Raw genomic sequence first — 54420 nt, 5'->3', positions numbered from 1 at the left:
CCTCGCCGTACCCCGGGCTGGAATGTTCCGGGGTCGTCGCCGAGGTCGGGTCCAACGTCGAGGGGTTCAGGCCCGGTGACCGGGTGTGCGCCCTGCTGAGCGGGGGCGGCTACGCCGAGCGGGTGGCGGTGCCGTGGCAGCAGGTGATGCGGGTGCCCGAGGGGGTCGACCTGGTCGAGGCCGCCGCGCTTCCCGAGGTCGCGTGCACGGTGTGGTCGAACGTGTTCATGACCGCGCGGCTGCGCAGGGGCGAGACGCTTCTCGTCCACGGCGGCGCCAGCGGGATCGGCACGCTGGCCGTACAGCTCGCCAAGGCGTTCGGGTCGCGGGTCGTGGTCACCGCGGGATCGGCGGAGAAGATCGCCCGTTGCCTCGAACTCGGCGCCGACGAGGGGATCGACTATCACGAGGGCGACTTCTCGGAGAAGGTCCAGGCGGACGTCATCCTCGACATCGTCGGCGGGCCGTATCTCGCCGGGAACGTCAGGGCGCTGAAGACCGGCGGCAGGCTGGTTGTGATAGGGATGCAGGGAGGCTCCAGAGGGGAGCTTGACCTGGGGGCGCTTCTCACCAAGCGAGCCGCGGTGCACGGCACCACGCTACGCGCACGGCCCGTCGACGAGAAGGGCATCATCGTGCGTGGCGTCGTGGAAAACGTCTGGCCCCTGGTGGACGCGGGGGTCGTCCGTCCTGTCGTCCACTCCCGCGTGCCGATGAGCGAGGCCGCCGAGGCTCACCGGCTCCTCGAATCCGGAGAGCACGTCGGGAAAATCCTGCTAGTAGGTTGAGAGCTATGAACGCTGAGGAGAGCACTCCCCATGTAGTGGTCGTGGGCCCACAGGGGCTCCAGACCGAGGAGGAAGGCGAAGGTCGCTCTGTCGCCGATCTGGTCGAGCAGCCCGCGAAGGTGATGCGCATCGGCAGCATGATCCGGCAGCTCCTCGAAGAGGTCAGGGCGGCTCCGCTCGACGAGGCCAGCCGTAAGCGGCTCAAGGAGATCCACCAGAGCTCCATCAAGGAGCTTGAAGACGGTCTGGCGCCCGAACTGGTCGACGAGCTCGAACGGCTGTCGCTTCCCTTCACCGATGACGGCAACGGCACCCCGCCGAGCGAGGCCGAGCTGCGGGTGGCGCACGCGCAGTTGGTCGGCTGGCTCGAAGGCCTGTTCCACGGCATCCAGACCACGCTCTTCGCCCAGCAGATGGCGGCCCGCGCCCAGCTGGAGAACATGCGCAGGGCGCTGCCCGGTGGGGTCTCCATGGGGCAGCAGGACAACCACCAGCAGAGCAGCTCCGGCCCCTACCTGTAGGTCCCTCCGTAGAGGGCCTCAAGGATTTCGGCCACTCCGTCGTCGTCGTTGGCCGCGGTCACGTGATCGACCGCGGCCAGCACCTCCGTGTGGGCGTTCGCCACGGCGTACGACGTGCCCGCCCAGCGCAGCATCGGCAGGTCGTTCGGCATGTCCCCGAAGGCGACGACCTCGGCGGCGGTGATGGCGCGTCCCTCGGCGAGGGCGGCCAGGGCGGAGGCCTTCGTCACACCGTGGGCGCTCATCTCGATCATGGCGCGGCCACTGGAATGGGTCGGGGTGACCAGGTGACCGACCAGTTCGCAGACGGTCTCCTGGAGGGCGTCCGGGTTCATGTCCTGGTGCAGTGCCAGGAGTTTCGCGCAGGGCGTGGTGGTGAGCGCGTCGGTCTCCGCGCCGTTCAGTCCCGCCACCCGGTCCAGGCTGTCGAGAAGGAAGCCGGATTCACGTGCGAACCCGCCTTCGTATTCCACCGAGAACGTGAGCCCGGGAACCTTCTCTCTCAGCCGGCTCACCACCTCTTGAAGGACATCCGGGTCGATAGGGTGAGATTTCACAATCTGTTCGGCATGGAGGTCGTAGACGAGCGCGCCGTTGGCGCATATGGCCAGCCCGCGATGCCGTACGGCGGCGGCGATCGGGCGCATCCACCTGGGCGGACGCCCCGTCACGAGGACCAATGTGGCCCCGGCCCTCTCAACGAGGGCGAAGGCCGCCGCGGTGCGGGCTGAGACGGTGCCGTCGGAGCGCAGAGCGGTGCCGTCTAGGTCTGTTGCGATGAGCCTGGGACTTCCCATAACAGGCTCCAGTCTGCACCGTCCTCCGAGGGGTGCCGCCCCCGGGATGCGCCCGCGAGGAATCTTCCTCGTGGCGGGAACACGGGCGCGCCGGATAGTGTTAGATGTGATGGCGTTGTATTAGCTGAATCCCGTTGTGAAAGCCAGTTTGACTGAACCACCCCGGGGCCCGCTGTACGACACAGGGGGTTCATGAGGTGTGAATCCCAAAGTTTCAAATCCTGAGGGAGAGCTTTAATGGCTCAGGGAACCGTCAAGTGGTTCAACGCTGAAAAGGGCTTCGGCTTCATCGCACCGGACGGCGGTGCACCGGACGTGTTCGTGCACTTCTCCGAGATCCAGGGCAGCGGCTACCGCAGCCTTGAGGACGGCCAGCGAGTCGAGTTCGAGATCACGCAGGGCCAGAAGGGTCCGCAGGCCTCGCAGGTCCGCGCCGTCTGACCATAGACCTCTGTAAGGAGGTAAGGCGGAGTTCGCTTAACGCGAACTCCGCCTTTCTCCTTTTCCGGACCTTCCGCCTTTCCCATCGCCGTCCGTCAAGGCGCCGTGGGAAGCCCTGAAGGCCCTCCAGAGGCCGTGGAAGACCTCGCCTAGGGAGCAAAGAAGGCCCCCCGCCGCAAAGGCGGCGAGAGGCCTTCCTGACGACTCCGATCCGGGTGACTACTTGACCGGCTCGAGGACGTCGAGTCCGACAAAGGGACGCAGCGCCTTGGGAACCTCGACCGACCCGTCGGCCCGCTGGTGGTTCTCCAGGATGGCGACGATCCACCGGGTGGTGGCCAGGGTGCCGTTCAGCGTGGCCACGTGCTGGGGCTTGCCGTCCTTGTCACGGAACCGTACGGCCAGGCGGCGGGCCTGGAACTCGGTGCAGTTGGAGGTCGAGGTGAGCTCGCGGTAGCGGCCCTGGCTGGGCACCCAGGCCTCGCAGTCGAACTTGCGCGCCGCGCTCGCCCCGAGGTCGCCCGCCGCGGTGTCGATGATGCGGTAAGGCACCTCGATCTTGGCGAGCATCTCCTTCTCCCAGGCCAGCAGGCGCTGGTGCTCCGCCGCGGCCTCCTCGGGACGGCAGTAGGAGAACATCTCGACCTTGTCGAACTGGTGGACGCGGATGACGCCTCTGGTGTCCTTGCCGTAGGACCCCGCCTCCCTGCGGAAGCAGGACGACCACCCGGCGTAGCGGTAGGGCAGCTCGGCGCCGTCGAGGATCTCGTCGGCGTGGTAGGCCGCCATCGGCACCTCGCTGGTGCCGACCAGGAACAGGTCCTCCTCGGGCAGGTGGTAGACCTCGCTCGCGTGGGCGCCGAGGAAGCCGGTGCCCTGCATCGACTCGGGCTTGACCAGCACCGGCGGGATCATCGGGACGAAGCCCGCCTCGATCGCCTGCTGCATGGCCATGTTGAGCAGGCCGAGCTGCAGGCGGGCGCCGACGCCCCGCAGGAAGAAGAACCTCGACCCCGAGACCTTCGCCCCGCGCTCCATGTCGATCGCGCCGAGCAGCTCGCCCAGTTCGAGGTGGTCACGCGGCTCGAAGTCGAAGACCGGCTTGTCGCCGATCTCCTCAAGCACGACGTAGTCGTCCTCGCCGCCGTGGGGAGCGCCCTCCTCGACGATGTTGGGCACCGTCTGGAGCAGCTCGTCGAGCTCGGCCGCGAGTTTCTCCGCCTCGCTCTCCGCCGACTTGACCTGCGTGGCGAGCTCCTTGGCCCGGTCGAGCAGCGCGGCCTTCTCCTCGCCGGAGGCGCGGGAGACCGACTTGCCGATGCTCTTCTGCTCGGCGCGCAGCGACTCGAAGCGACTCAGCGCGCCGCGCCTGCGCTCGTCCAGGTCGAGCAGCGTCTGGACGACGGCGTCGTCCTCACCGCGGGCACGCTGCGACGCCCGTAGCCGGTCGGGTTCCTCACGAAGGGTACGCAGGTCAATCACAGCACAAGGCTACCGACGTCATGCCACGGCCTGTGCGCCTATTAAGCCCGTCTTAGGGCTGTCTTAGACCTGTCCCGCCCTGACACGGGCCAGCCAGTCGGTGGCCTCGGCGAAGTCGGAGTCGGAGGTGCCCCTCTTGACCTGGGGCGTCAGGCCGTCCGCACGGGGGTAGCTGCCCAGGAAACGCACACCGGAGCTGACCCGGTGCAGCCCGGAGACCGCCTCGCCGACCCTGGCGTCGGTCACGTGACCTTCGAGGTCGAAGTGGAAGAAGTAGCGGCCGATCCCGTCACCGGTCGGCCGTGACTCGATGCGGCTCAGGTTGACCCCCCGCACGGAGAACTCGGTGAGCATCTCCAGCAGCGCGCCGGGGTGGTCGTCGGAGAGGAAGGCCACCAGGGAGGTGCGGTCCGCGCCGGTCGGCGCGGGCAGCGCCCCGGGGCGTGTCACCTGGATGAACCTGGTCACCGTGTCGGACCGGTCGCCCACGTTGGCGACCAGCTCGACCAGGCCATAGTTGTCGCCCGCGATGCGCGCCGCGATGGCCGCGTCGTACGGCGAGCCGGGCAGCGCGACCTCCTGGGCGGCGGCGGCCGTCGAGGGGGCGGCGACCACCACGGCCTCGGGCAGCTCGCGGGCGGTGAAGCCACGGCACTGGGTGATCGCCGCCGGGTGGGTGAAGATCCGCTTGATGTCGCGCATGCGGGTGCCCGGCCGTACCAGGAGGGAGAACTCGACGGGCAGCAGCAGCTCGGCGACGATGAGCAGCGGCTCGCCCCAGGCCAGTTCGTCCAGGGTGGTGGCGATGCCGCCTTCGAGGGAGTTCTCCAGGGGGACGACGGCACCGTCGGCCTCGCCCTGGCGGGCCGCGTCGAGCGCGGCGCTGACGTTGGCGCAGGGCAGTCGCTCGGCGTCCGGAGCCAGGGTCCGCAGGGCCTCTTCGGTGAAGGTGCCCTCCGGTCCCAGGTAGGCGAGTCTGGGCATGACCACAGGTTATCCGCCGCCCACCGGGAAACGTGCCTGGAATCAGGCTTTCAGGGGGACCGCATCGCCCGGGAAGGCCGCCCTGCGGCGGGGCAGCCACACCCCGAGCAGCCAGACCAGGACGAGCGCGCCGAGGCCGAAACCGTTCTGCACGATCTTGCCGACCACGGGGCTGAGGACCGGGATCTCCGCTGCCTTGATCGTCACCCCCCACCAGGGGACGGGCAGCACGTAGTACAGCCAGACCCCGGCGGCGACGCGGACGCGCACCGGGTCGCGGCCGTCGCCCGCCAGCGCGCCGAGGACCACGACGACCCAGGCCAGGTGATGGATCCAGGCGACCGGCGACAGCAGTACGGCCATCAGGCCCACCAGGGCGACCGCCGTCGTCGTGTGCCCGTCGAGCAGGGCCCTGCGGGCGTGGCGGAAGCCGGACCAGGCGATCACCGCGACCAGCGCGAGCCAGAGCAGGGAGGTGAGCTGGTCGGGCAGGTAGAGCCGGATGAGCATGCCGCGCACGGACTGGTTGGTGGTCGCGGCGTTCGCGCCGAGCCGTTCCGGGTCGAGCAGCGCGCCGAACCAGAAGTCGGCGGCGTCGGACGGGATGACCAGGAACGGCAGCACGGTCAGCAGCGTGGCGGTGAAGGCGGCCATGAGGAAGGCGTCACGCTGCTCCTTCCTGGCGCCGGGGCCGAAGCCGGTCAGCAGGAGATAGATCAGGAAGACACCCGGGGTGAGCTTGACCGCGGTCGCCAGGCCGATCAACAGGCCGCGCGGCCACGGTGGCCTGGGGGCGACGCAGTCGGCCAGGCAGAGCGCGACGAGCAGGATGTCCACCTGGCCGAAGCGGAACTGGTCCCTGATCGGCATCAGATAGGCGCAGGCGACCGTCAGCAGCGCCAGGAGCAGCGGCAGCCGCCACCCGCCCCGCCGTTCGAAAGCCGGCCGTTCCAGGGCCGGCCGGAAGGCGTAGCGGACGGTGACGGCCAGCGTCAGGAGGATCAGCCCGGTCCACACCCACTGCGCCACCGGCCAGGACATCATCGCCAGCGGCGTGGCCAGCATCGCCGCGATCGGCGGATAGGTGAACGGCAGCAACTGCGGCGCGGGCGTCATGAAGTCGTAGACCGGCCGCCCCTCAAGCAGCTCCCTGCCGCCGGTACGGTAGACGTCCAGGTCGACCAGGCGCTGGTCGTCGACGTTGCCCAGCCAGGGAAGCACCAGCGGGGCGAGCGCGACCAGCACGACCAGCAGCGCGGGCAGGGGTGCGAGCAGCCGTGCCCACGGCGCCCGTCCGGTCACGGTCGAGCCATTCCTCACGAGCCACTCCTCACGACCAGGCAGGCTACCGTGGGCGTGGCGGACCGTGGACAGGACCGCCGACGGGGTGTGGACAACGAGGGAGACGCATGGGTTCCGGTGCTGGGCACGTCCGCGCCGCGCTGGCCGTCCTGTTGACGTTGCCGGTGCTCGCCGGGTTCCTGTTCACCGGTACGGCCGCCGCCCACGCCGAGGCGGGGCCCGCCAGGGTCGTGGTGGTCGGGGTGCCCGGCCTCCAGTGGGGTGATCTCGACCGGACGCGGGCGCCGAACCTGTGGCGTCTCGTCGAGCGGGGTGCCTCGGCCTCGATGTCGACCAGGGCGGTTCCGCCGCCCTCACGGAGTCTCACCTGCCCGGTCGCGGGCTGGCTGACGATCTCGGCGGGGCAGCGGGCGGGCGCTCCTGGAGGCTCCTGCGCTCCGCCCGCCCAGCCGGTGGCCGACCAGGACGGCGGGGCGAGTGTGCCCGGCTGGCAGGAGCTGGTGACGTTCAACGCCACCGAGACCTCCTACCGGCCGGTCCTGGGGCTGCTGGGGCAGCGGGTCGCCGACGCCGGGGGGAAGGTCGCGGCCGCCGGGCCGGGAGCCGCCCTGGCCGCCGCCAACAAGTCCGGAAAAATCGGTAAATATGCGCCAGACGTCGCAGGGCTTGGTGACCTGACGCCGTACCGGCTGGTCGTGGTGGAGATCCCCGACCTCACCACGGCGTGGCTCGCCCGCCCAGGGGACGCCGACGGGGTGCTGGCCGCGCTGCCCGACCAGGCCAGGCGGGAGGCCGTCGCCGCCGCCGACCGAGGGGTGGGCGCGCTGCTGACCAGGCTTCCCCAGGGGGGCACTGTCCTGCTCGGCGGCCTGTCGGACGCCGCGGCCTCGGCGCACCTGCACGTCGCGATCGCCGACGGCCCCTCACCGGGCGGCGGGCCGTACGGCCACGGCTACCTGGGGGCCACCTCGACCAGGCAGGAGGGGCTGGTCACCAACACCGACCTGACCGCGACCGCGCTCACCCTGCTCGGCCTCGGCGTGCCCGACGGCGCCGTCGGGCGCCCCTGGACGAGCGCGACGCAGGGCGCCCAGACCACTGGAGAGGCCGCCGGGGAGGTCGTGCGGAGCCTGACGGAGGCCGACCTGGCCAGCCAGGTGCTACGCCGGGTGCAGGGGCCGTTCTTCGCGGTCTTCGTCAGCGCCCAGCTGCTGTTCTACCTGCTGGCCGCCTTCGCCGTACGGCGGGGCTGGGGCGGTTCGCGGGCGCTGGCCGCCACCGGGGTCGTCGCGACGATCGGCGGGTCCATCCCGGTCGCGACCTTCCTGGCGCAGCTCGTGCCCTGGTGGACGTTCTCCGCCCCGATGGCGTCGGTCATCGTGACCATCCTCGGCATCGCGGGCGCCCTGGCCGGGGTCGCCCTGGCCGGGCCGTGGCGCAGGAGCGTCCTGGGGCCGCTGACCGTGGTCGCCTCGGTCACCTCGCTGGCCCTGCTCGGCGACGTGATGACCGGATCGTCCCTGCAGGTGAACGCGGTCACCGGCTACGAACCGGTCACCGGCGGGCGGTTCTACGGCTTCGGCAACATCGCCTTCGCGGTCTACGCGGCCGGGACGATCCTGGCCATGGCGGGCATCGCCCACTGGCTGATCTCCCGGGGACGGCGCCCGCTGGCGTTCACGTTCTGCCTGCTCTACGGCGCGCTGGCGGTGTTCGCCGACGGCTGGCCCGCGTGGGGCGCCGACTTCGGCGGGGTGCCCGCCTTCCTCATCGGGGTGGCCGTCTTCCTGATCCTGCTGGTCGGAAGCCGGGTCTCACCGCTCAAGCTCGTCCTGGTTGGCCTGGCCGGCGCCCTGCTGATCGGGGCCATCGCGGTCGTCGACTGGCTCAAGCCCGCCGAACGCCGTACCCACCTGGGCACCTTCGTGCAGCAGGTGCTGGACGGCGAGGCCTGGACGGTCGTCAGCCGCAAGTTCGGGGCCATGATCGGGGTGACGGTCGGCAACTGGTCACTGTCCCTGCTGTCGCTGGTCGCGCTGGCGTTCCTGTTCCTGGTGCTCGACCGCCCCTCCCGGTGGGGCGCCTCCGCGCTGGCCCGCGCCTACGCGGCGGCACCGCCGCTGCGCGCCGGGTTGATCGGCGCCCTGGCGTGCGCGCTGGTCGGGTTCCTGATGAACGACTCGGGCATCGCGATCCCGGCGATGGCCCTCACGGTCGCGGTGCCGTTGACGCTGACCGCCTGCGTGCGCGCGCTGCGGACCTCGCCGCCCACCACGCCAGCGCGACCGTCAGCGCCAGCAGGGACCACGGCACCACCTGCTGCCTGACGACGGTCCGCAGCCAGAGCATGTCCTCAGGGCGCAACGCCTCCCTCGCGGGCAGATACCCCAGCGACAGGATGACGACCCTGGCCACCAGGAAGCCCTCAAGGGCGGGCCAGGCGACCATGGCCAGCAGGGCGAAGGCCAGCCCGTCGTACCACGGCAGCGCGTAGGTCGCGGCGAACAGCCAGGCGACCACGATCGCGACGGCGACCCCGGGCGCCGAGTGTTCCGGCGCGGCCCGCAGGAGCAGCCAGGCCAGCAGGACGAGCAGCGCCAGCGAGCCCACCTGGGTCCAGGCCGAGTAGGCACCGGGCCCGAACACCTCCTGGAGCCCCGTCTTGACCAGCTGCCACGGCGTGGCCAGGGAGACCTTCCTGCTGGCCGCGCCGACCTGGTCGAGCACGTGCGGTCCCGCCACCGCGTAGATCGCCAGCACGGTCACCGTCGCGGTGCCCGCGACGACGGCGAGCCTGCCGGGACGGCGGCGCAGCTCCCAGGCGGGGCCGAGGGCGACGAGCCCGGCGTTCAGCTTCACCCCGATCCCCACCCCGAGCAGCAGCCCGGAGCCCGCCCCCCTGGCCATCAGGGCGGCGACCATGCAGGCCACGGCCAGGGTGTCCACGTGCGTCCCGGCGCCCAGGTGGTAGATCATCAGTGGGTTCGCCGCCCACAACAGTGCCGCCCTGGCCCGCAGGCCCGGGTCGTTCCGGGTGAAACGGTCGAGCAGCGACGCCGTACCCGCGAAGGCCATGGCGTTGACCAGCGCCATCACGAAGACGGTCAGCCGGACCGACTCTCCCCCCACCAGGCTCGCCAACGCCTGTACGGCCGTCGCCACCGGCCCGTAGACGCTGGTCACGCCCGTCCACTCCTCGACCGCGCCGAGCACCGGGTCGGCGGGCAGCGCCGAGGGAACCGTCTCGTAGGGGTTGTGGCCGAGCGCGGTCAACCGGCCGTAGGCGGCGTAGTTGAGGTGGTCGGCCGACCCCGAGGGCGGCAGGAAGGCCAGCAGCGCGACGACGGCGCAGCCAAGCCCGGCCAGCAGACGCGGATCAGGCCGCCACCTGGCCCGCAGAGCGCCCGCGAGACCAACGCCTCCGAGCAGGATCGCCGCCGCCGCCAGGCCGATCATCAGGTGGGCCTCAGGCCGCACCCCCAGAGAGTACGGCGGCTGCCAGGCGGGCCCGGCCAGTTCGGGGACCATGACGGAGGGGCCGAGCAGCCCGATCAGGACCGTCAGCCCGGCAGAGAGCCCGAGCGCGACGAACGCGGCGACGTCGAGCGCCCGCGGCGTGCCCCGCGCGGCAACCCGTGTGTCTCCGGCCACGGTCACGTCCTGGGTCACCCGCAAATTCCAGCACATCCGGGATGGTGCCCAGGCCGGGAGGCTATCCCCGGACCAGGAGCGCCCAGGCGACGTCGCGGAACTGTTTCGCCCGGTGGAGCTGCGCCTTCCAGTCGGTGCCGGTGGCCCGGTGCGACATCTCGACCTCGACCTCCCGCACCCGGAAGCCCTTGCGGACCAGGTCGATCGTCAGCGCCGTCTCGACGCCGAACCCCCGGGCCAGTGGGCGGGCGGCCTCGAAGGCGGTCCTGGTCAGGCAGCGCTGTCCGTTGAGCGGCTGGGTCGGCGTCCAGCCGGTCGCGCGCTCGATGCCCCGCCGCGCCAGGTTCACCACGAACCCGTGGCCACCGAGCTTCACCCGGGTGACGAAGACGGCGATGGTCATGTCCGCCTCGCCCGCCGTGACCGGTTTGATCAGCGGTTCGGCCTCGCGGGCCGTCTCCCCCAGGTCCGCGTCGAGGAAGAGCAGGTGGCGGGGGGACTCACCGTCGAGCAGCCGTACGGCCTCCGCTCCGCTCTCCATGGCGGCGGCCTTGCCGCGGTTTCGGCTGTGCCGGATGACCCGGGCTCCCGCGGCCTTCGCCACCCGGCCTGTCTGGTCGGCCGAGCCGTCGTCCACGACCATGACGAGATCGACACCGGCCAGTTCCAGGGCCGCGGTCACGGTCGCGCCGATCCGGTCGGCCTCGTCCTTGGCCGGGATGATCACCGCTGTCCCGGTCATGCTTGTCGCTTCGCCGAAAGCAGCTTCTCGGGCATCGCCTCGTACACGGTGAAGACCGAGTCGAGGCCGGTGACCTGGAGGATCTTACGGACGGCCGGTCGCGGCGCGGCCAGTTCCAGGGTGCCGCCGCGTTCGCGCAGCCGTTTGAGCGCCGACAGCAGCACGTTCATCCCGGTGGAGTCGCAGAACTCCACACCGGACATGTCGATGACCACGTGGGTGGCCGGGCTCTCCTGGAGCAGCCGAGTGAACTCGGCCTGCAGGCCAGGCGCGGTGTACAGGTCGATTTCGCCGATTATGGCCATGACGGTGTGCCCGTCATGTGATCGAGTTGAGACTTTTAGCTCCACAGCGGGCACACTAGCGGCGCGAAGGCCACCGGTCACGTTTCCGCCACGCGTCCCGAGTCGTCGGCCCTTTGTCCCCCGTTTAGGCCTCACGAAAACTCTGGGTGCGCAAAACTTGACGCAGAGCTACACCGGCTTGGCCGGAAAGAAGGAGAGACCCGAGAGCCTCCAGACCGTCCCGCGCTACGTCAGTGGCGGCCGTTGAGTAGAAACGGGCCCGAAAGCATCGATGAACACCGACCTTTCTGAAGATCCGCAACGGCAACGCCTCCGCGAGCACCTGGAGGCCATGGTCACCCGCACCGAGAAGGCGACCTCGTGGCACGACGCCGCCCACTCGCTGCGTGTCCTGGTGAACCGTGAGGGATACGTCCCGATCAGAACCCGTCTGGCGAGCGCGGACCTCGACTTCCTCGAAGGCGCGCGTGAGGAGCTGCTCGGCTTCGCGACGCTGGGCATCAGGCTGCTCGACCTGCACCAGCCACGTGACGCGGGCGGCATCACCAGTGACGCCGCCAATCCGATCCTGCGCTGCCGCAGCTGTATGTGGCGGTGGCCGTGTCCCACGTTCCGCGCCATCGCCGAGTCCTTCGACAGCCCGAGGACGCCGGTCTCATACCAGCGTGTCGAGCCCGACCGCCGAGGCCCGCTGCCGATCGAGCTCGACCCGGACGACGCGCCCCCGGGAGGCGTCCACCCCTACGCCGTGGACTGATCGCACCGAGGATCGCTACGGGACCGACGGCTCGTAGCGGTAGCCGACCCCCCAGACCGTGACGATGCGCCGTGGCGCGGTCGGGTCCTCCTCCACCTTCTCCCTGAGTCTGCGCACGTGCACGGTCACCGTCGAGGAGTCGCCGAAGGACCACCCCCAGACCTGGTCGAGCAGGGCCGAACGGCTGAAGGCCTGGCGGGGGTGACGCATCAGATGGGTCAGAAGGTCGAACTCGCGGGCGGTCAGTGTGATCTCCCGGCCGCCACGCCGTACCTCGCGGGTGCCGATGTCCACCGTCAGGTCGCCGTCCCCGAGAACTCCGGTGCCCGAGGGGGCGGTGGCGCCACGGGCCCGGCTCAGCACGGAGCGCACCCGCAGGGCCAGCTCCCTGGGGCTGAAGGGCTTGGTGACGTAGTCGTCGGCGCCGATCTCAAGGCCGACGACCCGGTCGATCTCCTCACCGAGCGCGGTCAGCATGATCACGGGGACGGGCCGGCGTTCCCTGAGCCTCCTGCACACCTGGAGGCCGTCCGTCCCGGATGGCGTCAGGTCGAGAACGAGCAGGTCGGGCGGGTCGGCCAGGGCGAGCCTCAGCGCCTCGGCGCCGTCGTCGACGCACTCGACCCGGTGGCCGTCGCGTTCCAGGTAGCGGGCCACGACCTCGGCGATCGCCGGGTCGTCCTCGACCACCAGAATCCGCGCGCTCATGGTTACACCGTAGGCCCGTTCCTCATGATCGCCACCCTCCGTCACCGCCCTGTAAGGACGAGATCGTTATGGTTTCCCACGCGCGCCCGGCCACCGTGGAACATACGGTTGCTGGCATGGTTCGTACCGTCCTGGGCGTCGTGGGCGCCCTTCTCGCGATCTACGTGGTCCTCGGGATCATCATTCCCGCCGTGTTCGGCCTGCTCAAGTTCGTCTTCGTGCTTGGCGTCGTGGCCCTCATCGTGGTCGCCGCGGTCACGATCGTGAGCAAGATGTCCAAGTGACCCTCCTGCTCGCCTGGCTTCTCGACGGTGGCGGCGGCTCCGTGACGGCGGCCGCCGTCATCGGCCTGGGCGTGCTCCTGCTCGCCTGGGCCCTGCGCGGGGTACCCACCGCCGCCGGGACAGGCGGGCACTTCACCCTCTCCGCGCGGGAGAGGGCGGGACGACTCGTGTTCGTCCGTCAGCGTGACCCCGACCGGGCCGGACGACCCCGGCCAAGAGCACCGTCACCGGGCCCGGCGCCCGCGTAACACCCAACAGACGTCCCGAAGCGCGGGCGCCTTCTGTGCTGTCTTCCATCCCTGTCAAAGGGCAGTCAGAAGGGCTCTGTTCATGTTCGACTCCGTCATCGGGTTCACCGCCGACCTCATCACCCTCCTCGCCCAGCCGCTGGGCTCGGCCGCCCTGGCCATCGTCGTCTTCACCGTCTGCGTGAGGTTGCTGCTCCTGCCGTTCGGCGTCATGCAGGCCAGGGGTGCCCGAGCCCAGGCCGCGCTGGCGCCGAAGCTCGCCGAGCTGCGGGAACGGCACGCGAAGGACCCGGCCAGGCTGTACCGGGAGACGACCGCCCTGTACGCCGCGGAGGGGGTGTCGCCGTTCGGCGGCTTCCTTCCCGGGCTGGTGCAACTGCCGGTCCTCATGGTCGTCTACCGGGTCTTCATCTCCTCCACGATCGCGGGTCACGCGAACGCGCTGCTCACCCATGGGCTGTTCGGCGTGCAGCTCGGGCAGCACTTCGCGGGCGTGGTCTCCGGGTTCGGGCTGATCAGCGGGCCGACGCTGGTGTTCGCCTGCCTCTTCCTGCTGCTGCTGGCCGTCGCCGCGGTCACCTCACGGCGGATGAGGTCGGCGACGGTCCCGCAGGGTCCCGGCTCCGGGGTGCTGCGCCGGGTGCTGCCGCTGCTGCCGTTCCTGACGGTCCTGGGCGCGGCCGTGCTCCCGCTCGCGGCGGGGATCTATCTACTGGTCACGACCGCGTGGGCCGCCGCCGAGCGGGCGGTGCTGTACCGCTCCGTGCCCGCGGGGGTGTGATCCGTCAGTCGTCACCCAATGTGACGAGGAGGGCCGGGTGCCGCTGAGGTCGGCGCCGACGGCAAAGGAATGGCCGGTCGTGCCCCGCCTCATTGTTCCAGTGAGGCGGGACGCGCCCTACCCGCATTCGCGCAACGCGGGCTGGGGGACGGAGACCTTCCCGTTACCGACGGTGTCGGCGGCGGTGACGACCGCCCAGACCGTGGTGATCTCCCCTTCGTGCCTGACCCCCCAGCTGGTGGCCAGATATTCGACGATGCCGAGCCCCCGGCCCCCCAGAGAGGAGAGTGTCGGACGCCCCGCCCGCGGCTCCGTGGCGGCCCCTCCGTCACTCACCGCTACCTCCACGTGCTCGTCGGCCCAGCGCCATGCCACTCTGATCTGACCGGACGGCAACGGATGAGCATGCCTGAGCGCGTTGCTCAGCAGCTCGCTGACCACGAGGACCGCGTCATCGATAGCGGTCTCGTAGACCCCCCATTCCTGCAGGTCAGAGCAGAGGCGTTGGCGTGCGACAGCGACGCTGGACGGTGCATACGGCAACAGAACGACGCTCGACGCACTCACCTCCCCGTATCCCTGTTCCCCCTGAGGAACCACACCCCAGTACGACCGAAATGCCCCGTTAGATGGTCTTAGAAACCGGGCGGCAATTACAGCTTGTACACATTCGACAATAGATCAGCTCATCCGTTACCGGCTTGTTACCGGAACGGCGTGTCGGTCAGGTAAGGGCGCTGGGCGTGTCGGCAATGCGAAGCGCCAGCCGCATCCGGGTGCCCCCTCCCGGCCTGGAGTGGGCCGAGACCTCTCCTCCCTGGGCGCGGGCGAGACTGCGGACGATGTACAGCCCGAGGCCGACCCCGCCGAACCGGCGACGGTCTCCCGTGTCTCCCTGGACGAAGCGATCGAAGATCCGCTCCCGGCTCGTGGGCGTTATGCCCACACCCTCGTCGTCCACTACCACCACCACCCAGTCACCGTCGGCCCAAGCCTCGACCCTGATCAGGCCACCGTCCGGTGAATATTTGAACGCGTTCTCCAACAGCTGGCCCAGCACGATATCGGTGGCGATGGCGTCCCCGGACACCGGGGGCAGGTTTTCTTGGACAATCACCTCAACCCTATGCACATCAGACAGATCAGGCAGACCGAGTGTCGCCGCCACGATCAGTCTGCCGAGGTCGATTCCCTCGATCTTCAGGGGCAGTTCGCCCGCCCCGGCCCGGGAGCCGAGCAGCAGGTTGTCCATCAGCTTGCCGAGGGAACGCGCCCGCTCGGCGATGATGCGCACCGCGGAACGGCGCTCCTCGTCGGTCATGCCGTCCCAGCGGGCGGCGAGGGTCCCGGCGAAGCCCTGCACCACGGTGATCGGGGTGCGCAGCTCGTGACTGGTCGTGGCCAGGAAGAGATCCTTGGCCTCCTCAAGCTCCTTGGCCCTGGTGACGTCGCGGAAGTCGACCACGACCTCACCCGTCTCGACGATCTCCGCGCTGAGTACGTCGAGCCAGATGCCCGAGGGAAGCTGGAGGGTGAGCTTGTCGCCCGGCCCCGGCAGCTCGAACGGCGGCGGCCCCCCGAGCACGTCCAGCGCGTCGAACCCGGTCAGCTCGGCCGCCGCGGGGTTCCACTGGACGATCTTTCCCTGCCCATCGAGTACGGCGATGCCGTCGGCGCTGGCGTCGAACACCGCCCGCTGGTGGGCGCGCTGCCGTACGGCCTCCTGGTAGGCCATCGCGTTGCCGACGGCGATGCCCGCGTGCCCGGCCAGCAGTTCGAGCAGCTCCAGCTCGACGTGCCCCGCCTTGTGCTTGGCGAACAGGGCGTACAGCGCGCCGTACGGCCTGCCGCCCGCCATGGCCAGGCCGAGGGCGATCGTGTGCAGACCGGGCAGCTGTGACCAGATCAGCTCGTCGAGGCGGCCCTGGTCGCCCGTCTCCAGCATCACGGTCCTGCCGGTGCGCAGCAGCTTGCCGACCAGGCTGGTGCGCATGTGCGCGGTCGAGTCACGCAGCGACTCGGGCAGCCGGTGACTGGCCACCAGCCGGAGCCTGTCGCCCTCGATGAGCACGAACCCGCCCGCGTCGGCCCCGGTCAGCTCGGTGAGGCTGGCCGCGATCCGGTCGAGCACGGCGGGCAGCTCCCGCTCGGCGTTGATGTCGGCGACCACGTCGGTGAGCCTGCGCACGAGCCTGGCCCTGCGGACCGCCCGTTCCTGGGCGCTCTCGTCGTCCTGGACCAGGTGGTAGACGCTGACGTACCCCAGCAACGCGCCCGCCTCCGAGCGCAGCGCGCTGATGTCGAGCCGTAGGTCGAGCAGGCTGCCGTCCCTGCGGAAGCGCTTGGTGCGCAGCGAGACCTGGCCGCCGGTGCGCACCCTTTCGAGCACCGCGTTGTGCTCGGCCGTCAGTTCCCCCGGCACCAGCGGAGGCCTGCGTCCGAGGACCTCTCCGGCCGGCCAGCCGAAGAGACGTTCCGCGGCGGGATTCCACGCCAGGACCGTCTGGTCGCGGTCCAGAACGACTATCGCATTCGGGGCACTGGCGACGATCGCGCGGCCGACGCCCTCGTCGCTTTCGGCCCTGTCGTCACCCACAGAACCATAGTGCCGCGTCAACTGGCCTGATCTTGGCACTTCGTCCGCATGTGCTGACACTCGTTGCGACGATCCGTCCGATACGCTGCGGTGACCACACGCCTGGACACGGAAGGGTGGGGCCATGGCATCCGGGTCAGCCAGCGATCTCGACGCCCTGCTGCGGGTGACCTCGTCCACCTATGTGGGCGCCACCCACCCGGACATCGCGTTCGGCACCATCGAGGTGCCCGTAGGACGGCTGACGCTCGCGGCGACACACCGGGGCGTCGTCGCGTGCAGCTACGAGGACGAGAACGTCGTCTTCGAACGCGTCAGCAGGGAGGTCGGCTCCTTCATCGGCCCCGATCCCCGCAGGCTCGACCCGGTCCGCAGAGAGCTCGACGCCTACTTCTCCGGCAGACTCCGCGCCTTCACGGTCACCGTGGACCTCCAACTCGCGACCTCCTTCGCCAGGACCGTACTGCAGATGATGCTGGCCGTGCCGTACGGGACGGTGACGACCTACCGGGAGATCGCCGAGCGGATCGGCAGGCCGAGGGCGCTGCGCGCGGTCGGCAACGCGCTGGGCAGCAACCCGGTCTGCGTGATCGTGCCGTGTCACCGGGTCGTCGAGAGCGAGGCCGTCCTCGGCGGCTACGCCGGAGGCGCGACCGCCAAGGAACGACTCCTACGGGTGGAGAGCACCGCCCGCCTCTAGGACCGACCCCGGCCAAGAAGGCGCAGGTCAGGTACGGCGGCGGCGCCTCAGGGCGAGAAGGCGCGGCGTCCCGATCGCCAGGGTGACCAGGCCGGAGACCAGGAAGGCGCCGAGGGAGGCGCTCATCCAGGGCTGCGGGGTGAACCCGACCGCCTGCCTGGCGTCGTCCCAGATCGCCGCCCACCAGGAGACCTGCGAGGGCGCCGCGAGCATCCACCACGTGACGAAGCCCAGCACCCACGGCAGGACCATGACCAGGCGGGAGGGCGCGTTCTCTGAGATGTCCCAGTTCCTGCCCCTGCCGAGCAGGAAGTAGTCGACCGCCAGCACACCGAACATCGGCACGAACACCGCGCCGATGATGCTCAGGAAGGCGCCGTAGGAGTTGACGTCCACGACCAGGGCGATGGCCGTGGTCAGCACGCCGACGGCCACGGAGAAGACACGGCGGTCGATCCTCGGCATCAGGTTCTGCAGCGACATCGCGGTCGAGTAGACGTTCGCGAACGACTGGTCGGTCTCGCGCAGCACGAGGATGCCGAAGAACAGCGCGCCCAGCGGCGCCGCGACGAACGGCCCGAACACCGCGGTCGGGTTCTCCTGGACCACGGCGTGCCCGGCGAGCGCGACCGCGTAGACGCCGACGGCCAGACACGCGACCTGGGCGACGGTGTAGCCGCCGACGATGCCGGTGAAGGCGGCCCGGCTCGACCGTGAGTGCCTGGCGTAGTCCGCCGCGACCGGCACCCAGGAGACCGAGAGGGCGACCACGAAGTCGACCGCGGCGGCGAAGGCGTCCCAGGAGCCGCCGCTCTGCGCGGGAGTCTCCCGCAGGAAGACCACCGCGAACCAGACGACCGAGACAACCACACCGATCGTGACGAACCGCCTGAGCAGCCTGATGGCTCCCAGCGGGTAGATGGTCAGCGCCATCGTCAGCGCCCCGGCCGCGACCACCCAGACCGCGTAGGGGACCGAAGGCCCGAAGATCGCCTGGGCGCCCATCGCGACGACCCACAGCTCGAACGCCCCCCAGCCGATCATCTGGACGACGTTGAGCACGGTCGGCACGTAGGAGAGCCGTACCCCGAACAGCCCGCGCAGCAGCACCATCGCGGGCTGCCCCGTCTGCACCCCGGGAACCGCGGCCAAGCCGACCATCGCGGTACCGATGAGGCTGCCGACCAGGGCCGCCAGCAGCGCGGCGCCGAAGGTGAGCGGGTTGTCGCCGCCCAACGGGTTGATCAGGACGAGCGCGAAGGAGAAGCCGAGCAGGCTGACGCCCAGATTGGCCCAGAACGCTCCCTGGTCGAGCATTCCAAGGGTCTTCGGAGGTGCCTGGTCAAGGGTGAGGGGGGCCTCGGCATGCTTGGAATTGATGACGTCAGACGTCATGACGCGCTCCCTACGCCGGCATTACCCGGACAGGTTCATGCGGTCGGCGACAGCCGTAGTCGCCCTCTCAGCCTGGTTGCCCCAAGCTCCCGCGTTGACTTACCTACCGAACCGGGATCAGCCCAGTTCGCGCCCCATGATGCACTATTAGTCCGCTTCCGGCTACTTCCCCCCTGGGGAGGGAACCGGCACGGGATGCGTCCGCGGACGTCCGCGAGAGTACAACCACGTTCGCTGCGGTAGCTGTACCGCACAGCCAACGACCTGCCGAAACGTACGGCCACCCTCGCGCGCCGAGCCAGCCGGCGGATTGGCCCGCACGGCTTGAAGAGGTGGCCGTACCGGCCTCTACCGCCGTGCCTGGGTGGCTTCATTCGGCCAGGCGCGCCCGGACGACGCCGTCACTCGCCGACTCGGCCGCCGACCGGGCTCCGGCCCGCAGGACCGGCAGTCCGGCCCGCAGCCGGTTCAGGAACTCGTCGACGTCCAGGCAGCGGCCCTCCGCGTCGACGACCTCGGGCACGAACGCCTCGACGATGCTGTCCCCGACGGCGAAGTCGGCGTCGTCGTCATCGTCGTAGTTGTCCACCCAGCGCCCGCCTGGGGCGTACACGTCCATGGCGTGGTCGTAGTCGATCACCCAAGGGGTGTCGACGATCCCGGTCCGCAAAGAGCCGTGGTTGTACCAGCCGTAGACCAGGTGGGTGAAGGCGCCGTCGTGGACGTAGATCTCCGCTTCGCCGCCCTCCAGGGTCTCGGCCTGGGTGTGACCGCCGACGTACAGGCCAGGCCGGTCCTCATAGAGCGCGATCGGGCCGTTGACCTTCAGGTCGCCGGTGACCACGATCAACTCGACGTCGCCGCCGCGTAGTTCGTTGATGGCGCTCAGGAAATCCCCGTCGAGCGTGAGGTCGCCGTCGAAGAACAACACCTCGTCGTAGCCGGGCGACGCTCCCGCACCCTCGAACACGGCGGACAACGCGCCGCCCAGGCGGGCATCGGCATCGGCATAGGACAGGGACGCGGGGGTCGCGGATATCGGCACGGGGAAGAGCGTAGGTCCGTGTACTGACAATCCGGCGCGCGCGACAGGGTTCCGAAACACGGCTAGTACGCCCTCTTGTCCAACCGTGCACCTGGGGGCGGTTCGCCCAAGGTCGGCCAGCTGGGAAACGGACTCCTGGCGGCATGTGCGACCGGTGGAGAAGTCCGAAGGGGTGGTCGATCTCGTGGCAGGCGAACCGAGCCGTCGGCCCCTCGAACCCGTGATGTGGGTGTCTCCCTCGATCCCCTGACGCTCAACCTCGATGCGGAGTGGACGCGGCCCCATGCCCCGAACATCGAAGAACCAAAGGGGCGGTCACGGAGGCCACGTGATGCACTATTTGCCCGCTTCCGACTGCTTCCCCCTGGTGAGTGGCACGTTGGTGGAGCTCACAGGACGGCCGTACCGCACGAAACGCCTCGTTCGCGCACACTCCTGAGGTGCTCAGCGCGCCCCTGGTTCGGTCGGCAGGCGCACGACGGCGACCCCGGCCTGTGACTCGCCGAACCCCCAGCCCGCGACGAGGGAGCAACCGGCCACCTCCAGGACATCGGTCCACGGCCAGTGGCCGGTGCCGTAGTAGAAGCCGCCCTTACTGCGCGCGTCACGCTCGGAGAGGCAGAGCATGCGGAGATGGTCGCGAAGCGCGGGGTGTGTGACCGCGCCCAGCCTCTCCTCCCAGGGTTCCCCGGCGGACATGTCGTGGGTCGGCACCAGGTGTTCGGGGCCGCGCTCGGTGAACGTGGCGGCCCTCATCGCGTCGGTGAGAGTGCCGTCGGTGGCGACGCGCAGCAGCACGGTCAGCCAGCCGTTCAGCTTCTCCGAATCCTCGCCGGTCAGGTCGACGCCGTGGCGGCCCAGGAGTGGTCCCAGTTCCGCGCCGCACACCAACGCCTCACCGGCCTCACCGGGCGGCGAGACGGTCCGCAGGTCGGCGACGAAGGCGTCGTCGAACGGCCGGGGGCCCTTGTACCCGTCGGCACCCCACGGCTCCGTCCCCGCCAGGAGGTCGGCGTCGAAGCGGAACAGCGACCCGCCAAGGTCGAACCGCCATGTCCAGGGGGAGAAGGGATACTCGCCGTCCGAATCAGGGAGATACCTCGGCTCCCGGCCTGACAACGCCTCAGGAGTGGCCCAGGGGTTCGGGAACAGGAACTCGTCGAGGGAGTCGGAGGCGTAGTACACCCCGTATCCGGCGGTGGGGTCGACGGTCGGCTCTCCACCGAGCAGTATCTCGAAGGCCCCGGTCAGCGCGGCACTCCACCCGTTGGGACTCGTCTCGGATGTCACGATAAATACTCCTTGGGGATTTCCGGGACGCCGTCGCCGGGTTAAACCAGTTGCTTCGTGGCGCGATGGGTTGTTTCACTGGCTCCGAGCAGATTAGGGGGGATGTTAATGCCCGCGGGCACCGAGGACGCCGTCGCGCGCCCTCGATCGGGTCGACGTCCCCACCGGAGGCTCCGGCGGGGGTGAGCCCGCGTGGGTCACGACGGCACAGTCAGCCGACTCGTCACCCATTTTTCGTCTGGAGCTCCTCCGTTGCCACGCCATCGCGCCCGCATCACTTCCTTCCGGTGCGTCAACTGCCGCCTCGACGTGCCCACCGACGCGCCGGGAACCGCGCACCGCAACCACTGCCCCACCTGCCTGTGGTCCAGGCACCTGGACCACAACCCGGGTGACAGGGCCGCCGACTGCGCCTCGGGCATGGCCCCGATCGCCATCCACGCACGCCAGGACGGCGAGTGGGCGATCATCCATCGCTGTACGGCGTGCGGCACGCTCAACGCCAACCGCGTCGCCGGTGACGACAACCCGCTCACCCTGATGAGACTGGCCGTCGCCCCACTGGCCCGCCCGCCCTTCCCGCTGGACTACTTCGCCCAGCTCTGAGGCAGCCAGGAACGGGCGCGGACCACCGGAACCCCCGGCCCGCGCCCGTCACGGAGCCTCATGCCTTCGAAAGGCCCACGGAGAAGCCGAGGTCAGAGGTAGTGGAACTCGGGACGGGGGTGCATCAGGAAGTCGTGGTGGGAGATGTTCCAGGCGTAGGCGCCGGCCATGGCGAACTCCACCACGTCCCCTGGCTCCAGGGCGATCGGCACGTTCTCGGCCAGTTGGTCCTTGGGGGTGCACAGCTGGCCGGAGATCGTGATCGGCTCGCCGGGAGTGCCCAGGATGACGGGCTGGCTGTGCCCCTTGGTCGCGGGGGTGCGGATGTGGTGGGTGCCGCCCGCGACGACGGCGAACAGACGGCCGTGGACCCGCTTGACGTCGATGACCCGGGTGACGTACCGCCCGCAGTACACCGAGACCGACCGGCCGGGCTCGATCCTGAGCGTCTCACCGGAGCGGCGCAGACCGGCCAGGCCCTTGCCGTAGGCGGCCCAGTCGAAGCGGTCGCCGGGATCGGCGTAGGAGACGGCCATGCCGCCCCCGAGGTTGATCTCGGTCACGCCCAGGGAGCGGGCGTGGTCGAGGACCCGCTCGTTGACCCGGAGCATGCGTTCGGCGTCCAGGCCACTGGCCAGGTGCGCGTGGACGCCGCGAAGCCGTACCGCCTCCTGCCGGTCAAGCAGTTCCAGGCAGGCGGTGACGCCGTCGGGGTCCATGCCTAAGGGGGTCGCGCCGCCGCCCATGGCCAGGGCCACGTCGCCGAGTGAGACGGCGAGGTTGACCCGGAGCATGATGTCGGCCTCCCGGCCGGTGGCGATCAGACGGCGCAGTTCGCCGGGCCCCTCAACGTGCAGCCGGGCCACCCCGGCGTCCAGGGCGGCGGCCAGTTCGGCATCGGTCTTGCCGGGCCCGCCGAAGGCGATCGGGACCTCGGGGAGAACGCCGAGCACGTGCGCCAGCTCACCGCCCGAGGCGACCTCGACGCCGTCCACGTGCCGGGCCAGCACCCGCAGCAGTTCGGGGTCGGGGTTGGCCTTGGCCGCGTAGTACAGCTCGACGTCGCCCAGCGCGTCCCGGACGGCCGCGGCGTGCTCGTCCAGCGCGGCCAGATCGTAGACGAAGGCGGGCAACCGCCCGGCTTCCGCGAGTTCGTGAGCCCGTACGGTCACGGCGTCCATGGGATCTCCGATCGGCCCGTCGGCGGCGATGTCGTCGTTGGCCAAGTTGACCAAGTTGACCAAAGCGTAGAACCGTACGGCCGACGGCACGATCGGACGAGGGCGGCGTCTCAGCCCTGACCGGTGGGACACGGAAGGGTCGCGCGGGGGGCGGGCCCGCGCCGGGAGAGGGTCGCGCTGACGATCACCTGAGAGGTCCTGAGGATGCTCGGTGACGTTCGGAACGCGCTTTCGAGAAGGGGCCGTGGAGGGTTTTCAGCGCGGCCTTCGCTGTTGCGCGGTCAGGCGACGAACGGGTCGGCACCGCTTTCGCTGACCATGGGACGGCCGGCGAAGTTCCAGGACTGCATGCCACCGCCGACGTTGATCGCCTCCCTGCCGATGTGGTTGAGCCAGGCCGCCGCGTGCGCCGAACGGCCGCCGACCCTGCACACCACGTAGACGGGCGCGTCGTGCGGAACCTCCTCAACCCTGGCCTGCAGCTCACCCAGCGGGATGTGGACGGCCGTCGGGGCGTGCCCCGCCTGCCACTCGTCAAGCTCACGCACGTCAAGCAGGAACGCGTCGTCCGGCACGGCCTGCGCCTCGATCTCAGGAACACTCATGCACCCATTGTTCCAAGTCCTCCGACCGATGTGGCGCAAAGTGCCCCAGCAGCCCCCGAGTCGTCCACAAGCGGCCACCATTCGACTGCATAGCGCTACCGTTGACGAACTAGACAACCTGGTTTACCTTCTATCCAAGAAAAGACAACGAGGTTTACCAATGGAGGAACCGTGACCGTCGCGACCCTGGCCGACGCCCCCGCCTTCGCCAACGGCGACACCACCACGCGCTCGCTGGCCGTGCCCTCACGAGGCTCGTCCGAGCTGGCCGTCTGGGCCTTCGACATGAACCCCGGTGCCTCGGGGCCCGAGCACACCGTGGACCGTGAGGAGGTGTTCGTCGTCCACTCGGGGCGGGTCGTGGGCGTCCTCGGCGGCGTCGAGCACGTGGCCGAGGCGGGAGACGCGCTGATCGTCTCCCCGAACATCCCGTTCGCGCTGCGCAACGCCTCTCAGACCGAGCGGGCGACCGGCACCGTGTGCACCTCGGCCGGGGTCACCGCCTCCCTCAACGGGCGGACCATCCTGCCCCCGTGGGCCCAGTGATCACTTGAGCAGGCGTGACATCCGGCGGTCGGCCAGCGGTTTGCCGCCCGTCTGACAGGTCGGGCAGTACTGCAGGGAGGAGTCGGCGAAGGAGACCTCCCGGATCGTGTCGCCGCACTCCGCACAGGGCTCGCCGGTCCGGCCGTGGACCCGAAGACCGGACTTCTTCTCGGCCTTGAGATCCTTGGCCGCCAGGCCCCTGGCCCGGTCGAGCGCGGTGCGCAGGGTCGTGACGATGGCCTCGTGGAGAGCGGTGACCTGCTCCTCCGTCAGGCTCCCCGCGACCTTGAAGGGAGAGGTCCGCGCCGCGTGCAGGACCTCGTCGGAGTAGGCGTTGCCGATGCCCGCGATCACCTTCTGGTCGCGGAGCAGGCCCTTGATCTGGGCGCGGCTGCCGTTCAGGATGCCGCCGAGGACCTCGGCGGTGAAGCCGTCGGACAGCGGATCGGGGCCCAGCGCGGCGATCCCCGGCACCTCGCCGGGGTCGCGCACGACGTAGACGGCCAGCCGCTTCTGCGTGCCGGCCTCGGTCAGCTCGAAGCCCGGCTCCGGTTCCCCCGGTTCGTACGGTGCCAGCCGTACCCGCAGCGCCAGGGGGCCCTTGCCCGGCCTGACCGCCTTCGCCCGGGAGAGGTCGTCCTGCCAGCGCAGCCAGCCCGCGCGGGCCAGGTGCGTGACGAGGTGGAGGCCGTCGCAGTCGAGGTCGATGAACTTGCCGTGCCTGGCCACGGCGGTCACCGTGCGCCCGGTCAGGGCGGTGACGGGGGGATCGACGGTCTTGAGCGCCTGGAAGCCGAAGACCTCGACGGCCCCGATCTTCCTGCCGACCGCGTGCCCGCGCAGGAACTCGGCGAGCGACTCCACCTCGGGAAGCTCTGGCATACCCACAGACTAGAACCCGTCGGCGGCGAAGAGCTTTGGTTCAGGGTTACCGACGCCAGAAATGAGGAGTTTCGGCTTGGGCGCGACGCCTCCAGGCGGAGCAAAGAGACAGGGCTTGGGCGCGTCGGTGCTTGGACTGAGGAACGCGGGAGCGCAGCGACGGAGAGACGAGGGAAAGCGCCGACTCGAAAGCGCCCAAGCCCCGCGACGCCGCCAGGCGGAGCAAAGAGACAGGGCTTGGGCGCGTCGGTGTCTGGACTGAGGAACGCGGGAGCGCAGCGACGGAGAGACGAGGGAAGACACCGACTCAGAGGCGCCCAAGCCCCGCGACGCCGCCAGGCGGAGCAAAGGAACACAGCCCGCGCCGCCGAAGGCTGCGCAAAGGAACACAACTACGGCACGTCCCAGAAGGCGATCTCGTGGCGCATGCCCTCGGTGAAGAACCGCGCCGCCCTGCCGGAGTCGGTGACGACCTCGTCGATCATCGTGGCGACGCGTCCGGCGAGTTCGGCGAAGCCGGGGTCGGCGTAGGTGTCGATCCAAGGTCGGTAACGGGACTCGGCGGGGGCCTCGGCGGCCAGCGCCTGGCCGAGCGTCGAGTAGCCCCACATGCAGGGGTAGAGCGCGGCCAGCCCGTCGGCGTAGTCGGCGGCCGACTCCAGCAGGAACGCGGTGTAGGCCGAGCAGGCGGGCCCCTTCTTCACCCCGCCCAGGTCGGCGCCGAAGCCCGCCGACAACGATCGGTGCAGGTCGAGCTCCTCGTGGAAGGTGGCGTGGGCCAGGTCGACCAGGACGCCCAGGTGGTCGTCGGGGGCCTGCCAGGCCAACCGGGAGAAGACGCGCACGTAGTCGAGCAGGAACAGGTAGTCCTGTTCGAGCCACGACCGGAACACCGGCTCGGGCAGGTCTCCCCTGCCGATTCCCACCACCGTCGGATGGGCGAGCTGGACGTCCACGAGAGGGCGGCCGATGACGTGCAGTTCCTCGGAAACGCTCATAAGCCAAGCATTGTCCCAGATCACCCCACACCACCCAGTACGGCCCCGCGTCGGTGGAATGTACGCGACGTAGGGTTTCAGGCATGACGACCATCGCTGAGGAGATCCTGCTGCTCGCCTACGACGAGGCGGAGGGAAGACTCCTGACCAGCTCGATCGAGCTCGACGCGGCCCTCGGCGGTTCCCTCTTGGCGGAGCTGGCCGTCAACGGCCGCATCGACCTCGCGGACAAGAAGGTCACCGTCCTGGACCCCACACCGCTCGGCGAGCGGGAGCTCGACGCGACGCTGGCTCTGATCGCCGCCGAGGCCAGGCAGCGCAAGGCCGACTGGTGGGTGCGCAAGCTGTACTCCTCCGGGGTGCGCAAGCGGCTGCTGTCCGGCCTGGCCGAGCGGGGCGTGCTCGACGAGCGGCGGCACAAGGTCCTGGGTCTCTTCCCCAGCACGCGCTACCCGGAGCGCGACCCGCGGGTCGAGCGGGAGATCAGGCAGCGGATCGGCGACGTGCTGGCCGGGGCCGAGCCGGACGAGCGCTCCGCGGTGCTGATCGCCGTGCTGCACGCCGCGAAGATCGACCGCAAGGCGTTCCCCGGCGCGGACAAGGCGCGGATCAAGGAGATCACCGAGGGCCGTTGGGCCGCCGACGCGGTCGCCAAGAGCATCGCGGCCGTCAACGCCGCCGTGGTCGGCGCGGTCGTGGCGGCGACCGTCGCCGCCACGACCGCCTCCGGATGAGTCACTTGCCCAGGACGTCCTGAGGGACCGGCTTGTCCTCGGCGAGGGCCTTGAACATGCGCAGCGCCTTGGCCCGGTCCCACTGGACGACGGCCTGGCCGTCGATGGTCGGCAGGGAGCCGACGGGGACGACGGTCGTGATCGGGTTGTCGCCCATCGCCAGGCCGAGGGAGAGCAGGTCGAAGGTGCCGGTCTCCTCGCCGACCTCGACCGAGTCCGCGGCGCTGAGGGCGAGCGGGATGGAGGTGAAGGGGTTGAGCAGCACTCCGGGGCTGGCCGCCTTCTTCACCACGGCGGAGAAGAACTGGCGCTGACGCTGGGTCCGCTCGAAGTCGGGGATGGCGCCGGTCGCGCGGGTCCGGACGTAGCCGAGGGCGGTCCCGCCGTCCATCACCTGACGGCCCTTCTTCAGGTTGATCCCGGCCTTGTGGTCCTTGATGGCCTGCTTGACGTCGATCTCGACGCCGCCGATGGCGTCCACGATGCCGACGAAGCCTCCGAAACCGATCTCCATGTAGTGGTCGATCCGGATGCCGGTCACCTGCTCGACGGTCTTGGGCAGCAGTTTCTGGCCGCCCTCGAAGGCGTAGGCCGAGTTCAGCTTGCCCCGGCCGTGGCCGTCGATCGGCACGTAGGAGTCACGCGGAAGGCTGACCAGGGTCGGGCGGTCACCGGTGTCGGGGATGTGCAGGAGCATCATCGTGTCGGTCCTGCGCCCGACGGCCGAACCGGTGGCGAACTTCTTGCGCTGGGCCTTGGTCAGGCCCTGGCGGCTGTCGGAGCCGACCAGCAGCCAGTTGGTGCCGGGGGTGTCGGCGGGACGGCCCTCGTAGTCGCCGAGCGCGTCCACCCGCTTCAGCCGCGAGTTGATCGTGAAGTAGCCGCCGATCGCGACCACCAGAAACACCACGAGCAACCCGACCAGGATCTGTACGGCCAGCCTGCCCGGCCGCTTCGGCCGCCACGACCGTCTCGGGGCGCCTCCCGAGCCTGAGGGCGGCTCGCCGGGGCCTCCCGGGGAGGGCTGCAGGGGCCTGACCTTGCCTGATCCCTGTCTGGGCTTGCCGTACACCCGGGAGGTGGCCCTTGGCTCCTCGCCGGGAACGTTCCTGGGGGAACCCTGCGCCGGATAGGCGGGCTGGCCCGCCGCTCGCGGCGACGCGGGGCCCGGCGTCGGCGGCCGCAGGGCACGGGTGCGGTCGTCGTCCTCGGTCCAGTCGCCCACGTCGTATTCCCGCCACCTCTCGAACTCACGATGAGACCGTCATTATCGACGCTACGTCGCGGTCTCGGCGCACGTAGGCGTGTGCCCAAGCTTTCGCTATGGATAAGTACATATAAGGGTGGTTATCAACCAACTATGGGATCGTCGGCCGATCTGGAAACATCGGCCCCCACGTGGATCGTTACCGTAGAGGACGACCGCTGCTCGAAAGGAAGATCGTGTCCACTTCGGACCCGTGGAGTACCTGCCCGTGCAAACGCACGGGAACCACTGACCCAGCCGGGGGAAGGACCCGGTGAACACGGTTCTCGGCCTGCTGGCCGTACTGCTCCTCACTCTCGCGACCGGTTACTTCGTCGCCCAGGAGTTCGCCTTCGTCGCCGCCGACCGGGGCGTTCTGCGTGAGCAGGCCGACGCCGGCGACGCCGCGGCCGAGCGCGCGCTCACGGTGACGGGACGCCTGTCCTTCATGCTCTCCGGCGCGCAGCTCGGCATCACCGTGACCGCGCTGCTGGTCGGCTTCATCTCGGAACCGGCCATCGCGACCGTGTTGCGCCCCCCTCTTGAAGGGGCCGGGGTGCCCTCGGCCGCCGTGCCCGGCGTGGCGATCGCACTGGCGGTCGCCGTGGCGACGATCATTCAGATGGTCTTCGGCGAACTCGCCCCGAAGAACCTCGGCATCGCCCGGCCCGAGCCCGTCGCCAAGTTCCTCGCCCGCTCGACGCTCGTCTACCTCAGGATCGCCGGTCCGGTGATCCGGCTGTTCGACTCGGCCGCGACCGGCCTGCTGCGCAAGGTCGGCGTCGAGCCGATCGAGGAGGTCGAGCACGGCGCCAGCCCGGAGGAACTGTCACGGATCATCTCCGAGTCCGCGACCTCGGGCGCCCTGCCGCCGCGCCTTTCCGACCTGCTCGAACGGGCGCTGGAGTTCGGCGACCGCACCGCTGAGGACGTCATGGTGCCGCGGCCCAGGCTTGTGCTGCTGCGCGCCGAGCGTCCCATCTCCGACCTGCTCGACGCCGTCGCCGAACACGGCCACTCCCGTTACCCGGTGCTGCGCCACGACAACGGCGAGGAGGTCGCCGGGGTCACCGGCGTCAGGGAACTGCTGAAGTCCGGCGTGACCGACGGCCCGATCGAGCTCGTCACCCGCCCGGCCCTGCTGGTCCCCGACTCGCTGCCGCTGCCGATCGTGCTCGAACGCATGCGCACCGCCATGGACGACCTGGCCTGCGTCATCGACGAGTACGGCGGGCTCGCGGGAGTCGTCACCGTCGAGGACCTCGCCGAGGAACTGGTCGGCGAACTGGTCGACGAGAACGACCCGGAGCCCGCGGGGGTCGTCGCCAACGACGACGGCACCTGGGACCTGCCCGGCACGCTCAGACTCGACGAGATCGAACGCGCGACCAGGCTCTCGCTGCCCGAGAGCGACGACTACGACACCGTCGCGGGCCTGGTCCTGGCCACCCTGGGCAGGATGGCCGAGCCCGGAGACCGGGTCACCGTCACCCTGGCCCTGGAGAGCGACCCGCTCGACGACGACGGCGAGCAGGAGGCCGAGGCCACCCTCACCGTGCTCTCGGTGCACCGCAGGGTCCCCGAGTGGGTACGGCTGGCCTTCCCCGCTCCCGAGCGGGCCGACTTAGCCGAAGACTCCTCAGAAGGCAGGGAACACGCCTTGGCCGTACCCCGGCCCAACGAGCGCAGGCAGGCGGTGAACGACCGATGAGCACGACCGGAGCCCTACTGCTCGGCGTCGCGCTGTTGATCGGCAACGCCTTCTTCGTGGCCGCCGAGTTCGCGGTCATCTCGGCCCGCAGGCACCGTCTTGAGGAGCTCGCGGGCAGGGGCGGCAGGATGACCCGCGTGGCCGCCCGCGCCGCCGTACGAGGGGGCAGGGAGCTGTCCCTGATGCTGGCCGGGGCACAGCTGGGCATCACGCTGTGCTCCCTGGGCCTGGGCATGGTGACCGAGCCCGCCGTCGAGCACCTGCTCGAACCGGTCTTCGGGGCGATCGGCGTGCCCGAGTCGCTGCAGGTGCCCATCTCGCTGGTGATCGCGCTCGCGGTGATCACCTTCCTGCACATGGTGGTCGGCGAGATGGCCCCCAAGTCGTGGGCGCTGACCCACCCCGAGATCGCGGCGATCGGCCTGGCCCTGCCGTTCCGCGCCTTCACCCGGGTGGTCCGCCCGGTGCTGGCCGGGCTCAACGGCCTGACCAACGGGGTGCTCGGCCTGTTCGGCGTGCGCCCGAGGGACGAGCTGGCCACCACCAGGACCCCGGTCCAGCTGGCGATGCTGGTCGGTGAGTCGGGCCGGATGGGCCTGCTCGACCGCGCCGAGCACGACCTGCTCACCCGGGCCCTGCGGGTGCACCAGCAGCCCATCGAACGGCTGGCGCTGCCCCTGGCGCGGGTGGCGTGCGTCCCCGGGGACGCCACCGGCGAGCAGGTCCGCGAGGTCGCCGCGGAGAGCGGGCACCTGCGCCTGCTGGTGACCTCCGAACGGCCCGGCGAGGTCCTGGGCGTGCTGCACGTCAGGGACGCCCTGGTCCGCCCTGAGGCCTCCCCCGCGGAGCTGGCCCGCCCGGTGCCCCTCCTCGGCCGGGACACCACGATCCCCGAGGCGGTCTCCGCCCTGCAGGAGGCCCACGCCCACGTGGGCCTGGTGACCGACGGGGAGAAGGTGGCCGGCATGGTCAGCCTCACCGACCTGCTCGGCGAGCTACTGGACATGCGGGTGCTGGCCGCACGGTAGATCTTTGGAGCGCTCGGGCCGGTGGGAGACGTCCTCCCACCGGCCCGTTTCTCTGTCAGCGTAATCGGCCTCACCGCGCGGACGCCTGCAAGCAGGTCGAAAGCGGATGGAAAGGGCCCGGAAAGGGCAGGGTGCTACATATTCGAGTGACCGGGACTTCTCCACGAGGAAGCGAACGACTAGTTTGATCACCGACCAGCCCGTAACCGCCACCCTTCGGACGGTCCCGATGCGCGACAGCACCCCAGAGGCAACGAAAAGACCCCGGCGCTTTCGCGACCGGGGTCTTGATCGAGTGGGCGAGGAGGGATTTGAACCCTCACGTCCTTTCGGACACACGGACCTGAACCGTGCGCGTCTGCCGTTCCGCCACCCGCCCTTGTTGGGTGCGCTGAAACATTAGCACGGATCAGCCGATACCCACGAACCCGGATACGATCCTCCTAGACGCGAGCGAGCAGCAGGGGCGCGAGAGAGCGAGGGACAGCCCCGGGCGGCCGTGACCTACATAGACGGAAGAAGGGAGGGACCCGGTGGGAGTCCTTCAGCGCTTCGAGCGGAGGCTCGAAGGTCTGGTTGAGGGGGCCTTTGCGCGGGCGTTCAAATCCGACCTTCAACCGGTCGAGGTGGCCAGCGCGGTCCAGCGGGAGATGGACGAACGGGCGGCGATCGTCGCACAGGGCAGGACCCTCGTGCCGAACGACTTCGTGGTCGAGCTGTCGACGACCGACAGTGAGCGCCTCGACGTCTACGCCGACAGCATCAGCCACGAACTGGCCAACCTCGCCAGGGAGTACGCCAAGGAACAGGGCTATTCCTTCGTCGGCCCCGTGCGGGTCCGGTTCGAGACGGCCGAGGACCTGGCCGTCGGCCTGTTCCGCATCCGCTCCGGGGTGATCCGCGGGGCGACGGTCGAGCAGGACGAGATCCGCCAGCCGGTGAGCGACGTGCCCCCCGCCCGGCCCCACGCCTTCAACGGACGCCCCCGTCTGCTGGTCTCCACCCAGGACGACCCGCAGGGCCAGCGCTCCTTCGACCTGACGACCCCGGTGACCCTGCTCGGCAGGGGCACCGACTGCGATCTGCGGCTGGTCGACCCCGGGGTCTCCCGGCACCACGCCGAGCTTCGGGTCGAGGGGCCGCAGGTCGTGCTCGTCGATCTGGGCTCGACGAACGGCACCTTCGTCAACGGCCAGCCGGTGCGCCGGGTCGAGCTCCAGAACGGCACTCGCGTGACGCTGGGGCGGACGACTCTGGTTTTCCGGCGCGATTAAAGGTAAACAGACGGTTCATGTCCGAGCTCACGCTGCTACTGATCCGCCTCGCGTTCCTGGCGGTGCTGTGGTTCTTCGTGATCGCCGCGGTAGGTGTGATCCGGACAGACTTGTTCGGATCACGCGCCGGTGCGCCGATCCCCGCCCGCAAGGCCCCCAAGGCCGTCAAGCCCGTCGTCGCCAAGCCCAGAAAGGGGGAGCCCCGGCAGATGGTCGTCACCGGCGGCCCCCTGCAGGGCACGACCATCACCCTGTCGGAGACTCCGATCACCATCGGCAGGGCGACCGACGCCACACTGGTGGTCAGCGACGACTACGCCTCCAGCCGGCACGCCCGGCTCTTCCCCCAGGACGGTCAGTGGATCGTGGAAGATCTCGGTTCTACCAACGGAACATACCTCGACCGCTCCAAAGTCACCCGTCCGACTCCGGTGCCGCTCGGTGTTCCGATCCGCATCGGTAAGACCGTCATCGAATTGCGCAAATGACCATCGCACTCCGTTACGCCGCCCGCTCGGACGTCGGCCTCCTGCGTGAAGGCAACGAGGACTCGGCGTACGCAAGCGGCCGACTGCTCGCCGTCGCCGACGGCATGGGCGGCCACGCGCACGGCGAGGTGGCCAGCTCGGTCGCCATCGCCGCGATGTCCTCCCTCGACGAGGACACCCAGGGTGTCGACCTGCTCGGCGCCATCGAGGCGGCGGTCAGGGACGCCAATCGCAGGCTCCACCAGATGGTCGGCGGTGACCCCAGCCTCAAAGGCATGGGCACCACACTGACCGCCATGCTGTGGTCCGGCACGAGGGTGGCACTGGTCCACGTCGGCGACTCACGCGCCTATCTGCTGCGCTCCGGCGAGCTGTACCAGATCACCCACGACCACACTCTCGTGCAGTCGCTGGTCGACGACGGCCGGATCACCCAGGAGGAGGCCGCCACCCATCCCCAGCGGTCGATCCTGCTGCGGGCGCTCGACGGCAGCGGCGAGGTCGAGCCCGACCTGTCCCTGCGCGAGGCCCAGATCGGCGACCGCTACCTGCTGTGCTCCGACGGCCTGTCCGGGGTGGTGAACGCCGAGACGCTGCACCAGGCGCTGTCCACGATCGACGACCCCGAGGCCGCGGTCCGCGCGCTCATCGACCTGGCCAACCGGGGAGGTGGTCCCGACAACATCACCTGCGTGCTCGCCGACGTGCTCGACGTCGACGAGGGGACAGCCCTGCCCGTCGACGCGGCGGTCGTCGGTGCCGCCGGGTCCATCAGGCAGCCCTCCCCTTCGGACGTCCCCGCCGGCCACGTGGGCCACGCGGGCGTCGTCACCATGCCGCAGCCGGTCATCACCGACGACGAGTTCGACGAACCCGTCGCCAGGGCGGCGGCGCGGCCGGTCAGGCGCCGCCGTCTGTGGCCGCTTCTGGCCTCGGTGGGCGGCGTCGTCCTCGTCGGCGGCAGCCTAGGGTGGTATTTCGGGACACAATGGCTTGAAGATCAATATTTCGTGGGGGCTAAAGGTGACGAGATCGTGGTTTTCCAAGGCGTGAAAACCAACCTCGGCCCCTTCCAGCTCTTCGACGTCGCCCGGAGCACCACGGAGTCGATCTCAACCCTTGGCGCGTTCCAGCAGGGCCAGGTACGCGACGGCATCCCCGTCCCCAGCGTCGACGCGGGCCTGAAGAAGATCGCGGAGCTGAAGTCCTCGACGCCCTCCCAGAAGCCCGAACCCACCCCGAAGGCGACCGGGAAGGACAAGCAGACCCCCCAGTCGAGCGGCACTCCCACCCCGGACCCGACAAAGTAGATATATGAGCACCCCAAGCGTCGAGCTCGTCCCCCTGCCCGCCAAACGGCGAGTGGCCCAGCTGGTGATGCTCGCCTTCGCGGTCGTGATCGTGATGGGCGCCTACGCCAACGTGGGCCTGGCCATCGACGGCCGGGTTCCCGCGGGCATGCTCACCTACGGCCTCGGCCTCGGCGGATTCATGCTGGCCGCCTACCTCGTGATGGCGAAGTTCGCCCCCTGGGCCGACCCCTTGATCCTGCCGCTGGTGACCGTGGTCAACGGGCTCGGCCTGGTGATGATCTACCGCCTGGAGCAGTCGAAGGCGTTCGGCGCCTCGGCCACGACCCAGCTGATGTGGACGGCCGTCGGGGTCGTCATGTTCTCCGTGACGCTGATCGTGCTGCGCGACCACCGCGCCCTGCAACGATTGACCTACACCGCCGGAGCCGTCGGCCTCGTCCTGCTGATCTCACCGCTGCTGCCGTTCGTCGGCATCTCGACGAACGGCGCGCGGATCTGGGTCGGCATCCCCGGTGTGGTCCAGCTCCAGCCCTCCGAGTTCGCCAAGCTCGCTCTGATCGTCTTCTTCGCTGGCTACCTCGTCGCCAAGCGGGACGTACTGGCACTGGCCGGGCGGCGGCTGCTGTTCATCGACCTGCCCCGTGCCCGCGACCTCGGCCCGATCCTCATCACCTGGGCACTCAGCCTCGGCGTGCTGATCATGCAGCGCGACCTCGGCTCCTCACTGTTGATCTTCGGCGCCTTCATCGCGATGCTCTACATCGCCACCCAGCGCACCTCGTGGGTGCTGATCGGCATCCTGCTCTTCGTCGGCGGGGCGATCCTGGCCGGGATGCTCTTCAGCCACGTGCAGGACCGCTTCACCGTCTACCTGGACCCCTACGACCCCGCCCTCTACGACAAGGCGGGCGGCAGCGCACAGCTCCTGCAGGGTCTGTTCAGCATGGCCACCGGCGGCATCACCGGCACCGGGCTCGGCCAGGGGCACCCCAAGCTGATCCCGCTGGCCATCTCCGACTTCATCTTCCCCGCTCTCGGGGAGGAGCTCGGCCTGACCGGTCTGATGGCGTTGCTGATGATCTACGCGTTGATCGTCGAGCGGGGCCTGCGCACCTCACTCGCGGCCCGCGACCCGTTCTCCAAGCTGCTGGCCGGCGGTCTTTCGTTCGTGCTGGCCTGGCAGGTCTTCATCATCGTCGGCGGCGTGACCAACCTGATCCCGCTGACCGGACTGGTCACCCCCTTCATGTCCCAGGGTGGTTCGGCGCTGCTGGCTAACTGGATCCTTATCGCGTTGCTGGTACGCATGTCGGACAGTGCCAGGAAGCCCCCGCCCCAGGCCATCCAGGACGAAGGAATGACGCAGGTGTTCCAGCGATGAACGCTCCCCTCAAGCGCGTTGCCGTGGCCTGCCTGGTGATGTTCGGCCTGCTCATGCTCAACGTGAACTACCTGCAGGCCGTACGGGCCGACGGACTGCGCTCCGACGCGCGCAACACCCGTAACTTCCTGGCCCGTTACGAGGTCGAGCGGGGCCGGATCACCGCGGGTAACAAGGTCCTCGCCGAGTCCGTCGACACCGGCAGCCGCGACTTCCGCTTCCAGCGGCGCTACCCCGAGGGCAAGATCTACGCGCCCATCACCGGGTTCTTCGCCCCGGAGAGCGAGCGCGACATGGAGGCCGCGGAGAACACTCTGCTCAACGGCTCAAGCCCCGACCTGCTGATCAGGCGCGGCCTCGATCTGATCACCGCCAAGCAGACCAAGGGCGCCAACGTCGACCTGACGATCAACCCCAGGGCGCAGGAGGCGGCCTACCAGGCGCTGAGCGCCAGCGGCAAGAAGGGCGCCCTGGTCGCGATCGAGCCGAAGACCGGCGCGATCCTCGCGATGGTCTCGGTCCCCAGCTACGACCCCAACCCGCTGGCCAAGCCGGACAAGAGCAGCGTCAACAAGGCCTACGACAAGCTTGCCAAGGACGACGACCAGCCGTTGGTCGACCGGGCGATCGAGCGCAGCTACCCGCCGGGCTCGACCTTCAAGGTGGTCACCCTGGCGGCCTACCTCGCCAGCGACGACAGTGTCGGCCCGCAGACGCAGGTGGACGCCCCGCAGGTGCTCGACCTGCCCAACACCAGCGCCGACCTGCCCAACTACGGCGGCGCCGCGTGCGGCTCAGGGCGGGTGACGCTGACCTTCGCCCTCGAACGCTCCTGCAACACCCCGTTCGCCAAGATCGCGATGAGCCTGGGCTACGACGCGATGAAGGAGCAGGCCGAGAAGTTCGGCATCGGCGGCGAGCCGCTGAAGATCCCGATGGACGTCGCGGGCAGCGGGATCGGCCCCGAGGAGGACCTGGCCGCCCTGGCCCAGACCTCGATCGGCCAGCGCAGCAACCAGATGACGCCGCTGCAGATGGCCATGGTCGCGGCGGGCATCGCCAACGACGGCGTGGTCATGAAGCCGTACCTCGTCAACAAGGTCGCCGACGCCGAGGGCGGCGAGATCGACTCGGCCGACCCCGACAAGCTGTCCACCGCGATGAGCGAGGAGAACGCGAACAAGCTCACGGAGATGATGGTCAGCGTCGTCAGCAACGGCACCGCCAGCGCGGCGCAGATTCCCGGGGTGTCCGTCGCGGGCAAGACCGGCACCGCCGAGACCGCCAAGGGCAAGGCGCCGCACGCGTGGTTCATCTCCTTCGCCCCCGCCGAGGACCCCAAGGTCGCCCTGGCGCTCATCGTCGAGTCGGGCAGCGCGGGTGACGACGCCTCCGGTGGTCACACCGCCGCCCCGATCGCCAAGAGCGTGATGGAAGCGGTGCTGGGCAGATGACCGCCCTGCTCGGAGGCCGATACCGCCCGCTCGGGCGGATCGCTACGGGCGGCATGGGCGAGGTGTGGCGGGCGAAGGACGAACTTCTCGGCCGGGAGGTCGCGGTCAAGCTGCTGCGCAGCCACGTGGCCTCCGACTCGACCTTCCGTGACCGCTTCAGGATGGAGGCCAGGTTCGCGGCGCGGCTCGCCGACCCGGCCATCGCGCAGGTCTTCGACTACGGCGAGGCGGAGGACGTCGCCTACCTCGTCATGGAGCTGGTGCCCGGAGAGTCGCTGGCGAACATCCTGGCCCGTGACGGCGCCGTGGGAACCGAGGTCACCCTCGACGTGATCCACCAGACCGCCAAGGGGCTGCGGGCCGCGCACAACGCGGGCATCATCCACCGCGACATCAAGCCCGGCAACCTGCTCGTCACCGGGGCCGGCGTGATCAAGATCACCGACTTCGGCATCGCCAGGGCTCTTGAGGCCGCGCCGGTGACCCTGACCGGCACGGTGCTCGGCACCGCCCAGTACCTCAGCCCGGAACAGGCCTCAGGCTCGCCGCTGACCTTCGCGACCGACATCTACTCGCTGGGCGTGGTGGCCTACGAGTGCCTGGCGGGCAGGCCGCCGTTCGTCGCGGACACCCAGGTGGCGGTCGCGCTCATGCACATCAACGCCACCCCGCCGCCGCTGCCGCTGAGCGTTCCGCTGGTGGTGCGCGACCTGGTGATGGCGTGTCTGGAGAAGGACCCGACGCTGCGCCCGGAGAGCGCCGGCGAACTGGTCCAGCGGGCGACGACGCTGCGCGGCGTCGTGACGGCCGGCGCGGTCTCCGACTCCTCCGACCTGGCCATGCTCACCGATCCGGCCGGGTGGCGTCCCGAGCCCGCGGGCGAGTGGCCGAGAGAGATCTCCTCAACGCCGGTCACCCCGCCCCTGCCCGACGCGACGCCCGCGACCCCGCCGTCCCAGCCCGCCCAACCGTCATCGCCGGAGATCACCCGGGTCTCCCGGCGTCGTACGGCGCTGCGGCGCACGACGATGGTCGTCGCCGCGGTCGCGGGATGCGCCGCCGCCTTCGGGCTCGGCACCCTGGTGGTGAGGGATGCGACGGTCCCCGCGGGCCACACCGGCCCGCCGGAACCGGTCATTCCGACGACCGCCTCGGTGACCAGGACCCCTGCCGTCAAGCCACGCAAAACGAAGCCCGCGTGGACGAGACCGCCGGTGGCTCCGACAAAGTCGGTCAGGACTACGCCCACGCCTTCGGCTACGGTAAGCACATCGGCCTCTCCGAGCGTCCGGCCGACGACGTCACCATCGCCCAGCCCCAGTCCGTCCACTCCGACCCCGACGCCCACCACGAGCCCGCCGGTGACATCCAGCCCCACCCCGAGCAGCAGCCCCACAACCGGCGAAACGAATGAGCCGACCGGGGAGACGTGATGTGGCAACAGGTCGATGATGGACACCGGTGGCCCAAGAGGCCAGCGGCACCCAAGATGAACGGTAAGGGACAGTGCAGGAAATGACTCAGCCCCGACGCCTCGGCGATCGCTACGAGCTTGACGGCGTCGTCGGGCGTGGCGGCATGGCCGAGGTCTACCGCGCACGAGACATCCGGCTGGATCGGATCGTCGCCATCAAGACCCTTCGCGCGGACCTGGCCAGGGATCACATCTTCCAGGCCCGTTTCCGTCGCGAGGCGCAGTCCGCCGCGTCATTGAACCACCCGTCCATCGTCGCGGTCTACGACACGGGTGAGGACGTGACGGACGGCGCGCCGGTGCCGTACATCGTGATGGAGTATGTCGACGGCCGCACGCTGCGCGACCTGCTGCGCGCCGACCGGCGGTTGATGCCGGAGCGCGCGGCCGAACTGGTCGACGGCATCCTGCGGGCGCTCGACTACAGCCACCGTGGCGGGATCGTCCACCGGGACATCAAGCCGGCGAACATCATGATCACCCGCAACGGCGACGTCAAGGTCATGGACTTCGGCATCGCCCGTGCGATGGCCGACTCGGCCGCGACCATGACGCAGACCGCGCAGGTCATCGGAACCGCCCAGTACCTGTCGCCGGAGCAGGCCCGTGGTGAGCGGGTCGACGCGCGCAGCGACCTGTACTCGACCGGCTGCGTGCTGTACGAACTGCTGACCGGGCAGCCGCCCTTCACCGGTGACTCCCCCGTCGCGATCGCCTACCAGCACGTGCGCGAGGACCCGATCCCGCCCTCGCAGATCGACCCCGACATCCCCGCGTGGGCCGACGCCATCGTGCTGAAGTCGATGGCCAAGGACCCGGCGCAGCGTTACCAGAGCGCGGCGGAGATGCGGGCCGACATCCAGCGGGCCATGTCAGGCATGCCGACCGACGCCCAGACGACGGCCATGGCCGCCGGCGGCTACGGCGGGGCCACCCGCACCATGCAGCAGGCCCAGATGCCCGAGGGCCCCTCGACCCAGCGCACCACCGCGGTTCCTCCCTACGAGTACGGCCAGCAGGACGGCGGCAGGCCGGAGCGCGGCCGTCGCCGCCAGCAGAGCGGCAACACCGCGGTCAAGACGGCGGCGTGGATCCTGGTCCCGTTGTTGATCATCGGTGCCTTCATCGGTGTCGGTTACATGTTCCTGAGCGCTCCGGGCGGCAACACCGTCGCGACGAAGGTGAAGATCCCCGAGCTGGCCACGCAGACCGTCGCCGCGGCGAAGAAGACGCTGACCGACCTCGGGCTGCAGGTGAAGATCGAGGAGACCTTCGACGACAAGTTGCCGAAGGACACGGTCATCGACACCGACCCGGTCGCGACCACCGAGGTCGACAAGAACACCGTGGTCACCCTGAAGGTCTCCAAGGGCGTCGAGAAGGTCGAGGTGCCCGACGTGCTCAACATGACCGTCGAGGAGGCGACCTCGGCGCTTGAGAACAAGGGCTTCAAGGTCAGCGTGCAGAGCAAGGTGTCCAGCCGTCCGCAGGGCAAGGTGTTCCAGTCCGACCCCGCGGCCGGTGAGAAGGCGGCCAAGGAGAGCACGGTCCGGATCTACGTGCCCAAGGAGGCCGTCGAGGTGCCGGGCGTGGCCAACCTCACGGTCGAGGACGCCACCCGGATGCTCAAGGACGCGGGCTTCAAGCCCAAGGTGGTCAAGCAGCCGAGCGACCTGCCGGAGGGCACCGTCCTCAGCCAGGCTCCCGAGGCGGGCACCAAGCTGAACCCCGGCACCACGATCACGCTGATCGTCTCCAGCGGGCAGCCCCCGCAGCCGACCGAGCAGCCGACCACCGACTATCCCGACGAGCAGCCCACCGACGACCAGCAGCCCGACCCTGAGCCGACGGAGACCGACGACGGCTCGATCTTCGACAACTCCGGCGACGGAGACCTGAGCTGAGCGTCTGATCTGGGATTTCCCTGAGGGCCTCCGCCGTCTGGCGGGGGTCCTCACTCGTTCGCGCCTTCGGAGGGCGTTCCCGTCTCCGGAAATCGTTGGCGTCTCCGGAAAGGAGAAGAGCCCTTCCGCCACTCGGGGGCGATGGCGGAAGGGCTCACTGGTTAGTCGTTCAGGGCATCGTGAGCGTTACACGGGTTCGCCGGAGTTTTCTCCGGCCTTTCCTCGGCCCCCGTACGGCCCCCCCCCCTGTACGGCGGGCCCGTGCCGTACGGCTCAGCGGTCCGGGAGGGCGGGGTCGAGGAGCAGGCGGGGCTCGACCCAGGGGAAGACGACGAACCACAGCAGGGCGGCCGTCGCCGCCGCGAGCGCCACGAGGGTGAGCGCCCTGACCGCGAGGGGGCCGGGAAGCGAACGCCAGAGCCAGCCGTACATGTCGGTCGTCCTATCCCCGGCGGTCCTCGCGCCGGACGAGTTCGCCGGAGACGATGAGCCGCTGGGCGGCGGAGTACTCCGGGTGGCAGGTGGACAGCGTGATCACGGCCTTGGTCGGTCTGCGGCCCGGCGCGCCGGGGACGGGGGCGATGACGTCCATCCGTCCTGGGTCGACGACGCGCTCGCCGGTGACCCTGTAGGTGTAGCCGGCCTGCCGGGTCTCGACCACGATCTCGTCACCCCGGCGCAGTTCCCCGAGCCTGTTGAACGGCGCCGCATAAGTGGTTCGATGACCAGAAAGCACGAAATTTCCTACTTCGCCGGGTAGGGCGGTTCCCGGGTAGTGCCCCGGCCCCGTCCGCAGCTGGTCCCAGCCGACGCCCTCGACGACGGCGTACTCGTAGTCGGCGCCGAACCGGGGGATCCTGAGCAGCGCCAGCGCGTCCCCCTTCCTGAGCCAGGCGGGCAGCCGCTCCTGGACGGGACGGACCCCGATCTCGGGCGGGACCACAGACGGGGCCCCGGGCAGGGCCGTGAGCGCGGGAAGACCGGCACGGAAGCCTTCGCGCAACTCCGCCTGCCGCCGCGCCGTGTAGGACCCCGTCCCCCACAGCAGGTACGCGCAGAAGAGCAACACGACCACCCCGGCGGTCATGCTCACTTCTCCGGAAACCCGCAGTATGGCTCTCACGGGCCCACGGTAATGATGGCGAATCCATCACAACCGGAGGAAATCACGGCGTTGAACCAAGGTTTGCGCGGTTATGGCACGCTATGGGATCGCCATGACATGGGTGTCCCGACTATTCTTACTCGGGTCTTCGCCACCAGCGACTACGCTAGTTGACACGGCCTGCGCATGATCCGACCGCGCAGGGTTGACGCAGGAGAGCCCCAGTGCCCAAGCCCAAGACCCGTAAGAAGGCGGTTTACACGCCTCCGCAGACCTCCCAGCAGGTCAAGATGAGCCCGCGCTGGTTGGCGCCGGTCATGGTGGCCTCCTGGATCATCGGGGTCCTGTGGATCGCCGTCTACTACGTCGCGCCTCGCGCGCCCGGCATCATCCTCCTGCAGAACTGGAACCTGCTGATCGGGTTCGCCTTCATCATCTTCGGTGTGGTTCTCTCCACCCGCTGGCGTTAGTTTTTTCCACAGCGTTTATCCACACCCTGGGGAAGCATCAGGGTGTGGATCGAGCGGTCAGCCGGGGAAACCGAGCTGCAGCTGGTAGATGTACGGCGGCAGCGACAAGACCACGGCGGCCAGCGCGAGGAGCACCACGGCGCACCCACCCCACTGGACCACGTTCCGGTTGCGCTGCGGGGCGTAGGCGAGGATGGCGCCGACCACGGTGCCGGTGATCAGACCGCCCAGGTGCCCCTGCCAGCTGATGCCGGGGATCGCGAAGGTGATCACCGCGTTGGCGACGATCAGCAGGAGCACGCCGCGGGCGTTGTAGCCCAGCCGCCTGGAGACCACGAACAGGGCGCCGAACATGCCGTAGATCGCGCCGGAGGCGCCGACCGCGGCGATGCCGAACAGGTAGACGGCCACCGCCCCGCCGAGCGCGGACAGCAGATAGAGCGCCAGGAAGCGCAGTGAGCCGAGGCGCCGTTCGAGCTCGGGACCGATGACGTAGAGCGCCCACATGTTGAAGAGGATGTGGGTGATCGCGAACGAGCCGTTGGCCAGGGGCGCGTGCAGGAACGCCCCGGTGAGCAGGCGCCACCACTCTCCGTGGTAGACGGCGCCCGCGTCCATCTGGAAGCCGTAGATCACCGGACCGGGGGCGAGGGTCTCGGCGACATAGGCCAGGACGTTGAGGACGAGCAGCGTCCAGGTGGCCCTGGGGGTCGTGACCGCCCTGCCGCCGAAGGCCGTCTGCGCCTGCCGTACGGTCTTGTTGCCCTCGGCGACGCACTCGGGGCACTGGAAGCCGACCGAGGCCTCGCGCATGCAGTCGGGGCAGATGGACCGGTCACAACGCTGGCAGCGGACATAGGTCTCGCGGCTCGGGTGCCGGTAACACGTGGGAACGGCTGCCGTCTCCGGCTCACTGGGTGGCGGTGTGGTCATGGCGTCTCGATGGCCCCTTCGACCGTGCTGTCATCCACAGACTGCCAGCCTATTCATGATCCTGAGCACACGCACCAGGGAAAAGTCCCCCGTACGGCCACAGCGGCCTCCCCAGCCCCGGTCGTCACGGTGAGAACCGGTTCGGAGAGGCCGCGAGGAACCTCAGCCCTGGACGCGGTCGATGGTGACCGACTCCAGGACGACCGGGTTGATGGGCCGGTCGCGGCCGTCGGTCTCGGTCTTGGCGATGGCGTCCACGACGTCCTTGCCCTCGATGACCTCGCCGAAGATGGTGTGCCTGCCGTTCAGGTGCGACGTGGGGACCACGGTGATGAAGAACTGCGAGCCGTTGGTGCCACGACCCCCGATGACCCCCGCGTTCGCCATGGCGAACAGGTAGGGGCGGTTGAAGTACAGGTCCGGGTGGATCTCGTCGTCGAACTTGTAGCCCGGGCCGCCGATGCCCTCACCCAGCGGGTCACCACCCTGGATCATGAAACCCTCGATGACCCGGTGGAAGATCGTGCCGTCGTAGAGCTTGGTGTTCTGCTGCTTCTCCCCCGTCTCCGGATGCACCCACTCGCGGGTGCCCTCCGCCAGCTCGACGAAGTTACGCACCGTCTTGGGCGCGTGGTTCGGGAAGAGCTGGATCTTCACCGTGCCGCGATTGGTCTTCAGGGTCGCGATCAGATTCTCAGCCACGATCGGGCTCCCCCTTCATGTCGGTGGTCAGGACCTCTGCGATGTGCAGTTTCATGGCGTTCAAGTGATCTATCAGTGGCCTCGGCGACAGCCGATCCACTCAGCATCCTCCCACGACCAGCGATGATTGATCCGCCTTCGAGCGGGAAGGGGACGCAACGGGGCCCAGACAACTGGGGAGGTTAACGTGCCTCTTACACTTTTTGGAAAGCGTCATACGATCGTGATTCCGGACAGTCGGCTGCATCAGATGAAGGCTCAGGTCAACCGTGTCGGCGACCTCGCCTCCGAAAAGGTCGGCCCGATGGCCAGCCAGGCCCGGGACGCCGCCGGTCACGCTCGCGACGCGGCCGCCTACGCGCGTGGCAGCGCCGGTGACAAGATCTACGTGGCCAGAGAATGGGCGGCGCCGAAGTTGGACGCCGCGGCCCACTCGTTCGAGGAACAGATAGCGCCCAAGGTCAGCGCTCTGCTGTCCCAGGCGGCGAGCAGGGTCGATCCCCGGCCACCCGTCAGGTCCAGGAAGTGGCCGATGCTCCTGCTGTTCACCGGCCTCGCGGTCGGTGCCGTCGGGTTCGCGCTGTACCGCAAGAACTCTGAGCAGTGGACCGACGCGATGAAGGAGAACGCCGCCGGCGCCTCCCGGTGGGCGACGGACAAGGCCCGTGCGACCTCGGAGAAGGTCTCCGACATGGCGGACGAGGCCGCCTCGAAGGTCGAGGCGAAGGCGGGCAAGCTTGGCGACAAGGCCGAGCACAAGGCGGACCAGGCGTCCAGGAAACTGTCCTGACCCGTTGTACGAGGGTGGCCCGCGCCGACCGGCGCGGGCCCGTCCTCATGTCAGGGGGCTCACAGGTCGGCGACGTAGGCCGTCGCACCACGTGAGACCTCGAACCCGGCGCGAAGGTAGACACCGAGTGCTCCGGTCGCGTTGCCGGTGTCCACGGAGAGGGAGGCCTTGCCGTACCCCTCGGAACGGAAGTGGGCCAGGGCGTGGGCGAGCAGCGCGCCGGCCACCCCTCTGCCCCGCCAGTCCTCCAGGGTCGCGACGGTCTGGATCCATGCCTCGCGGACTCCGGTGACCTCGGTGTCGGCCGCGTAGTAGAAGGTGAGCAGTATCCCGACGCTCCTGCCCGACTCCTCCTGGACGACGAAGGAGTCCTTTCCGCTGAACGCCTCCAGCCCGATGAGCTTCTCGCGCCAGCTCTCCGCCGTGTGCGGCGTGCTGCCCCAGTGGTCGGCGAAGGCCGCGTTGCGCACCTCACGGGCGACCTCCTCAAGATCGTCACCGTAGGGGATGATCTTGAGCCCTTCCGGCAGGTGGCTCTCCGGCAGAGGAGTGACCAGGTCACGGTTCATCACATGGAACGTCCGGGCCGGCGACATGCCCGCCGCCCGCGCCACGGCTTCGGCCCCCTCATTGCCGTCGTGCACGTAGACGTGCAGTGAGAGCGGCCTGCCCGGGAAGAGCCCCTCGTGGACCCTGCGGCCCGCCTGGAGGGTCCAGTTCATCAGCCGCCCGCCGAGGCCCCTGCGCCGGTAGGCCGGGTGCACCGCGCCCCACGTTCGCATGATGTGGCCGGGCTCGGCGACGGACCCGGCGTAGACGACGCCGAAGGCCACCAGTCTGTCGCCGTCCCACACGCCACAGGTGCCCTCGGCGGGATCGGCCAGGGCGAGATCCTGCAGAAGGTCACTCCGGCTGTAGTTGTCCCCGGTTCTATCTTCGGCTTCGACCGCCGTGAGCAGTTCCGCCCACCGGTCCACGTCGTCGCCGGTCAGCGGGGTCCACGTGAAGGTCATGCCGGGGAGCATACGATCGCCCCATTTCCAGCACGACTGATTTTTCGGCCTTTCGCATGACACAGGACAGACGTGTCTCGCCGTACAACCTGGAGCAGGCGTGTCTCGCCGTATGGCTCAGAGCAGGCGTGTCCCGCAGCCGAGTTCGAGGCCGAGGCGGCGCAGTCCCTCCGCGAAGCCGTTCCTCGTCCTGTCACCGAGCCCGACGAAGAACCGGTTGGCCAGCGATACGGCCCAGCGGCCCCGTTCCGCGACGTTGAAGACGCGGTGGGTGAGGAGCGTGCCCTCCGGATGCGGCTCGACGGTGTGTTCCCCCCGGTACCACCAGCCGCCCTGGACGGCCAGGGTGGCACCGGTCACCTCGATGGTCATCGTGTGGGCCGGTGTCCTCAGGGCGAACCGCCGTGGGCCACCCTCGACCGTGCCTCCGTAGGACGCGGCCGCGCCGCCGTGGGGCTCGACCGTGCCGCCGTGGGAGGAGTACAGCCAGGCGTTGTCCCGGCCGACGGGGCCCGGCCCGACCGTCAGGATCAGCCGCCCGACCCGGTCCGGCGGCGCCTCGACCACCCCGGCGACCTCACACAACGGGTTCCTGCTCATACGTCGTCCCTCCTGGCGTGCCGGGGCCGGTGTGGTCCGGCCAGGCGAGTTCTCCCGAGGCGAGCCGCTCCAGGACACCGCGTACCCAGTCGAGTTCGGCGCCGCGCAAGGCGCGCTCGCATTCGAGCTCCAGCGTCAGCACCGGGGGCAGCCCGCTCTCCCTCAGGTTCCTCAGATACGCGTCGCAGGCGAAGACCGCGCTCTCCAGGGCGGCGGCGCGGGTCAGCAGCGCACGCTCCGCCTCACGCGCGGACAGGCCCCCGATGAGGGAGAGCGCGGCGTTGAGGGCGCGGGTGTCCGGCCCCGGCTCCTCAAGCAGCCGTCTGAGCCTGGTGGTCAGCTCCGCCCTGCCCTCGTCCGTGAGCCGGTAGACCGTCCGCTCCGGCCTGCGGCCCTGTCTGCTGGTCTCGGCCGGGACGATCAGCTCCTCCCCGGCCAGCCGGTCGATCGCGTGGTAGAGGCTGCGCGGCAGCCCGGTCACATAGTCCTTGTGCGTGTCCAGGATCATCCGGTGCAGCTCGTACGGATGACCCGGCCGCACCGAGAGCAGGGCGAGCACGGTCAGGCCGACCAGGTCGGGGCCGCGGGCCATCACACCTCCATAGTGCACATTCCTTTATTGCAGTATGCACTATGGAGTTGCGCCACACGATCCTTCCCGGGGATCACTCGCGGTCGGAGCCGACGGTCACCATCACCGTGCCGATGGTGACCTTCATCCCCTCTTCCGGCTCCTCGATCTCCGGGGCGTCGGGGCTCGCGACGTCGGCGGTGGTCGCGCCCCGCGCGCCGAGACCGTCATGGAGGGCTTCGTGGCCCTCCTGGCCGATCCGCATGGGCCTCTCCGGGCTGATCAGCCCGGAGGATTCAGCGGATTCATTGTTCTTAGGGTGTTTATCGGGCCTGATGTTCTTGGCGGACTCGCCAGGTTTCGTGGATTTCGCGGGTTTGGTGGACCTGGGGGGCTTGGGAGTTTTGGCAGGGTCGATAGGGTCGGCCCCAAGGGACCCAATGGGCTCGGTGGCGAATTTCAGCTCCGCCGTACCCTGCGGCTGCAACTCGTCGATCGTGCACCGCACCGCCCTGCCGCTGAAGTCGCAGCCGGGGCTCGCCCCGATGATCCGCCGTCCGCCGAAGGTCCTGCCGACCACGGAGACCCTGGTCGCCGGAATCGGTCCGGTGTTGAGGACCGTGATGCCGTAGCCGTACCTGCCGACCGGCCTGCCCGCGGCGGCCAGTTCGGCCGGGGGCTGGGCGAGCATGCTCAGCTCCGCCATGTTGCCGTTGAAGACGTTCTGCCCGCCGGGAAGCACTCCCTTGTCCGCGAACTGCCAGAAGGTCTGGCGCAGCCAGCCCGCGGGCAGCGGCCCCGGCTCGGCTCCCCATCGGGCGAGCCAGAGCGGGTTACGGCCGAAGGCCGAGGAGTCCCCCGTGCAGTTCCGCCACCAGTCGGTGGTGGTGTAGATGATCGCGTCCCGCCCGGTCCGCTCCCGGTAACGCGTGGTGAAGTCCTTCAGCCAGGCGACCATTCGTGGCTGGTCCAGGCCGTAGCAGTGATCCAGGCCGTTCCGGTTGGTGTAGGGATTGTCCTCGATGTCGAGCACACCCGGCAGGGTCCGGCCGTCGGCGTTCCAGCCACCACCGTTGTCGACGAAGAAGTCCGCCTGCTCTGCGCCTCCCGACTCGTGCGGCTGGGCGAAGTGGTAGGCCCCCCGGAACAGCCCCGCCCCTGCCGCCCCGCTCTCCTGCGCGGCGAACAGAGGGTTGCGGAAGTTCGTGCCCTCGGAGGCGTAGACGAAGGCGAAGAGGCCGCCTCCCCCGAGGACGGACGGCCAGTCGACCTGGCCCGTCCAGTTGCTGACGTCGATCCCCCGGATCTCCTGAGGTTCGCCGGGCATCGGTTCGACCGGTCCGACGGCGTTGGCCGTACCGGGGACGAAGGTCCCGGCCGCGACGAGGGCGGCGAGCAGGGACAGACGTTTCACGTGAATCACTCACCCTCGCGTGGCACCGGGCAAGATCCTGACCGATGCCCCCAAGAATCGCAAGGGCGGGGAACGAATGGCACGGGAGGTGGTGCCTTTCTTGGAGGAATGTCGCCCAGAGAATACCAACCAAGGGGTGCGCGGCTCCGATTTTCGACCTTTCAATGGCCTTCGGTAAAGGGTTTCCGGTGAATTCCCGACCTGTCCCGAAAAACCCTGAGCCAGGCCGTACGACACCCGTTGCCTAAGATGGATCATGTGCCGGAGACTGTGACCCTGTGGGGCGAACGCGTATGTCTGGAACCACTCACCGTTGAGCATGTCGGCGGTCTCGTGGCCGCCGCGACGGAGTCCCGCGAGACCTACGACTTCACCCGGGTGCCACAGGACGAGGCGTCGATGAGCGCCTATGTCCGGTCCGCCCTCGACGACCAGCTGACCGGGTGGGCGCTTCCCTTCGCGATCCGGTCTCTCTCCTCGGGACGGGTGATCGGCACCTCCCGCTTCCTCGACCTCGACTACTGGTCCTGGCCCCCGTCCTGGCCGCCGGGCCGTACGGTCCCCAGTGCGCAGGGGGTTCCCAGCGTGGCCGAGATCGGCAGCACCTGGCTGGCCGCCTCCGCTCAGCGGACGGGAAGCAACACCGAGGCCAAGCTCCTCATGCTCGGCCACGCCTTCGAGGTGTGGAAGGTCCTGCGGGTCACCCTGAAGACCGACGCCCGCAACGAACGGTCCAAGAGGGCGATCGAGCGTCTCGGCGGCCGGTTCGAAGGGGTACGGCGCGCGCACGCCAGGGCCGTGGACGGCACCGTCCGGGACACCGCCTACTACTCGATCATCGCCGAGGAGTGGCCGGCGGTCCGCTCATCGCTCAGGGAGCGGTTGGACCGGTGACGGATGTAGCGTCCTGACCGCGACGATCGCGGCCAGGTCGGCGGCCAGGCGTAGTTCGACGGCGTCCAGCAGCGGGTGTTCCAGCCAGTGCAGCCGGACCAGGTCGGGCTCGCCCTCGTGCAGGATCGGCCACCGCCTGGCCGGGGTGAAGTCGTCGACCACGAGCGTCCCGCCGGGGGTGAGCAGCCGCGCCGGATCGGCTGTGATCCCGTCGATCCCGTCGATCCCGCCGGCTCCGTCCTTGCCCGCCCCGCCCCCGTCCAGAACCAGCAGGTCGTACGGCGCGCGGCCGTGAATCTCGGTCCAGTCGCCGTGGACCACCGTGACGTCCGGCACGTCAGCGAACAGCTCCGCCGTCACCCGCGCCCGGCCGGGATCGCGTTCCACGCTGACGATCGTGGCTCCCGACGGCGCCCCGGTGACGAGCCAGGCCAGCCCGACCCCGCATCCGGTGCCCGTCTCCGCGATGGAGGAGGCCCCGCCCGCGAGCACCCGGAGCAGGCGCCCCTGCTCAGGGCGGCAGGAGAAGGGAAAACCCTGCCTGTCCGCCAGCTCGACCGCCCTGGCGACCAGCGGGGGAAGCTCAAGGCCCCGGTGGGCGTCCGTCCCGTTGAGTGACATCCCTATTGTCCGTAGGTGAAGCGGAGCTGGGCGTTGATCAGGAAGTTGAGGCGGTAACGCATGCGGCTGACCGCCTCGGGCGGCGGAGGCTCCGCGGAGGTCAGCAACGTCCAGCGCAACGAGGTCTCCATGCCATGTGGCCGCAGGTCGAACCGGATCTCGTCGTCCGGCCTGTTCGGCCACAGCGACGACCAGACCACCAGCTCCGGCTCGACCGACCGGAGCACCCGGGGCTCGATCTCGTCCCGCTGCAGTTCGAGCCACTGCCTGGGGCCGGAACGCCGCGGGTTGGTCAGGCTCTCCCACACGATTCGGGGAGGTGGGGGCTGCCTTCTCTCTCGTGAACTCAGCTCGATCACCTCGCCAGAATAGGCGAACACCATAAACGCCACCACGGATTAACAAATCAGATATTTAGCCACTTTTCCTGATGATGTTCTGTTGGATGGCATTCGGGATGACAGCGCTCTGTACGTGTTGTACCGCCCGGGGCATGACGTGACCGGTGGACGCGCCGACGCCCGCATCGGCGCAGTCGGTCCACGGGTGGTCGGCGCGAAGGCACCGGGCCCGCCGATCCGGATGGTCGTCGACCTGGAAGTCCGGCTCACCGAACCGGTCGCGGGCCGGCCTTGGCCGAGAACGACCGCCGGCCAGAACGGGCCGGCCTTGGGCTGAGAACGAGCTACTTCGAGGACGCGGCTCGGATCATGCGAAGCTGGCCTATTTCGCTGACGTTCTTCATCAGTTCGGAGTTGACCCAGGCGATCATGTGGGCGACGGTGTGCTCGGAGTCCTGCGGCCAGGGGAAGGAGGCCGGGACGTCCAGGTCGGCGTCGGTGAGGCCGTCCAGCACGGTCAGCCAGGTGGCGCGGAGGTCACGCAGCCACTCGACGGCGCTCGTTCCGTCACCCGGCCAGGTGACCTCGGTCCTGTCCCGAGGCGTGCGTCCCTGGGCGTGGTCGATGGTCACACTCCACCACCAGCCGATATGCCAGCTCACCCAGCCGACGGTGGGAACCGGGATGGGGTCGGGCTCGGTCTCCGCCCAGTCGGGCACCCATGCTCCCGTGGCGTCACGGCGTACGGTCCAGCAAAGGGGGGCGGGTTCCCACAGGAAGTCATCGGGTCGTAGTCGTTCCAGGTGGTAGTCGAACAACGACCAGGTCAGGTCGAACTGCCAACGCAACAGATCACATCGAGATGCACGCATCAAGACAGAATGGCAGGCTCCGGACAACGATCGACCGTCCCACACGGGGGTTCGGACGAGGTGCGGGATGGGCACCGCCACGACGCGGGGGCTTTCCGTGCCAGGGGTCGAAACCAGGTGAGGGCTGGTCGGTCGGCGCCACCACGCCACCGGGGCCGCCCGTGGAGGTTCGTGAGAACGTTGATCGGCAACGCCACGGCACCAGGGTCGTCCACGGAAGTTCGAAGCCGGGTGAAGGATCGGTCGCTGGGGCTTCCCTGGGAGAGCGGGGCCGGGGAAGGATCAGTCGACACCGCCACGGCGCTGGGACCGTCCACACGAGAGGTTCGAAGCCGGGTGAAGGCGTTGGCCGGTGCCGCCATGGCGCTGGGGCTTCCGCGGGGAGGTCGAGGCCGGGTGAGGGGGAGTTCCGCCGGAGGGTAGCGTGGGACGCGGCGCCGTACAGGTGTGGAGTCCGCCGGTTCGGATGGAGGCTCCGTCTTCGCGCCGTCGTCGGGAACGTTCCGGGGAGCACCACATGACCAGGCCGTTCGTCCTGTCCTCTGTCGCCGTCTCGCTTGACGGTTACATCGACGACGCGACCTCGGAACGGCTGCTGCTGTCCAACGACGAGGACTTCGACCGGGTGGACGCCGTGCGTGCCGCCTGCGACGCCATCCTCGTCGGCGCCGGAACCATCCGCGCCGACGACCCTCGCCTCATGGTCCGCGCCGCGCACCGCCGCCAGGCCCGTGTCGCCGCCGGCCTGCCGGAGTCTCCGCTCAAGGCCGTCATCGCCGGGCACCGGCCCCTCGACCCGGCCGCGAGGTTCTTCACCACCGGCGACACCGCAAAGGTCGTCTACGCCGCCACGCCGGACATCCCCGTCCAGCGGGAAGCCCTCGCCGAGGTCGCCTCGGTCGTCGACGCCGGTGACCCCCTCGACCTGCGGGCCGTCCTCGCCGACCTCGCCGAACGAGGGGTGGAGCGCCTCATGGTCGAAGGCGGCGGCACCGTGCACACCCGGTTTCTGGCGGCGGGTCTCGTGGACGAGCTCCACGTCGTCACCGCGCCCTTCTTCGTCGGCGACGCCGCCGCCCCCCGCTTCGTCAACCCCGCGTCGTTCCCCTACGACGCGGGGAACCGCATGCGGCTGCTCGAAGTGCGGCCCATGGGGGATGTCATCCTCGCCCGCTATCAACCTGTCCGGCCGCCGGAGCCCTGACGGCTCAGTAGTCGAGGACGCCGTGGGCGACCGCGACCCGGCTGGACAGGGCGGGCCGCACCCCGGTGATGCGTTCGGCCAGTGATCGCGCCGCGGCGAGCCCGCCCGTCGCCTTGTCGTGGACCAGCCCGAGCTCGATCCGGTCGGCCAGGAAGGCCGTCTGGTCGTCGACCTCGTGGGGGAACATCGGGTCGAAGGACAGGATCTCTCGGCCGTCCGCGTAGTGGTTGAAGCCCGCGACCATGTTCACGTTGACGAAGACGCTCGCCACGACGGTCCCCGCCGACAGGGGCCGTAGCACCTCATCCAGCGACCCGGCGTAGCCGTTCGCCTCGCCGAGGATGGTGCCGCCCTCGGCCGGGTAGGCGCAGATGAGCCCCACGTCGATCTCGCCTTCCTCGTCGTCGCCGTCGAACACCTCGACGCCGAGGCGGGCCAGCGCCTCGTGCGGGGTGAGGCCGCGGACGTGCGTCGCGCAGAACGCCTCGTCGTCGAGCCAGCCGTACGTCATGGGGATCCTGCTCTCCGTAGGGGGTCGGGCACGGGAATCCTGGCAGGCGGGTCCGACAGAAACCGCGCGTGGTCTGTGATTTGTGGGGGTTTATCGATTTTGGGAAGACGTGCGGGCTCGTTCCACTGGATGCAAGTTTGGCTGTTCCGGAGAAACGGTACGGCGATCGCTTCGATGATGTCGGTATGCCAATGGGGTCGATGTCGCCAATTGTGAGAGCGCTGTTGGGCGCGGCCCTCGCGGTCGCGGTCAACCAGATCCTCAACGACGGAGTATGGAGCCTGCTGTGGACCATCATTTCCGCGGTGCTGGCCACACTGCTCGCGCTGATCCCTGAGCAGGCACCCGAAAACACCCCAGAGGCCCCTCGCAACAAACCTCTCAAAAAGGTATTTTTCATCGTAAATAATGAAAGTCCGACCAACGCCAGGCTGGGCCTGTTCCTGCTCACAGCGTTGATCATCGCTTTCCTCGTACCGCTCATCCCAGGCGGACCCGCGGTCAACGCGGAGGGGAGGACGCCTTCCGCTCCACCTTCTGTGCCGCCTTCTGTGTCACCGCCCGCACCGAAGACCTCGCCGGGGAGCCCGCCGAGAAATGTTCCCCCTCCGCTCAGGGCCGATCCGTGCCGTCTGATCGACGCCACCAGAATGGGACGGTTCGGAAGGACGGAAATCGACAAAAACTATGGCAATTTCGACAGATGCGACATTTTGATATATCCACATGGAGAGGAAGAAGTGGATGTCAAGGTGGAATTCGATCCCGGTGCACTTCCTGAGCAGACCACGTCCTCCAGGACCGTGAAGAACGTCATCGTCATGGAGGAGCCCGCCCAGAGCGCGGAATGCGAACGCAGGATGGCGTTGTCCGGAGACAACGACACGATCGTTTCGGTGACCGCCAAACGCGGGGAGCAGGGCAGGGCCTCCCTGTGCGACATCGCAGACACGGCGACCGAGATCGCCGCCGAGAAACTCGGCACGGGAGAGCTGGACAAGAACCCCCGCTCCCTTCCCCAGGACTCCCTCGCGAACGAGAACGCCTGCGCGCTTCTCAGCCCTGGCACCCTGGGAGAACTCGTTCGCGGCGTCGACGCGGCGAACCCCTACGTGGGCTACGGCAACTGGACGTGCAAGTGGTCGAGCACCACCGGTGATCTGCGGGTGAACCTGCACTTCGACCAGGGGCGGCAACCGGACTCCACCGACGGGGCACCCACCCGGCTCAACGGCTACCGCGCCTTCGTCGAGAAGTGGGCGGACGACGAGAGTGCCTGCCTGACACAGGTGGTCTACCGCTCCTATCCCGACCGGTACGGCAGGACGAAGGCCGAGACGCTACAGCTGCTGGTCGGTGGTTCCTCCCCGATGGACCAGCTCTGCCGAATCTCCACCGAACTGGCCTATTCCGCCACCGCCCAGCTGCGGCGGGCCGCCTGACCGTACGGCGTGCGACGCCCCGAGACCCGGCAACGGGCCCCGGGGCGTTCGTTTCTCGTTACCCGAACTGGCCGGGCTGGTAGTCACCCGCGGGCTGCTGGATGATCACGTTCACCCGGTTGAAGGCGTTGATCAGGGCGATGAGACCCACCAGGGCGGCGAGCTGCTCCTCGTCGTAGTGCTTGACCGCGTTCGCCCAGACGTCGTCCGGGACGCCACCGGCCGCGTCCGCGATGCGGGTGCCCTGCTCGGTCAGTTCCAGGGCGGCGCGCTCGGCGTCGGTGAAGACCGTGGCCTCCCGCCAGACCGCGACCAGGTTGAGACGGAGCGAGGTCTCTCCGGCGTGCGCGGCGTCCTTGGTGTGCATGTCGGTGCAGAAACCACAGCCGTTGATCTGGCTGGCGCGGATCTTCACCAGCTCCTGCGTCGCGGTGGGCAGCGCCGAGTTGTGAATCGCCGTGTTCGCCGCGATGAGGTGCTTCAGGAACTTCGCCGCGACCGGGTTGTCGAGCGGATTCAAACGAGCGTCCATGGTGCGCTCCTTGTCGTTGCGGTGGTTACACCTCTCTGACCAAACAGCCGGGCCGGATGTGACGGAAATGAGTGTGATGTACGTCTCCTGTCCGTCGAGTCCCTGTCCTCACCGCCCAGAAGGGCACCCGGGCGAGGGTCCGGCGATCGACAGCACCGCCACTTTCCGCGATCTAACACACACGTAACGTAGTAATTGGCCAGGCGGCTTGAAGCTTGGCCGGGTGTGTTATTTTTTGACCATGCGGCCAGAAAACAAGCCGGATCGACAAATGTCGTTCATCGAGGAGGCGCGGCGAGCACAGATCATCGCGTCCGCGATCGAGGTGCTCGCCTCGGTCGGCTTCGCCAAGGCGTCGCTGGCGGCCATCGCCAAGCACGCGGGCATCAGCAAGGGGGTGATCTCCTACCACTTCGCCGGCAAGGACGAACTGATGGAGGAGATCGTCACCCAGATCTACACGAAGATCGCCGAGCGGGTCATCGCCAGGCTGGAGGGCCAGGACACCGCCGTCGGGATGCTGCGCACGTACATCCTGTCCGTGGCCGAGCACATGCGCGACCACCGCACCCAGCTCCTGGCGCTGGGCGAGATCTTCCACAACCTGCGCGACGCCGAGGGCAAGCCCCGGTACGGCGCGCACACCAACGAGGAGCTCTACCAGGGCATCGAGCACATCTACCGGTTCGGACAGAGCACGGGCGAGTTCCGTGCCTTCGACCTGCGCGTCATGGCGATCACGCACTCCTCCGCCATCGACGCC

Annotated in this window: 58 protein-coding genes, 1 tRNA gene and 1 riboswitch (2 of these 60 running past the window's edge); of the genes, 27 read left to right on the top strand and 32 right to left on the bottom strand. The window is 69.3% G+C overall.

Features of this window, described 5'->3' with window-relative positions:
* Both ACFYY8_RS26850 and ACFYY8_RS26845 read left to right on the top strand, forming a co-directional pair.
* Nucleotides 1-788 carry the 3' portion of an NAD(P)H-quinone oxidoreductase gene (locus ACFYY8_RS26850; RefSeq protein WP_390045471.1) on the top strand. It extends 169 nt beyond the left edge of the window, so only the last 788 of its 957 coding nucleotides appear in the window; the start codon falls outside the window, past its left edge; the stop codon is at nt 786-788.
* 5 nt (nt 789-793) lie between these two features.
* Complete coding sequence (locus tag ACFYY8_RS26845; RefSeq protein ID WP_352014895.1) at nt 794-1309, top strand: bacterial proteasome activator family protein; 516 nt, start codon at nt 794-796, stop codon at nt 1307-1309.
* Here ACFYY8_RS26845 and ACFYY8_RS26840 read toward each other — a convergent pair.
* Nucleotides 1300-2106 (bottom strand): HAD family hydrolase, encoded by an 807-nt coding sequence (locus tag ACFYY8_RS26840; RefSeq protein ID WP_390045468.1) that lies wholly within the window; start codon nt 2104-2106, stop codon nt 1300-1302. The genes ACFYY8_RS26845 and ACFYY8_RS26840 overlap by 10 nt on opposite strands.
* Before the next feature lie 237 nt (nt 2107-2343).
* Here ACFYY8_RS26840 and ACFYY8_RS26835 point away from each other — a divergent pair, with 237 nt between their 5' ends.
* The gene (locus tag ACFYY8_RS26835; RefSeq protein ID WP_179821289.1) at nt 2344-2547 is read left to right on the top strand and encodes a cold-shock protein; all 204 of its coding nucleotides are present in this window, start codon (nt 2344-2346) and stop codon (nt 2545-2547) included.
* A 219-nt stretch (nt 2548-2766) separates the two neighbouring features.
* Here ACFYY8_RS26835 and serS read toward each other — a convergent pair whose 3' ends face one another.
* The 3 genes from serS to ACFYY8_RS26820 all read right to left on the bottom strand — a co-directional run bounded on the left by serS (nt 2767) and on the right by ACFYY8_RS26820 (nt 6333).
* Nucleotides 2767-4029: a serine--tRNA ligase gene (serS, locus tag ACFYY8_RS26830; protein ID WP_390045466.1), complete on the bottom strand. Its 1263-nt coding sequence runs from the start codon at nt 4027-4029 to the stop codon at nt 2767-2769.
* 63 nt (nt 4030-4092) lie between these two features.
* Entirely contained in the window at nt 4093-5013 is a 921-nt protein-coding gene (gene pheA / locus ACFYY8_RS26825) for a prephenate dehydratase (protein ID WP_390045464.1), read from the bottom strand.
* A gap of 42 nt (nt 5014-5055) precedes the next feature.
* On the bottom strand, nt 5056-6333 hold the full coding sequence (locus tag ACFYY8_RS26820; RefSeq protein ID WP_390045462.1) for a glycosyltransferase 87 family protein: 1278 nt from the start codon (nt 6331-6333) through the stop codon (nt 5056-5058).
* Between the two features lie 89 nt (nt 6334-6422).
* Here ACFYY8_RS26820 and ACFYY8_RS26815 point away from each other — a divergent pair, with 89 nt between their 5' ends.
* On the top strand, nt 6423-8642 hold the full coding sequence (locus tag ACFYY8_RS26815) for a hypothetical protein (RefSeq protein ID WP_390045460.1): 2220 nt from the start codon (nt 6423-6425) through the stop codon (nt 8640-8642).
* Here the strand turns inward: ACFYY8_RS26815 and ACFYY8_RS26810 are convergent.
* The 3 genes from ACFYY8_RS26810 to ACFYY8_RS26800 are packed head-to-tail and all read right to left on the bottom strand — an operon-like array spanning nt 8524 to nt 11058.
* A complete protein-coding gene (locus ACFYY8_RS26810) occupies nt 8524-9984 on the bottom strand; it encodes a glycosyltransferase 87 family protein (RefSeq protein ID WP_390045458.1) in 1461 nt (486 codons plus the stop codon). The two genes, ACFYY8_RS26815 and ACFYY8_RS26810, sit on opposite strands and share 119 nt — an antisense overlap.
* Nucleotides 9985-10027: 43 nt before the next feature.
* Nucleotides 10028-10708 carry a glycosyltransferase family 2 protein gene (locus ACFYY8_RS26805; protein WP_390045456.1) on the bottom strand — a complete coding sequence of 227 codons (681 nt, stop codon included), beginning with the start codon at nt 10706-10708 and terminating at the stop codon, nt 10028-10030.
* Nucleotides 10705-11058 carry an STAS domain-containing protein gene (locus tag ACFYY8_RS26800; protein ID WP_352014903.1) on the bottom strand — a complete coding sequence of 118 codons (354 nt, stop codon included), beginning with the start codon at nt 11056-11058 and terminating at the stop codon, nt 10705-10707. Before ACFYY8_RS26800 ends, ACFYY8_RS26805 begins: the two co-directional genes overlap by 4 nt.
* Nucleotides 11059-11284: 226 nt before the next feature.
* On the opposite strand from ACFYY8_RS26800, the gene ACFYY8_RS26795 reads away from it, so the two are divergent.
* On the top strand, nt 11285-11770 hold the full coding sequence (locus tag ACFYY8_RS26795) for a hypothetical protein (RefSeq protein WP_390045453.1): 486 nt from the start codon (nt 11285-11287) through the stop codon (nt 11768-11770).
* A gap of 15 nt (nt 11771-11785) precedes the next feature.
* Here the strand turns inward: ACFYY8_RS26795 and ACFYY8_RS26790 are convergent, their stop codons facing one another.
* Nucleotides 11786-12478, bottom strand: coding sequence for a response regulator transcription factor (locus tag ACFYY8_RS26790; protein WP_390045451.1), 693 nt, complete (start codon nt 12476-12478; stop codon nt 11786-11788).
* Between the two features lie 116 nt (nt 12479-12594).
* Between ACFYY8_RS26790 and ACFYY8_RS26785 the strand changes: the two genes are divergently transcribed.
* The 3 genes from ACFYY8_RS26785 to ACFYY8_RS26775 all read left to right on the top strand — a co-directional run bounded on the left by ACFYY8_RS26785 (nt 12595) and on the right by ACFYY8_RS26775 (nt 13791).
* The gene (locus tag ACFYY8_RS26785; protein WP_390045449.1) at nt 12595-12762 is read left to right on the top strand and encodes a hypothetical protein; all 168 of its coding nucleotides are present in this window, start codon (nt 12595-12597) and stop codon (nt 12760-12762) included.
* Nucleotides 12759-13010 carry a DUF6412 domain-containing protein gene (locus ACFYY8_RS26780; RefSeq protein WP_390045447.1) on the top strand — a complete coding sequence of 84 codons (252 nt, stop codon included), beginning with the start codon at nt 12759-12761 and terminating at the stop codon, nt 13008-13010. Before ACFYY8_RS26785 ends, ACFYY8_RS26780 begins: the two co-directional genes overlap by 4 nt.
* A gap of 82 nt (nt 13011-13092) precedes the next feature.
* Complete coding sequence (locus tag ACFYY8_RS26775; protein ID WP_390045445.1) at nt 13093-13791, top strand: YidC/Oxa1 family membrane protein insertase; 699 nt, start codon at nt 13093-13095, stop codon at nt 13789-13791.
* 117 nt (nt 13792-13908) lie between these two features.
* Here the strand turns inward: ACFYY8_RS26775 and ACFYY8_RS26770 are convergent, their stop codons facing one another.
* Complete coding sequence (locus ACFYY8_RS26770; protein WP_362784998.1) at nt 13909-14358, bottom strand: ATP-binding protein; 450 nt, start codon at nt 14356-14358, stop codon at nt 13909-13911.
* A 157-nt stretch (nt 14359-14515) separates the two neighbouring features.
* Nucleotides 14516-16387 (bottom strand): PAS domain S-box protein, encoded by a 1872-nt coding sequence (locus tag ACFYY8_RS26765; RefSeq protein ID WP_352014910.1) that lies wholly within the window; start codon nt 16385-16387, stop codon nt 14516-14518.
* A gap of 124 nt (nt 16388-16511) precedes the next feature.
* Here ACFYY8_RS26765 and ACFYY8_RS26760 point away from each other — a divergent pair, with 124 nt between their 5' ends.
* Complete coding sequence (locus ACFYY8_RS26760; RefSeq protein ID WP_352014911.1) at nt 16512-17087, top strand: methylated-DNA--[protein]-cysteine S-methyltransferase; 576 nt, start codon at nt 16512-16514, stop codon at nt 17085-17087.
* 27 nt (nt 17088-17114) lie between these two features.
* Here ACFYY8_RS26760 and ACFYY8_RS26755 read toward each other — a convergent pair whose 3' ends face one another.
* From ACFYY8_RS26755 to ACFYY8_RS26745, 3 genes are all read right to left on the bottom strand, one after another.
* Entirely contained in the window at nt 17115-18482 is a 1368-nt protein-coding gene (locus ACFYY8_RS26755; protein ID WP_390045442.1) for a purine-cytosine permease family protein, read from the bottom strand.
* Nucleotides 18473-18585, bottom strand: a riboswitch (TPP riboswitch). (Overlaps the previous gene by 10 nt.)
* Nucleotides 18586-18852: 267 nt before the next feature.
* The gene (locus ACFYY8_RS26750) at nt 18853-19527 is read right to left on the bottom strand and encodes a hypothetical protein (RefSeq protein ID WP_390045440.1); all 675 of its coding nucleotides are present in this window, start codon (nt 19525-19527) and stop codon (nt 18853-18855) included.
* 444 nt (nt 19528-19971) lie between these two features.
* Nucleotides 19972-20817, bottom strand: coding sequence for a hypothetical protein (locus ACFYY8_RS26745; protein ID WP_390045438.1), 846 nt, complete (start codon nt 20815-20817; stop codon nt 19972-19974).
* 252 nt (nt 20818-21069) lie between these two features.
* On the opposite strand from ACFYY8_RS26745, the gene ACFYY8_RS26740 reads away from it, so the two are divergent.
* Nucleotides 21070-21423, top strand: a complete 354-nt coding sequence (locus tag ACFYY8_RS26740; RefSeq protein WP_390045436.1) for an RNHCP domain-containing protein — start codon at nt 21070-21072, stop codon at nt 21421-21423.
* Between the two features lie 92 nt (nt 21424-21515).
* On the opposite strand, the gene ACFYY8_RS26735 is transcribed toward ACFYY8_RS26740, so the two are convergent.
* Both ACFYY8_RS26735 and ACFYY8_RS26730 read right to left on the bottom strand, forming a co-directional pair.
* Nucleotides 21516-22649: an alanine racemase gene (locus tag ACFYY8_RS26735; RefSeq protein WP_390045434.1), complete on the bottom strand. Its 1134-nt coding sequence runs from the start codon at nt 22647-22649 to the stop codon at nt 21516-21518.
* A 236-nt stretch (nt 22650-22885) separates the two neighbouring features.
* Nucleotides 22886-23209: a rhodanese-like domain-containing protein gene (locus tag ACFYY8_RS26730; protein ID WP_390045432.1), complete on the bottom strand. Its 324-nt coding sequence runs from the start codon at nt 23207-23209 to the stop codon at nt 22886-22888.
* A gap of 171 nt (nt 23210-23380) precedes the next feature.
* On the opposite strand from ACFYY8_RS26730, the gene ACFYY8_RS26725 reads away from it, so the two are divergent.
* Complete coding sequence (locus ACFYY8_RS26725; protein WP_390045430.1) at nt 23381-23755, top strand: cupin domain-containing protein; 375 nt, start codon at nt 23381-23383, stop codon at nt 23753-23755.
* Here the strand turns inward: ACFYY8_RS26725 and ACFYY8_RS26720 are convergent, their stop codons facing one another.
* Both ACFYY8_RS26720 and ACFYY8_RS26715 read right to left on the bottom strand, forming a co-directional pair.
* Nucleotides 23756-24637: an Fpg/Nei family DNA glycosylase gene (locus ACFYY8_RS26720; protein WP_390045428.1), complete on the bottom strand. Its 882-nt coding sequence runs from the start codon at nt 24635-24637 to the stop codon at nt 23756-23758. It abuts the gene before it with no gap.
* A 392-nt stretch (nt 24638-25029) separates the two neighbouring features.
* Nucleotides 25030-25635, bottom strand: coding sequence for a TenA family protein (locus ACFYY8_RS26715; protein WP_390045426.1), 606 nt, complete (start codon nt 25633-25635; stop codon nt 25030-25032).
* A gap of 83 nt (nt 25636-25718) precedes the next feature.
* Here ACFYY8_RS26715 and ACFYY8_RS26710 point away from each other — a divergent pair, with 83 nt between their 5' ends.
* On the top strand, nt 25719-26369 hold the full coding sequence (locus tag ACFYY8_RS26710) for a GPP34 family phosphoprotein (RefSeq protein ID WP_390045424.1): 651 nt from the start codon (nt 25719-25721) through the stop codon (nt 26367-26369).
* Between the two features lies 1 nt (nt 26370).
* Here ACFYY8_RS26710 and ACFYY8_RS26705 read toward each other — a convergent pair whose 3' ends face one another.
* Complete coding sequence (locus ACFYY8_RS26705; RefSeq protein ID WP_390045422.1) at nt 26371-27594, bottom strand: LCP family protein; 1224 nt, start codon at nt 27592-27594, stop codon at nt 26371-26373.
* A gap of 295 nt (nt 27595-27889) precedes the next feature.
* On the opposite strand from ACFYY8_RS26705, the gene ACFYY8_RS26700 reads away from it, so the two are divergent.
* Both ACFYY8_RS26700 and ACFYY8_RS26695 read left to right on the top strand, forming a co-directional pair.
* Nucleotides 27890-29326, top strand: coding sequence for a hemolysin family protein (locus ACFYY8_RS26700; RefSeq protein ID WP_390045420.1), 1437 nt, complete (start codon nt 27890-27892; stop codon nt 29324-29326).
* Complete coding sequence (locus ACFYY8_RS26695; protein ID WP_352013501.1) at nt 29323-30354, top strand: hemolysin family protein; 1032 nt, start codon at nt 29323-29325, stop codon at nt 30352-30354. The genes ACFYY8_RS26700 and ACFYY8_RS26695 overlap by 4 nt, the downstream gene beginning before the upstream one ends.
* 296 nt (nt 30355-30650) lie before the next feature.
* On the opposite strand, the gene ACFYY8_RS26690 is transcribed toward ACFYY8_RS26695, so the two are convergent.
* Nucleotides 30651-30733, bottom strand: a tRNA-Leu gene (locus tag ACFYY8_RS26690).
* Nucleotides 30734-30887: 154 nt separating this feature from the next.
* On the opposite strand from ACFYY8_RS26690, the gene ACFYY8_RS26685 reads away from it, so the two are divergent.
* From ACFYY8_RS26685 to pknB, 7 genes are all read left to right on the top strand, one after another.
* Complete coding sequence (locus ACFYY8_RS26685; RefSeq protein ID WP_352013502.1) at nt 30888-31628, top strand: DUF3662 and FHA domain-containing protein; 741 nt, start codon at nt 30888-30890, stop codon at nt 31626-31628.
* Between the two features lie 17 nt (nt 31629-31645).
* A complete protein-coding gene (locus tag ACFYY8_RS26680) occupies nt 31646-32116 on the top strand; it encodes an FHA domain-containing protein (protein ID WP_390045417.1) in 471 nt (156 codons plus the stop codon).
* Nucleotides 32113-33426 carry a Stp1/IreP family PP2C-type Ser/Thr phosphatase gene (locus ACFYY8_RS26675; protein WP_390045415.1) on the top strand — a complete coding sequence of 438 codons (1314 nt, stop codon included), beginning with the start codon at nt 32113-32115 and terminating at the stop codon, nt 33424-33426. The genes ACFYY8_RS26680 and ACFYY8_RS26675 overlap by 4 nt, the downstream gene beginning before the upstream one ends.
* 4 nt (nt 33427-33430) lie before the next feature.
* Nucleotides 33431-34810: an FtsW/RodA/SpoVE family cell cycle protein gene (locus ACFYY8_RS26670; RefSeq protein ID WP_390045413.1), complete on the top strand. Its 1380-nt coding sequence runs from the start codon at nt 33431-33433 to the stop codon at nt 34808-34810.
* Nucleotides 34807-36264, top strand: a complete 1458-nt coding sequence (locus ACFYY8_RS26665) for a peptidoglycan D,D-transpeptidase FtsI family protein (RefSeq protein WP_390045411.1) — start codon at nt 34807-34809, stop codon at nt 36262-36264. Before ACFYY8_RS26670 ends, ACFYY8_RS26665 begins: the two co-directional genes overlap by 4 nt.
* A complete protein-coding gene (locus ACFYY8_RS26660) occupies nt 36261-37697 on the top strand; it encodes a protein kinase (RefSeq protein ID WP_390045409.1) in 1437 nt (478 codons plus the stop codon). The genes ACFYY8_RS26665 and ACFYY8_RS26660 overlap by 4 nt, the downstream gene beginning before the upstream one ends.
* A gap of 82 nt (nt 37698-37779) precedes the next feature.
* Nucleotides 37780-39642: a Stk1 family PASTA domain-containing Ser/Thr kinase gene (gene pknB / locus ACFYY8_RS26655; protein ID WP_390045407.1), complete on the top strand. Its 1863-nt coding sequence runs from the start codon at nt 37780-37782 to the stop codon at nt 39640-39642.
* A 273-nt stretch (nt 39643-39915) separates the two neighbouring features.
* Here the strand turns inward: pknB and ACFYY8_RS26650 are convergent, their stop codons facing one another.
* Nucleotides 39916-40074 carry a hypothetical protein gene (locus ACFYY8_RS26650; RefSeq protein ID WP_390045405.1) on the bottom strand — a complete coding sequence of 53 codons (159 nt, stop codon included), beginning with the start codon at nt 40072-40074 and terminating at the stop codon, nt 39916-39918.
* A gap of 10 nt (nt 40075-40084) precedes the next feature.
* Complete coding sequence (locus ACFYY8_RS26645; protein ID WP_390045403.1) at nt 40085-40765, bottom strand: class E sortase; 681 nt, start codon at nt 40763-40765, stop codon at nt 40085-40087.
* Nucleotides 40766-40971: 206 nt separating this feature from the next.
* Between ACFYY8_RS26645 and ACFYY8_RS26640 the strand changes: the two genes are divergently transcribed.
* The gene (locus tag ACFYY8_RS26640) at nt 40972-41217 is read left to right on the top strand and encodes a cell division protein CrgA (protein ID WP_352013511.1); all 246 of its coding nucleotides are present in this window, start codon (nt 40972-40974) and stop codon (nt 41215-41217) included.
* Between the two features lie 57 nt (nt 41218-41274).
* On the opposite strand, the gene ACFYY8_RS26635 is transcribed toward ACFYY8_RS26640, so the two are convergent.
* The gene (locus ACFYY8_RS26635) at nt 41275-42150 is read right to left on the bottom strand and encodes a rhomboid family intramembrane serine protease (protein WP_390045401.1); all 876 of its coding nucleotides are present in this window, start codon (nt 42148-42150) and stop codon (nt 41275-41277) included.
* A 162-nt stretch (nt 42151-42312) separates the two neighbouring features.
* Nucleotides 42313-42852 carry a peptidylprolyl isomerase gene (locus tag ACFYY8_RS26630; protein ID WP_390045399.1) on the bottom strand — a complete coding sequence of 180 codons (540 nt, stop codon included), beginning with the start codon at nt 42850-42852 and terminating at the stop codon, nt 42313-42315.
* 250 nt (nt 42853-43102) lie between these two features.
* On the opposite strand from ACFYY8_RS26630, the gene ACFYY8_RS26625 reads away from it, so the two are divergent.
* On the top strand, nt 43103-43642 hold the full coding sequence (locus tag ACFYY8_RS26625) for a hypothetical protein (RefSeq protein ID WP_390045397.1): 540 nt from the start codon (nt 43103-43105) through the stop codon (nt 43640-43642).
* A gap of 59 nt (nt 43643-43701) precedes the next feature.
* Here ACFYY8_RS26625 and ACFYY8_RS26620 read toward each other — a convergent pair whose 3' ends face one another.
* The 4 genes from ACFYY8_RS26620 to ACFYY8_RS26605 form a co-directional block, all read right to left on the bottom strand.
* Nucleotides 43702-44655 (bottom strand): GNAT family N-acetyltransferase, encoded by a 954-nt coding sequence (locus ACFYY8_RS26620; protein WP_390045395.1) that lies wholly within the window; start codon nt 44653-44655, stop codon nt 43702-43704.
* 117 nt (nt 44656-44772) lie between these two features.
* A complete protein-coding gene (locus ACFYY8_RS26615; RefSeq protein ID WP_390045393.1) occupies nt 44773-45255 on the bottom strand; it encodes a hypothetical protein in 483 nt (160 codons plus the stop codon).
* Nucleotides 45233-45847, bottom strand: coding sequence for a PadR family transcriptional regulator (locus tag ACFYY8_RS26610; RefSeq protein WP_390045390.1), 615 nt, complete (start codon nt 45845-45847; stop codon nt 45233-45235). Before ACFYY8_RS26610 ends, ACFYY8_RS26615 begins: the two co-directional genes overlap by 23 nt.
* A 73-nt stretch (nt 45848-45920) precedes the next feature.
* Complete coding sequence (locus ACFYY8_RS26605) at nt 45921-47240, bottom strand: lysozyme (RefSeq protein ID WP_390045387.1); 1320 nt, start codon at nt 47238-47240, stop codon at nt 45921-45923.
* Between the two features lie 258 nt (nt 47241-47498).
* Between ACFYY8_RS26605 and ACFYY8_RS26600 the strand changes: the two genes are divergently transcribed.
* Nucleotides 47499-48134: a GNAT family N-acetyltransferase gene (locus ACFYY8_RS26600; protein WP_390045385.1), complete on the top strand. Its 636-nt coding sequence runs from the start codon at nt 47499-47501 to the stop codon at nt 48132-48134.
* Here ACFYY8_RS26600 and ACFYY8_RS26595 read toward each other — a convergent pair.
* The 3 genes from ACFYY8_RS26595 to ACFYY8_RS26585 all read right to left on the bottom strand — a co-directional run bounded on the left by ACFYY8_RS26595 (nt 48105) and on the right by ACFYY8_RS26585 (nt 49968).
* Complete coding sequence (locus tag ACFYY8_RS26595) at nt 48105-48755, bottom strand: O-methyltransferase (protein WP_390045383.1); 651 nt, start codon at nt 48753-48755, stop codon at nt 48105-48107. The two genes, ACFYY8_RS26600 and ACFYY8_RS26595, sit on opposite strands and share 30 nt — an antisense overlap.
* A gap of 2 nt (nt 48756-48757) precedes the next feature.
* A complete protein-coding gene (locus ACFYY8_RS26590) occupies nt 48758-49114 on the bottom strand; it encodes a hypothetical protein (protein ID WP_390045381.1) in 357 nt (118 codons plus the stop codon).
* A 326-nt stretch (nt 49115-49440) separates the two neighbouring features.
* The gene (locus tag ACFYY8_RS26585) at nt 49441-49968 is read right to left on the bottom strand and encodes a DinB family protein (RefSeq protein WP_390045379.1); all 528 of its coding nucleotides are present in this window, start codon (nt 49966-49968) and stop codon (nt 49441-49443) included.
* A gap of 517 nt (nt 49969-50485) precedes the next feature.
* Between ACFYY8_RS26585 and ACFYY8_RS26580 the strand changes: the two genes are divergently transcribed.
* Nucleotides 50486-51172, top strand: a complete 687-nt coding sequence (locus tag ACFYY8_RS26580; RefSeq protein WP_390045377.1) for a RibD family protein — start codon at nt 50486-50488, stop codon at nt 51170-51172.
* A 4-nt stretch (nt 51173-51176) separates the two neighbouring features.
* Here the strand turns inward: ACFYY8_RS26580 and ACFYY8_RS26575 are convergent, their stop codons facing one another.
* Nucleotides 51177-51683 (bottom strand): DUF6461 domain-containing protein, encoded by a 507-nt coding sequence (locus ACFYY8_RS26575; protein ID WP_390045375.1) that lies wholly within the window; start codon nt 51681-51683, stop codon nt 51177-51179.
* Nucleotides 51684-52435: 752 nt separating this feature from the next.
* Here ACFYY8_RS26575 and ACFYY8_RS26570 point away from each other — a divergent pair.
* Nucleotides 52436-53125 (top strand): hypothetical protein, encoded by a 690-nt coding sequence (locus tag ACFYY8_RS26570; protein ID WP_390045372.1) that lies wholly within the window; start codon nt 52436-52438, stop codon nt 53123-53125.
* 58 nt (nt 53126-53183) lie between these two features.
* Here the strand turns inward: ACFYY8_RS26570 and ACFYY8_RS26565 are convergent, their stop codons facing one another.
* Nucleotides 53184-53657, bottom strand: a complete 474-nt coding sequence (locus ACFYY8_RS26565; protein WP_390045370.1) for a carboxymuconolactone decarboxylase family protein — start codon at nt 53655-53657, stop codon at nt 53184-53186.
* A gap of 241 nt (nt 53658-53898) precedes the next feature.
* Here ACFYY8_RS26565 and ACFYY8_RS26560 point away from each other — a divergent pair, with 241 nt between their 5' ends.
* On the top strand, nt 53899-54420 hold the 5' portion of the coding sequence (locus tag ACFYY8_RS26560; RefSeq protein ID WP_390045368.1) for a TetR/AcrR family transcriptional regulator. 93 nt of this gene lie beyond the right edge of the window; only the first 522 of its 615 coding nucleotides appear in the window; the start codon lies at nt 53899-53901; the stop codon falls past the right edge of the window.

This window comes from Streptosporangium sp. NPDC001559 (assembly GCF_042893955.1).
GTDB lineage: Bacteria > Actinomycetota > Actinomycetes > Streptosporangiales > Streptosporangiaceae > Streptosporangium.
Note: the sequence above shows the minus strand (reverse complement) of the source record. Positions and strands in the feature narration are given on the sequence as shown.

Excerpts from the sequence above, each read along its gene's own strand:
- ACFYY8_RS26660 (WP_390045409.1), top strand. The coding sequence starts at position 36,261 with ATGACCGCCCTGCTCGGAGGCCGATACCGCCCGCTCGGGCGGATCGCT.
- ACFYY8_RS26730 (WP_390045432.1), bottom strand. The coding sequence starts at position 23,209 with ATGAGTGTTCCTGAGATCGAGGCGCAGGCCGTGCCGGACGACGCGTTC.
- ACFYY8_RS26680 (WP_390045417.1), top strand. The coding sequence starts at position 31,646 with ATGTCCGAGCTCACGCTGCTACTGATCCGCCTCGCGTTCCTGGCGGTG.
- ACFYY8_RS26760 (WP_352014911.1), top strand. The coding sequence starts at position 16,512 with ATGGCATCCGGGTCAGCCAGCGATCTCGACGCCCTGCTGCGGGTGACC.
- ACFYY8_RS26785 (WP_390045449.1), top strand. The coding sequence starts at position 12,595 with ATGGTTCGTACCGTCCTGGGCGTCGTGGGCGCCCTTCTCGCGATCTAC.
- ACFYY8_RS26840 (WP_390045468.1), bottom strand. The coding sequence starts at position 2,106 with ATGGGAAGTCCCAGGCTCATCGCAACAGACCTAGACGGCACCGCTCTG.
- ACFYY8_RS26845 (WP_352014895.1), top strand. The coding sequence starts at position 794 with ATGAACGCTGAGGAGAGCACTCCCCATGTAGTGGTCGTGGGCCCACAG.
- ACFYY8_RS26650 (WP_390045405.1), bottom strand. The coding sequence starts at position 40,074 with ATGTACGGCTGGCTCTGGCGTTCGCTTCCCGGCCCCCTCGCGGTCAGG.
- ACFYY8_RS26755 (WP_390045442.1), bottom strand. The coding sequence starts at position 18,482 with ATGACGTCTGACGTCATCAATTCCAAGCATGCCGAGGCCCCCCTCACC.
- ACFYY8_RS26805 (WP_390045456.1), bottom strand. The coding sequence starts at position 10,708 with ATGACCGGGACAGCGGTGATCATCCCGGCCAAGGACGAGGCCGACCGG.
- ACFYY8_RS26710 (WP_390045424.1), top strand. The coding sequence starts at position 25,719 with ATGACGACCATCGCTGAGGAGATCCTGCTGCTCGCCTACGACGAGGCG.
- ACFYY8_RS26665 (WP_390045411.1), top strand. The coding sequence starts at position 34,807 with ATGAACGCTCCCCTCAAGCGCGTTGCCGTGGCCTGCCTGGTGATGTTC.
- ACFYY8_RS26565 (WP_390045370.1), bottom strand. The coding sequence starts at position 53,657 with ATGGACGCTCGTTTGAATCCGCTCGACAACCCGGTCGCGGCGAAGTTC.
- ACFYY8_RS26575 (WP_390045375.1), bottom strand. The coding sequence starts at position 51,683 with ATGACGTACGGCTGGCTCGACGACGAGGCGTTCTGCGCGACGCACGTC.
- ACFYY8_RS26715 (WP_390045426.1), bottom strand. The coding sequence starts at position 25,635 with ATGAGCGTTTCCGAGGAACTGCACGTCATCGGCCGCCCTCTCGTGGAC.
- ACFYY8_RS26835 (WP_179821289.1), top strand. The coding sequence starts at position 2,344 with ATGGCTCAGGGAACCGTCAAGTGGTTCAACGCTGAAAAGGGCTTCGGC.
- ACFYY8_RS26720 (WP_390045428.1), bottom strand. The coding sequence starts at position 24,637 with ATGCCAGAGCTTCCCGAGGTGGAGTCGCTCGCCGAGTTCCTGCGCGGG.
- pheA (WP_390045464.1), bottom strand. The coding sequence starts at position 5,013 with ATGCCCAGACTCGCCTACCTGGGACCGGAGGGCACCTTCACCGAAGAG.
- ACFYY8_RS26795 (WP_390045453.1), top strand. The coding sequence starts at position 11,285 with ATGAACACCGACCTTTCTGAAGATCCGCAACGGCAACGCCTCCGCGAG.
- ACFYY8_RS26775 (WP_390045445.1), top strand. The coding sequence starts at position 13,093 with ATGTTCGACTCCGTCATCGGGTTCACCGCCGACCTCATCACCCTCCTC.
- ACFYY8_RS26625 (WP_390045397.1), top strand. The coding sequence starts at position 43,103 with ATGAAGGCTCAGGTCAACCGTGTCGGCGACCTCGCCTCCGAAAAGGTC.
- ACFYY8_RS26595 (WP_390045383.1), bottom strand. The coding sequence starts at position 48,755 with ATGTCACTCAACGGGACGGACGCCCACCGGGGCCTTGAGCTTCCCCCG.
- ACFYY8_RS26675 (WP_390045415.1), top strand. The coding sequence starts at position 32,113 with ATGACCATCGCACTCCGTTACGCCGCCCGCTCGGACGTCGGCCTCCTG.
- ACFYY8_RS26610 (WP_390045390.1), bottom strand. The coding sequence starts at position 45,847 with ATGGCCCGCGGCCCCGACCTGGTCGGCCTGACCGTGCTCGCCCTGCTC.
- ACFYY8_RS26585 (WP_390045379.1), bottom strand. The coding sequence starts at position 49,968 with ATGCGTGCATCTCGATGTGATCTGTTGCGTTGGCAGTTCGACCTGACC.
- ACFYY8_RS26815 (WP_390045460.1), top strand. The coding sequence starts at position 6,423 with ATGGGTTCCGGTGCTGGGCACGTCCGCGCCGCGCTGGCCGTCCTGTTG.
- ACFYY8_RS26635 (WP_390045401.1), bottom strand. The coding sequence starts at position 42,150 with ATGACCACACCGCCACCCAGTGAGCCGGAGACGGCAGCCGTTCCCACG.
- ACFYY8_RS26620 (WP_390045395.1), bottom strand. The coding sequence starts at position 44,655 with ATGACCTTCACGTGGACCCCGCTGACCGGCGACGACGTGGACCGGTGG.
- ACFYY8_RS26615 (WP_390045393.1), bottom strand. The coding sequence starts at position 45,255 with ATGAGCAGGAACCCGTTGTGTGAGGTCGCCGGGGTGGTCGAGGCGCCG.
- pknB (WP_390045407.1), top strand. The coding sequence starts at position 37,780 with ATGACTCAGCCCCGACGCCTCGGCGATCGCTACGAGCTTGACGGCGTC.
- ACFYY8_RS26670 (WP_390045413.1), top strand. The coding sequence starts at position 33,431 with ATGAGCACCCCAAGCGTCGAGCTCGTCCCCCTGCCCGCCAAACGGCGA.
- ACFYY8_RS26580 (WP_390045377.1), top strand. The coding sequence starts at position 50,486 with ATGACCAGGCCGTTCGTCCTGTCCTCTGTCGCCGTCTCGCTTGACGGT.
- ACFYY8_RS26695 (WP_352013501.1), top strand. The coding sequence starts at position 29,323 with ATGAGCACGACCGGAGCCCTACTGCTCGGCGTCGCGCTGTTGATCGGC.
- ACFYY8_RS26790 (WP_390045451.1), bottom strand. The coding sequence starts at position 12,478 with ATGAGCGCGCGGATTCTGGTGGTCGAGGACGACCCGGCGATCGCCGAG.